The organism is Streptomyces sp. NPDC034043, from assembly GCF_055575675.1.
On record NZ_JBVISF010000025.1, the window covers coordinates 1 to 50,640 of the forward strand.

53 protein-coding genes and 1 pseudogene are annotated in these 50,640 nt (G+C 70.0%); 31 read left to right on the forward strand and 23 right to left on the reverse strand.

The genetic code is table 11. From position 1 onward, the window contains the following. A partial coding sequence (locus ACZ51S_RS32765; protein WP_468962889.1) for a hypothetical protein occupies window positions 1–365 on the reverse strand: 365 nt, incomplete at its 3' end. 384 nt (window positions 366–749) lie between these two features. Here ACZ51S_RS32765 and ACZ51S_RS32770 point away from each other — a divergent pair. After that, window positions 750–1,151 carry a hypothetical protein gene (locus ACZ51S_RS32770; protein ID WP_468962890.1) on the forward strand — a complete coding sequence of 134 codons (402 nt, stop codon included), beginning with the start codon at window positions 750–752 and terminating at the stop codon, window positions 1,149–1,151. Between the two features lie 298 nt (window positions 1,152–1,449). Here ACZ51S_RS32770 and ACZ51S_RS32775 read toward each other — a convergent pair whose 3' ends face one another. Both ACZ51S_RS32775 and ACZ51S_RS32780 read right to left on the reverse strand, forming a co-directional pair. Further along, entirely contained in the window at window positions 1,450–1,662 is a 213-nt protein-coding gene (locus ACZ51S_RS32775) for a DUF397 domain-containing protein (protein ID WP_468962892.1), read from the reverse strand. After that, window positions 1,640–2,575: a helix-turn-helix domain-containing protein gene (locus ACZ51S_RS32780; RefSeq protein WP_468962894.1), complete on the reverse strand. Its 936-nt coding sequence runs from the start codon at window positions 2,573–2,575 to the stop codon at window positions 1,640–1,642. Before ACZ51S_RS32780 ends, ACZ51S_RS32775 begins: the two co-directional genes overlap by 23 nt. Window positions 2,576–2,962: 387 nt before the next feature. Here ACZ51S_RS32780 and ACZ51S_RS32785 point away from each other — a divergent pair, with 387 nt between their 5' ends. From ACZ51S_RS32785 to ACZ51S_RS32845, 13 genes are all read left to right on the forward strand, one after another. Then, entirely contained in the window at window positions 2,963–3,211 is a 249-nt protein-coding gene (locus ACZ51S_RS32785) for a hypothetical protein (RefSeq protein WP_468962896.1), read from the forward strand. Between the two features lie 539 nt (window positions 3,212–3,750). Further along, the gene (locus tag ACZ51S_RS32790) at window positions 3,751–4,239 is read left to right on the forward strand and encodes a glycine-rich domain-containing protein (RefSeq protein WP_468962898.1); all 489 of its coding nucleotides are present in this window, start codon (window positions 3,751–3,753) and stop codon (window positions 4,237–4,239) included. A 961-nt stretch (window positions 4,240–5,200) separates the two neighbouring features. Beyond that, complete coding sequence (locus ACZ51S_RS32795; protein WP_468962900.1) at window positions 5,201–5,398, forward strand: hypothetical protein; 198 nt, start codon at window positions 5,201–5,203, stop codon at window positions 5,396–5,398. 82 nt (window positions 5,399–5,480) lie between these two features. Continuing rightward, on the forward strand, window positions 5,481–7,088 hold the full coding sequence (locus ACZ51S_RS32800; protein ID WP_468962902.1) for a ParB/RepB/Spo0J family partition protein: 1,608 nt from the start codon (window positions 5,481–5,483) through the stop codon (window positions 7,086–7,088). 112 nt (window positions 7,089–7,200) lie between these two features. Then, entirely contained in the window at window positions 7,201–7,815 is a 615-nt protein-coding gene (locus tag ACZ51S_RS32805) for a hypothetical protein (RefSeq protein WP_468962904.1), read from the forward strand. A gap of 73 nt (window positions 7,816–7,888) precedes the next feature. Beyond that, complete coding sequence (locus ACZ51S_RS32810; protein ID WP_468962906.1) at window positions 7,889–8,260, forward strand: hypothetical protein; 372 nt, start codon at window positions 7,889–7,891, stop codon at window positions 8,258–8,260. Between the two features lie 404 nt (window positions 8,261–8,664). Further along, a complete protein-coding gene (locus ACZ51S_RS32815; protein WP_468962908.1) occupies window positions 8,665–10,335 on the forward strand; it encodes a hypothetical protein in 1,671 nt (556 codons plus the stop codon). Between the two features lie 148 nt (window positions 10,336–10,483). After that, window positions 10,484–10,906, forward strand: coding sequence for a hypothetical protein (locus tag ACZ51S_RS32820; protein ID WP_468962910.1), 423 nt, complete (start codon window positions 10,484–10,486; stop codon window positions 10,904–10,906). A gap of 187 nt (window positions 10,907–11,093) precedes the next feature. After that, window positions 11,094–11,243, forward strand: coding sequence for a hypothetical protein (locus ACZ51S_RS32825; protein ID WP_468962912.1), 150 nt, complete (start codon window positions 11,094–11,096; stop codon window positions 11,241–11,243). Window positions 11,244–11,434: 191 nt separating this feature from the next. Continuing rightward, window positions 11,435–11,677: a DUF6211 family protein gene (locus tag ACZ51S_RS32830; RefSeq protein WP_468962914.1), complete on the forward strand. Its 243-nt coding sequence runs from the start codon at window positions 11,435–11,437 to the stop codon at window positions 11,675–11,677. A 33-nt stretch (window positions 11,678–11,710) separates the two neighbouring features. Beyond that, a complete protein-coding gene (locus ACZ51S_RS32835) occupies window positions 11,711–12,316 on the forward strand; it encodes a hypothetical protein (RefSeq protein ID WP_468962916.1) in 606 nt (201 codons plus the stop codon). Window positions 12,317–12,669: 353 nt separating this feature from the next. Next, window positions 12,670–12,930: a hypothetical protein gene (locus ACZ51S_RS32840; protein ID WP_468962918.1), complete on the forward strand. Its 261-nt coding sequence runs from the start codon at window positions 12,670–12,672 to the stop codon at window positions 12,928–12,930. Between the two features lie 517 nt (window positions 12,931–13,447). Continuing rightward, window positions 13,448–15,496 (forward strand): hypothetical protein, encoded by a 2,049-nt coding sequence (locus tag ACZ51S_RS32845; RefSeq protein ID WP_468962920.1) that lies wholly within the window; start codon window positions 13,448–13,450, stop codon window positions 15,494–15,496. A gap of 76 nt (window positions 15,497–15,572) precedes the next feature. On the opposite strand, the gene ACZ51S_RS32850 is transcribed toward ACZ51S_RS32845, so the two are convergent. Next, window positions 15,573–16,157 carry a J domain-containing protein gene (locus ACZ51S_RS32850; protein WP_468962922.1) on the reverse strand — a complete coding sequence of 195 codons (585 nt, stop codon included), beginning with the start codon at window positions 16,155–16,157 and terminating at the stop codon, window positions 15,573–15,575. Between the two features lie 280 nt (window positions 16,158–16,437). On the opposite strand from ACZ51S_RS32850, the gene ACZ51S_RS32855 reads away from it, so the two are divergent. Together ACZ51S_RS32855 and ACZ51S_RS32860 are read left to right on the forward strand one after the other, a co-directional pair. Beyond that, window positions 16,438–17,694: a hypothetical protein gene (locus tag ACZ51S_RS32855; protein WP_468962924.1), complete on the forward strand. Its 1,257-nt coding sequence runs from the start codon at window positions 16,438–16,440 to the stop codon at window positions 17,692–17,694. A 343-nt stretch (window positions 17,695–18,037) separates the two neighbouring features. Next, the gene (locus tag ACZ51S_RS32860; RefSeq protein WP_468962926.1) at window positions 18,038–18,682 is read left to right on the forward strand and encodes a hypothetical protein; all 645 of its coding nucleotides are present in this window, start codon (window positions 18,038–18,040) and stop codon (window positions 18,680–18,682) included. A 261-nt stretch (window positions 18,683–18,943) separates the two neighbouring features. On the opposite strand, the gene ACZ51S_RS32865 is transcribed toward ACZ51S_RS32860, so the two are convergent. The 9 genes from ACZ51S_RS32865 to ACZ51S_RS32905 form a co-directional block, all read right to left on the reverse strand. Beyond that, window positions 18,944–19,591 (reverse strand): XF1762 family protein, encoded by a 648-nt coding sequence (locus tag ACZ51S_RS32865; RefSeq protein ID WP_468962928.1) that lies wholly within the window; start codon window positions 19,589–19,591, stop codon window positions 18,944–18,946. Next, window positions 19,581–20,909, reverse strand: a complete 1,329-nt coding sequence (locus ACZ51S_RS32870; RefSeq protein WP_468962930.1) for an exonuclease domain-containing protein — start codon at window positions 20,907–20,909, stop codon at window positions 19,581–19,583. The genes ACZ51S_RS32865 and ACZ51S_RS32870 overlap by 11 nt, the downstream gene beginning before the upstream one ends. Before the next feature lie 220 nt (window positions 20,910–21,129). Continuing rightward, on the reverse strand, window positions 21,130–21,675 hold the full coding sequence (locus ACZ51S_RS32875; RefSeq protein ID WP_468962932.1) for a hypothetical protein: 546 nt from the start codon (window positions 21,673–21,675) through the stop codon (window positions 21,130–21,132). Window positions 21,676–21,733: 58 nt separating this feature from the next. Next, entirely contained in the window at window positions 21,734–22,993 is a 1,260-nt protein-coding gene (locus ACZ51S_RS32880) for a site-specific integrase (RefSeq protein ID WP_468962934.1), read from the reverse strand. Then, a complete protein-coding gene (locus ACZ51S_RS32885) occupies window positions 22,990–23,196 on the reverse strand; it encodes a hypothetical protein (protein ID WP_468962936.1) in 207 nt (68 codons plus the stop codon). The genes ACZ51S_RS32880 and ACZ51S_RS32885 overlap by 4 nt, the downstream gene beginning before the upstream one ends. Window positions 23,197–23,347: 151 nt before the next feature. Further along, window positions 23,348–23,938: a hypothetical protein gene (locus ACZ51S_RS32890; protein WP_468962938.1), complete on the reverse strand. Its 591-nt coding sequence runs from the start codon at window positions 23,936–23,938 to the stop codon at window positions 23,348–23,350. A 55-nt stretch (window positions 23,939–23,993) separates the two neighbouring features. Next, window positions 23,994–24,287, reverse strand: coding sequence for a hypothetical protein (locus ACZ51S_RS32895; RefSeq protein WP_468962939.1), 294 nt, complete (start codon window positions 24,285–24,287; stop codon window positions 23,994–23,996). Further along, the gene (locus ACZ51S_RS32900; RefSeq protein WP_468962941.1) at window positions 24,284–24,940 is read right to left on the reverse strand and encodes a DUF6303 family protein; all 657 of its coding nucleotides are present in this window, start codon (window positions 24,938–24,940) and stop codon (window positions 24,284–24,286) included. Before ACZ51S_RS32900 ends, ACZ51S_RS32895 begins: the two co-directional genes overlap by 4 nt. Beyond that, window positions 24,937–25,230, reverse strand: a complete 294-nt coding sequence (locus ACZ51S_RS32905; protein ID WP_468962987.1) for a DUF6303 family protein — start codon at window positions 25,228–25,230, stop codon at window positions 24,937–24,939. The genes ACZ51S_RS32900 and ACZ51S_RS32905 overlap by 4 nt, the downstream gene beginning before the upstream one ends. A gap of 250 nt (window positions 25,231–25,480) precedes the next feature. On the opposite strand from ACZ51S_RS32905, the gene ACZ51S_RS32910 reads away from it, so the two are divergent. From ACZ51S_RS32910 to ACZ51S_RS32935, 6 genes are all read left to right on the forward strand, one after another. After that, on the forward strand, window positions 25,481–26,599 hold the full coding sequence (locus tag ACZ51S_RS32910; RefSeq protein WP_468962943.1) for a hypothetical protein: 1,119 nt from the start codon (window positions 25,481–25,483) through the stop codon (window positions 26,597–26,599). Between the two features lie 86 nt (window positions 26,600–26,685). Further along, window positions 26,686–27,054, forward strand: coding sequence for a hypothetical protein (locus ACZ51S_RS32915; RefSeq protein WP_468962945.1), 369 nt, complete (start codon window positions 26,686–26,688; stop codon window positions 27,052–27,054). A gap of 244 nt (window positions 27,055–27,298) precedes the next feature. Further along, window positions 27,299–28,033 carry a hypothetical protein gene (locus ACZ51S_RS32920; RefSeq protein ID WP_468962947.1) on the forward strand — a complete coding sequence of 245 codons (735 nt, stop codon included), beginning with the start codon at window positions 27,299–27,301 and terminating at the stop codon, window positions 28,031–28,033. A 93-nt stretch (window positions 28,034–28,126) separates the two neighbouring features. Continuing rightward, window positions 28,127–28,627 carry a hypothetical protein gene (locus ACZ51S_RS32925; protein WP_468962949.1) on the forward strand — a complete coding sequence of 167 codons (501 nt, stop codon included), beginning with the start codon at window positions 28,127–28,129 and terminating at the stop codon, window positions 28,625–28,627. Window positions 28,628–28,779: 152 nt separating this feature from the next. Next, entirely contained in the window at window positions 28,780–29,628 is an 849-nt protein-coding gene (locus ACZ51S_RS32930; RefSeq protein ID WP_468962950.1) for a hypothetical protein, read from the forward strand. A gap of 257 nt (window positions 29,629–29,885) precedes the next feature. Further along, window positions 29,886–30,056, forward strand: coding sequence for a hypothetical protein (locus ACZ51S_RS32935; RefSeq protein WP_468962952.1), 171 nt, complete (start codon window positions 29,886–29,888; stop codon window positions 30,054–30,056). Window positions 30,057–30,750: 694 nt separating this feature from the next. On the opposite strand, the gene ACZ51S_RS32940 is transcribed toward ACZ51S_RS32935, so the two are convergent. Then, the gene (locus ACZ51S_RS32940; protein WP_468962954.1) at window positions 30,751–30,969 is read right to left on the reverse strand and encodes a DUF397 domain-containing protein; all 219 of its coding nucleotides are present in this window, start codon (window positions 30,967–30,969) and stop codon (window positions 30,751–30,753) included. 98 nt (window positions 30,970–31,067) lie between these two features. Continuing rightward, a complete protein-coding gene (locus ACZ51S_RS32945) occupies window positions 31,068–31,442 on the reverse strand; it encodes a hypothetical protein (protein WP_468962956.1) in 375 nt (124 codons plus the stop codon). 269 nt (window positions 31,443–31,711) lie between these two features. Between ACZ51S_RS32945 and ACZ51S_RS32950 the strand changes: the two genes are divergently transcribed. From ACZ51S_RS32950 to ACZ51S_RS32960, 3 genes are all read left to right on the forward strand, one after another. Then, on the forward strand, window positions 31,712–32,113 hold the full coding sequence (locus ACZ51S_RS32950) for a plasmid mobilization protein (RefSeq protein WP_468962958.1): 402 nt from the start codon (window positions 31,712–31,714) through the stop codon (window positions 32,111–32,113). Further along, entirely contained in the window at window positions 32,110–34,578 is a 2,469-nt protein-coding gene (locus ACZ51S_RS32955) for a relaxase/mobilization nuclease domain-containing protein (RefSeq protein WP_468962960.1), read from the forward strand. The genes ACZ51S_RS32950 and ACZ51S_RS32955 overlap by 4 nt, the downstream gene beginning before the upstream one ends. 127 nt (window positions 34,579–34,705) lie before the next feature. Next, window positions 34,706–35,815 carry a hypothetical protein gene (locus ACZ51S_RS32960; RefSeq protein WP_468962962.1) on the forward strand — a complete coding sequence of 370 codons (1,110 nt, stop codon included), beginning with the start codon at window positions 34,706–34,708 and terminating at the stop codon, window positions 35,813–35,815. Window positions 35,816–36,369: 554 nt separating this feature from the next. On the opposite strand, the gene ACZ51S_RS32965 is transcribed toward ACZ51S_RS32960, so the two are convergent. Genes ACZ51S_RS32965 through ACZ51S_RS32995 form a run of 7 tightly spaced genes read right to left on the reverse strand, consistent with a single transcriptional unit; the run spans window position 36,370 to window position 44,271 of the window. Beyond that, the gene (locus ACZ51S_RS32965; RefSeq protein ID WP_468962964.1) at window positions 36,370–36,969 is read right to left on the reverse strand and encodes a DUF4913 domain-containing protein; all 600 of its coding nucleotides are present in this window, start codon (window positions 36,967–36,969) and stop codon (window positions 36,370–36,372) included. Continuing rightward, window positions 36,966–38,717: a type IV secretory system conjugative DNA transfer family protein gene (locus tag ACZ51S_RS32970; RefSeq protein ID WP_468962966.1), complete on the reverse strand. Its 1,752-nt coding sequence runs from the start codon at window positions 38,715–38,717 to the stop codon at window positions 36,966–36,968. Before ACZ51S_RS32970 ends, ACZ51S_RS32965 begins: the two co-directional genes overlap by 4 nt. Continuing rightward, entirely contained in the window at window positions 38,714–40,225 is a 1,512-nt protein-coding gene (locus ACZ51S_RS32975; RefSeq protein WP_468962968.1) for an ATP-binding protein, read from the reverse strand. Before ACZ51S_RS32975 ends, ACZ51S_RS32970 begins: the two co-directional genes overlap by 4 nt. 11 nt (window positions 40,226–40,236) lie before the next feature. Then, the gene (locus tag ACZ51S_RS32980; protein ID WP_468962969.1) at window positions 40,237–41,682 is read right to left on the reverse strand and encodes an SCO6880 family protein; all 1,446 of its coding nucleotides are present in this window, start codon (window positions 41,680–41,682) and stop codon (window positions 40,237–40,239) included. Between the two features lie 3 nt (window positions 41,683–41,685). Next, on the reverse strand, window positions 41,686–43,191 hold the full coding sequence (locus tag ACZ51S_RS32985; RefSeq protein ID WP_468962971.1) for a hypothetical protein: 1,506 nt from the start codon (window positions 43,189–43,191) through the stop codon (window positions 41,686–41,688). Further along, the gene (locus ACZ51S_RS32990; RefSeq protein WP_468962973.1) at window positions 43,188–43,952 is read right to left on the reverse strand and encodes a DUF8175 domain-containg protein; all 765 of its coding nucleotides are present in this window, start codon (window positions 43,950–43,952) and stop codon (window positions 43,188–43,190) included. Before ACZ51S_RS32990 ends, ACZ51S_RS32985 begins: the two co-directional genes overlap by 4 nt. 10 nt (window positions 43,953–43,962) lie before the next feature. Then, window positions 43,963–44,271, reverse strand: a complete 309-nt coding sequence (locus tag ACZ51S_RS32995) for a hypothetical protein (protein WP_468962975.1) — start codon at window positions 44,269–44,271, stop codon at window positions 43,963–43,965. Window positions 44,272–44,841: 570 nt separating this feature from the next. On the opposite strand from ACZ51S_RS32995, the gene ACZ51S_RS33000 reads away from it, so the two are divergent. Both ACZ51S_RS33000 and ACZ51S_RS33005 read left to right on the forward strand, forming a co-directional pair. Next, entirely contained in the window at window positions 44,842–45,312 is a 471-nt protein-coding gene (locus ACZ51S_RS33000; RefSeq protein WP_468962976.1) for a helix-turn-helix transcriptional regulator, read from the forward strand. After that, entirely contained in the window at window positions 45,309–46,403 is a 1,095-nt protein-coding gene (locus tag ACZ51S_RS33005; protein WP_468962978.1) for a C40 family peptidase, read from the forward strand. Before ACZ51S_RS33000 ends, ACZ51S_RS33005 begins: the two co-directional genes overlap by 4 nt. A gap of 85 nt (window positions 46,404–46,488) precedes the next feature. On the opposite strand, the gene ACZ51S_RS33010 is transcribed toward ACZ51S_RS33005, so the two are convergent. Then, window positions 46,489–46,770, reverse strand: coding sequence for a hypothetical protein (locus ACZ51S_RS33010; RefSeq protein WP_468962980.1), 282 nt, complete (start codon window positions 46,768–46,770; stop codon window positions 46,489–46,491). Window positions 46,771–47,037: 267 nt separating this feature from the next. On the opposite strand from ACZ51S_RS33010, the gene ACZ51S_RS33015 reads away from it, so the two are divergent. The 4 genes and pseudogenes from ACZ51S_RS33015 to ACZ51S_RS33030 form a co-directional block, all read left to right on the forward strand. Continuing rightward, entirely contained in the window at window positions 47,038–47,784 is a 747-nt protein-coding gene (locus ACZ51S_RS33015; protein WP_468962981.1) for a hypothetical protein, read from the forward strand. After that, entirely contained in the window at window positions 47,781–48,122 is a 342-nt protein-coding gene (locus ACZ51S_RS33020; protein ID WP_468962983.1) for a hypothetical protein, read from the forward strand. The genes ACZ51S_RS33015 and ACZ51S_RS33020 overlap by 4 nt, the downstream gene beginning before the upstream one ends. A 275-nt stretch (window positions 48,123–48,397) precedes the next feature. Beyond that, entirely contained in the window at window positions 48,398–49,810 is a 1,413-nt protein-coding gene (locus tag ACZ51S_RS33025; RefSeq protein WP_468962985.1) for a hypothetical protein, read from the forward strand. 89 nt (window positions 49,811–49,899) lie between these two features. Next, a pseudogene (locus ACZ51S_RS33030) lies at window positions 49,900–50,640 on the forward strand (hypothetical protein); the annotation flags it as partial.

Genomic DNA, 50,640 nt, shown 5'->3' on the forward strand with positions numbered 1-50,640 from the left:
CCCTGCGGAGCCAGCTCGCCGAGGCCTCCCGACAACTGGACGACGAGCGCCAGGCACGCCGCCAGGCTGAGGAGCAGGCCCGCGAGGCGGAAGCGGCACGGCGTCAGGCCGAGGGTGGCCGTGCCGTCGCGGTGCAGCTCGCCGAGCAGGCACAACACGCCGCCGAGGAGGCCCACGCCGAGGCCGGCACCCTGCGGAGCCAGCTCGCCGAGGCCTCCCGACAACTGGACGACGAGCGCCAGGCACGCCGCCAGGCTGAGGAGCAGGCCCGCGAGGCGGAAGCGGCACGGCGTCAGGCCGAGGGTGGCCGTGCCGTCGCGGTGCAGCTCGCCGAGCAGGCACAACACGCCGCCGAGGAGGCCCACGCCGAGGCCGGCACCCTGCGGGGTCAGCTCGCCGAGGTCGAGGAGTCGGCACAGACCCGGGTGGCAGCGGCACAGACGGAGGCTGGTAAGGCTGCTGGGCGGTCGCGCCGACAGCCGCTCAAGAAGCCGCGGGGAGGAAGAAAGTAGGCTGTGGCTCCTTGGTGCCTTGCGCCCGTGGTTTCACCTCACCAAGTTGCCTCTAGAGCCATCACGGCGGGGCTTGGCACCTTGCCTCCTTGGAATCTTGAACCCACGGAGGCAAGGTGCCGGCCTGACCCGGCCCACCACACCAGCGGCACAGGACGGCCGCGGATCAGCCTCGCAACATTGGCGAGCGTGCCGACCCCGCAGGTGTTGGGGCGAGTGGGTGGCTAACCTCGGATCGTGACGACAGCAGAGACCGTCTTGTGGAACGTCCAGGCAAAGCGCGGCAACGTATGGGTCACCGTGGCGGACGGGAAAGACCAGACCGCAGAGGGAAACGTCCTGGCGTTGGGAGCACTGGCCGCCCACCTGATGACCGTGGACCACGACAACGACCTGGACGAACGGCGCGTGCTGGTGAAGTCACCCGACGGGCTTTCCACCCGGCTCCGCGCAGAGCTTACGGAAGACGACCTGGTGCGATACCTGCGCAGGCACGGCTATTACCCGCGGCGCGAAGAGGTGCCACTGTCAGCGGTCTTCCCCAAGGCAGTCCACGACGCCCTGCCGCTGTACCTCCAGTCCGAACTGAACCGGGTGGGCCCACCCCGACCGCAATACGACCCCGGCGAACTCGCCTAACCACCCCTGCTGTCTTGAACGGCTTCCGCTGGACCCGGGCGAACGGCGGGAAGTGGCCCCACCTCTCGAACGGGTAGCCGACGGCCCACCCGGACCCACTGTTCACCGTTCCGGTGTGGCCACCGGAGACCGCCGCAGACACAGCGCGATGCCATCTCTAGGCGTGCCCACCCAAACGGTGAGGGCCGCATCCTTGCTGTGGGTGCGGCCCCCTCCTGCTACGGGTCAGCAGCTGAAAGCGCCCAGCTTCAAACGCATCGACCAGCGCGGCGAAGACTGACGAGGCACCCTCCGCTTACTACAGGGCACCCGCCTTCAGCGCGTCCGTCAGCGCGGTGAAGGCCGCGCCGCGCACTGCCATCACCGGGCCGTTCACCAGCTTGGAGTCACGGACGCACGACCAGCTGTCGAACTGCGCGACCGCCACGCACTCGTTGCCGCTCCCGCCGCTGTAGCTGGACGTCCTGAAGTCCGCCGCTGCCAGCTCCTCAGGGGTGGGCCTGTGCCTCATGTGCTGTGTGCTCCTCGCGTGCGATTTCCAGAAGGTGCAGCGATTTTCCGATATCGGCTGCCTGGGTGCGAAGGTAGTCCATTGCCACTGTGTACCTGTGCACGTCCCTGGCACTATCCAGATACAGGCCGCCGCCGAGGAGCTCCACGTATACCGCACCAAGGGCGTCCCGGGTGCTGAGCGTCACGAAGTGCCCCAGACCAGCCGCGTGCGCGCCGGCGCTCCACGGGAGCACCTGGACATCGATATTCGGACTCCGAGCCTGGTCGATCAGGTGGGTGATCTGATCCGCCATCACCTTGTGATCGCCCACGACCCTGCGGAGTACTGCCTGATCCAGGATGACCCAGAGATGCAGCGGCGACGCCTTCTTGAGGACTTCCTGTCGCCGCATACGAGCGTCCACCAACGCCCTGACCCGCTCCGCAGGCAGCCGAACATGCTCTGCCAGGTGAATGGCTTCGGCGTAGGCGCGGGTCTGTAGGAGGCCCGGCACCACCGACGGCGCGAAGGCGCTTTCGTCGTCCGCCTCCTGTTCCAGGGCTACGAGCGGGTGCATCCATTCCGGCACGGCTGAGCCGTCGCCGACCCACCAGCCATCCGGCATATCCTCCGTCAGCCGCACCAAGGCGGCCACTTCGTCCGGCGTACCGCCAGCCGCCTCCGCAATGGCCCGCACCGTGCGGGCCTTGGGCCCCGAGGGATGCCGCCAGTCCTCATACCGGCTCACGGTGGACTTCCCGTACCCGGCCCGCTTGGCCACTTCCTCCAGCGTCAGCCCCGAGCGCTCACGCAGCTTCGCCAGCCCCGTGGCGATCTGCAACCGGCGTGGTCCACCCGCAGATGTCATCAGCCGTCCTTCCGTGCGGTAGCCGCCAGTCTCGCCATGCAGCGCTCGCCGCAGCAAGGTCATAGCCCGATGCAGCCATGCGCATATGCCGCCCTCGCAACCCGAAAGGCCCGGAAGGCGCAATGGGATTCCCATGGAGGGAATTCCAGTGGCACACTGGCGGTAGCCGCTACGGAAAGTTGCCGCGCAGCTGCTGATAGTGATGCACGCCCTTGCTCTGACCAGCGCAGATGGGAAAGATCCCGGATCGCGCTGCCCACGATTCGCAGGACCCAGCCCCGGTACGGCGGGCCCCGACGCGCACCAGACGACGCGAGGTGATGATGACCACCGCCCCCATCAGGCACCGTGCTTCTTTCCCTTTGCCGGTACAGCCTTCCGCCGAGCTGATGGCCCGAGCCCAAGACGGCTTCGCCCGCTTCCTGAAGCACTGGCCGGGCGCGGACAGCGATGTGCCCGACCGCACCGCACCGGAGGCCTGTGGTGAGTAAGAAGGGGAAGTACGAGTACCAGCCGCACCGCCTCCTGAATAAGCGGGTCCGCGACATCGCGTCCGGCGTCGAGGGCGTACTCATGGCCGTCGTCACCGAGAACGTCGCGACCGCCGGCGAGTACTGGATGGACCTGGCATACATCCGCGGCGCGTCCGGCCGCGAGTTCACGACCGCCGTCGACAACGTCATGGAGGCCAGCCGATGACGGCGGCTCCGCCGGCCGGGCTGCACTGGCACGCCTACTCCTACACGGGGCAGCGCGGGCACCTTCCCGACCACGAGCGGGAAGCGCCCCTTGACGCGGCTGAGTGGCTTCGCCGCCCGGCCGGGGAGATCGTGGCCACGCTTGAGACGCCCGAGGACGCCGAGGCGTGGATGCGGCGGCAGCTGGAGCTGAACCCCCCGGCTGAGGCCGAGGAGGGTCACGCGGTCGCCCTGCTCTATCTCCGCATGCGGCTCTACGCCGAGCATTCACCTCCGTGGGCGTCGTACATCGACCGACACGGACGGCATTTGCTGCGATACCTCGCCCCGTGCCCCCTGCCCGCGTGGGCCAGGCCGTTCGACCGGGAGAAGCCCCCGCCGCCGTGCCCTCTGGGCGAGCCAGCCCCCTAAGCCCCCGGCCGGCCGTGCCACGCCGCCGCACGGCCGGCCGGGCTTCACCTCGCCCCTGCCGCGCATCTTCCAGGACCACGGCCGGGCGGGTTTCAGCACCTCCGACCACGAAAATGGAGGCACCACCGCATGAGTACCACCACCCAGAGCACCGCCACCAGGGCCCGCGACCTCATCACGCCCGAGGAATTCGAGGGCGTCGCCGTGACCGTCAGCAGCAACAACCCCCACCTGTCCCACCACGACGCCGAGCGGATCACGGAGGAGGGCCTGAAGTTCGTCGCCGCTGCCGCGCAGTTCCCCGGCGGCATGCGCCCATCCCGGACCGTCGACGAAGGCTGGCACTCCCTCATCCTCCACACCGCCGTCTACGCCAGGCTGTGCGCCCACCTCGGCCGCTTCGTGCATCACCTGCCCGAGCTCCCGGACCCGAACCGGTACACCCCGGGAGCGCTTGATCACACCCTCGACCGGATCCGCGCCGCCGGGTTCGAACCGGACATGGAGCTCTGGACCAACCCCCTGGAGGGCATGCAGGTGGCCGCGACGTGCCAGCACGACAACCAGTGCGCCGACGGAAACTGTTCGGCGACTTGCCGTGACGACCACCCGAACTAGCCTTCCTCGCTAGGCTGATGGGCTGTGACCGAATCCTGGCAGTCAGAGAACCATGACGACCTGATCAAGCACCTACGGGCGCTCCGCCGGCGAGGACAGTTCGTACAGAGCCGCCGTCCCGCCGCAGGAGGGTGCGCCGGGTGCCGCGGGGCCGAGCGCGTCATCTTCGTGGATGGCCGGCGCCGGGTTGTGTACAGCGAACCGTGCCTCGCCTGCCGGGGCGACGGCACCACGGAGAAGGCCCCCACGTCAGCCTGAGAACCCGCCCCTGCCAGCACCCATCCCGCTGGCCGGGGCCCCTTTTTGTCGCGACAGGGCTGTGGGTGGGGCCAAACGAAACCGTTCCGGTGGGGCCACTGGAAGCCGTCGCAGACACATCCTCGGCTGACCAGCCCCGGCCTCGGCTTTTCCCCCTTCGCCAGTACCTCCCTCCTTTTCGCGCGCCCGCCGCCGCGCCGGCGACGGGAGGCCTGCGCGAAGGCCGGGAAGCCGGCGGCGGTCACTGATTCGCGGGCTCTGCCCACACCCGGCCACCAGTCCCAGAGGGGCCGGGGGCGCCGCTGGTGACTGCGGGCCCGTGGGTGGAACTGGTTGGGGGTCGTGGGGGGTCCCTCCGGTCTGGCCGTCCCTCCGCACCATGCCGCACGACCGCACGGGGCAGCTCCGCAAGCTCCGCCACCCCGCACGCCCGCACGGCCCACCGTGAGTGCCGCCCAGACCGGAGGGACCCCCCACTCAGGCCCGGGGCGTGGCGCGCGCGGCGCCACCACCAGACGCCCAGCAGGCCGCCGGGGCCACACCCCAGCACCCCCAACTAGCGCCCTGACCTGCGGAATTCACCCAAAGAGAGCACCGAAACGGGTTGCTAAAAACCCAAAAATTTGGTTCAATAGAGGTGTTGGTGAGGGGGAGGGCAAACCCCCGAACCGGCGTCAGAACCCCTTCACATCAAGGAGATCCGATGACCGTCGCCTACGACATCACGCAGTGGCAGGAGATGCACTGCGGCGCCTGCGACACCGGCAGCTTCACCGAGACCATGTACCGCGAGATCACCTGCATGCAGTGCGGCCACACCCTGGACCGGTCCGAGCTGGTCGACGTTGACGAGTGGAAGACCGTCAACGGCGTGATCGTCGTCCGGATGTTCGACTTCTAGTCACCGCACCCCTGAGGCGGGGACGGAGGGCAAACCGCCCCCGCCTCAGGACCAACACCCTTCACACCAAGGAGCACTCCACATGAGCACCAAGACCGCCACCTCCTGGCCGACGCTCGACACCGCCGAACTGGCCGCCGCCCACAACCTGCCGACGGCCCCCGCCGCCCTGACCGAAGACATCGCGGCCCACGGCATCCAGGAGCCGCTGTACGTGACGACCACCCCGACCGGCGCCCTGCGCGTCGTGGACGGCCTGCACCGCCTCGCCGCCGCCGTCGCCGCCAGCATCACCCACGTGCCGGTCACCTACCGTCCGCTGATCCACGTAACCGCCCTGACCGCGCACCCCGGCAACGTGCGCCGCGACCTCAAGCTGTCGGCCGACTTCATCCAGTCGATCAAGGTCAACGGCATCCGCACCGCCATCCAGGTCACCCGCACCGCTGAAGGCACCCTGCGCGTGGTCGACGGGCACCGCCGCCTTGCCGCCGCGATCAAGGCCAAGATCAGCCACGTCCCCTACACCTACGAGGACCAGTCCGAGGCCGGACAGATGCTCGACATGGTCACCACCGCCCGCCACCGCGCAGGCCTGACCGCGTCCGAGGAAACCGCCGCCCTCTTCGAGGCCGCCTCCCTCGGAGCCGATGCCAAGGCCATGGCAGCCGCCGCTTCTGTCACCGTCACCCAGGCCAGGCAGATCCAGCGCCTCACCAAGTACTGCACGGTCCGGACCGCCGCCGCCACGGCCGCCACCATGACCCTGGAGGAATACGCGATCCTGGCCGAGCTGGAGAAGACCGACCCCAAGGCCGCCTCCGAAGCCACGGACGCGATCGAGGCCGACCCCACGAGCCAGTCCCACGGCTGGATCGTCCGCCGCGCCCGCACCGAATCGGAGGCCCGCGCCAGGCTCGCCGCCCACCGCGCCGAGCTGGAGGCCACCGGCGCCCCCATCCGCATCCGCACCCTGGCCGAGCTGAAAGACTCCGCCACCCGCATCAGCCGTCTCGGACTCTCCGCCGCCGAACACGCCACCTGCCAGGGCCACGTCTGGGTAGCCGACCACATCGAATACGCGCCCTACTGCACCAACCCCGAGCTTTTCGGGCACAAGATGCCCGCCGACGCCGACGCCGACACCACGCCCCAGCCGACCGCGAGCGAGCGGCACGCGATCATCGAGGGCGGAAAGGACTGGGACACCGCCGAGGAAATCCGGCGCGAGTGGCTCGCCACGTTCTTCGGCAAGGCCCGCCGCCCCAAGGCAGAAACCGACCTCATGAACACCATCACCGCCCGCGTGCTGATGTCCGGAGCCGACGTTTTCGGCCGCCGCGCCCGCCACCCGCAGGCCATCGCCCGCCTCAACTCCTGGTTCGGCATCACGGAACACAGCGACGGCGAGACGCGCGCCAAGGCCGTCACCCCCGCCAAGGCCGCCGCCATGGCACTCGGCGCCATCGTCACCGCCTACGAGCAGCACACCGCACGCACCGTGTGGCGCACCGACGGCCGCCACGCAGACGCGTGGGTCCGCGCGGTCGCCGCCGAGTACCTCACGTGGCTGACCGAACTCGGCTACCAGCCCACGCCCATCGAACAGGCCGTGATCGACGGCCAGCCCTACCACACGGCCGCCGTCGCACTCGCCGACGCCGAAGCCAACGGCAAGACCATCAACTAGCCACCGCCGGGCGGACACATCCGCCCGGCACCCGGCCCCGGGGAGGGGGAGGGCAAACCCCCTCCCCGGGCGCCACGGCACACCACCCCTTCACACACAGGAGCAACCCACCATGCAGCACAGCAGCCGCGCCATCGCGCCCGGACCCGTCAGCGCCCTGGAACTTACCGACCTGCTGATGTCCGGCGCGATCACCTCCCTGTCCGTCACCGCTGACGGATCCTGCATCGTCGTCCCGGCCGCCGGACACCCCGTCATCCTCACCACCCCCGCCGAGGTCGCCGCCTACGTCGACCACGCCACCAACGGCACCGGCCCCCAGGCCCTCACCCCGCCCCGCACCTTCCTGCCCGCCCGCCCCGCCGCCAGCACGGCCGACGAGAACGTGTGCGGCTGTGTCGCCGGAGCCGACGCGCCCGCTCCGGTCGACTACGGCCCCGACCTCATGCAGGCCCGCGCGATTCTCAGGCTCCTCGTCCGCGAGTTCGGCATCAGCACCCACGCCATCTCCGCCGCCTACGACGAGGCCGCCCAGGCCGCCGTCGTCCGCATCCAGACCCCCCACGGCCTCTACGCGCTGCACATCCCCGCCATCGGCAGGCAGTACGTCATCCACCGCAACGGACGCCGCGACGGCGTGATCAGCGCCCGCCGAGTCCCCGCCACCAGCGACACCACCGTCACCCTGCTGACCGGCGCCTACCTCCGCGACCGAGGCGCCCTCTAAACCCCAACCCCGGCCGGGGCGGAGGGCAAACCGCCCCGGCCGAAACCACCCCTTCACACACAGGAGCAACCCCATGGACCTGACCCCGCTCGACACCAGCCAGCGCGGCCGCATCTACCTCGCCGCCAGCGTCTCCCCCACCGGCCAGTACGAGGGATCCACCGCCTTCCGACTCTGGCAGCCGTGCCAGACATGCGGCCCCCGCCGCTACGACGGCCAGCCGTTCCCCTGCCGCACCCCCCACGCCCACGCCAGCCACCTCGTACGGTCATGGCGCCGGATCCACGACGGCAGCGGCCGCACGTTCCTCCTCCTGGCCCCGCAGGTCGACACCGTCGCCCAGGCCGAGGCCTACGCCGCCCGGATGGCCCCCCTCCTCACGCGGCCCCTCCAGCCCGCCGCCGACTACCGCCGCGAGGCGCCGACCGCCCGAGCGGCCCTCTAACCGCACCACGCGCCGGGGCGGCAAAACGCCGCCCCGGCCCGCGAACGCCCAGCACAACGGCCCCCAGGGGCCGCCCAGGCGGCCCCCAGCCGCCACCCGGCCAGGTCGCTTTCCCGCCGGCCGCGCAGTCCACGGCCCCGCCGGCGCTGACGCGACGACCGGCCGTACGCGCCCCCCGGCCGCGACCCGCCCAGGGGGCCCGGCCCGGCAGGCGCCGCCCGGCCGTAGGCCCACCCTCTAGACGCGCACCCCAGCCGGGGCTGAGCCTCCTCGCTCCCCACCCCGGCCCCCCTCCCCTTCACGCACTTCACACGAAAGACAGCACGCGCCCCGAGCCCCCCACCGCCGGCGAGACCAGGCCCCCCGGCATCTGCCAGCCGTGCCAACCACCCAGGAGACACCTCGTGTTGCCCGCCGACCTCACCCCGCCCGGGGCCACGGACCCGCAGCCCTGTACCGCCTGCACCACCGGATGCCACCACTGCTACTGGACCGGCATCCACGGGGCCACAGCCGACGACTACGACCCCACCCGCAGGCGAGCCCAGTACGCCGCCGAAGACATCGGCCCGAAGCTTGCATGGACCGCCCGCCACCTGGACGCCGTTGACCACGCCGCCACCACCGGCATTGTCGTCGACCAGCAAGGCGGCTACCGGCGCCGCCCCGGCGGTCGGCGCATCGCCGCCGCAATCGTCAAAGACCTCACCGCCAGCGGATTCCTCACCGCCCCCGACGACCACGGCCGTATCACCCCCACCCCCGACGGCCGCAAAGCCGCCCTGCTGCTGCACACCGCCGGACCCGCCGCCCTGCTTTCGGCCGCCGACCAGGCCGCCCGCGTCCGCCGCATCCGCCGCGCGCACGAAGGCGACAGCCCGGAGGACAGGCAGCAGCTGATCTTTCCCTGCCTTCCCCAGGGCGACCACGCCGCCGTCCTCGCCGTCCGTGATGCCGCCCGGCTCCGCGAGCTCCAACGGACCATCGCAGCCAGCCGCGCGGAGGCCGAGGCCTGCCGGATCCGGGCTGAGGAGGAGTACGCCACCGGACAGGCCGTCACACGGGCTCGCACCCATGCCGAGCGCGAGAAGGCTGCACAGCAGGCTGTATCGGGCTGCGGTGAGTGCCCCGACACCTGGGCTGTCGCGGCCCGTTGCGGCATCTGCCGCAACTCGACCCACCCCGCTCCGCACCGTCGCGGGCAGCCCGAGGAAGTCGAGGAGGTCGAGGGCGAGTCCGGGCAGCAGGAGCAGCGCGAGCCGGCCCCACTGGCACCGGCCCCGGCCCCGGACGAAGTCGAATCGGCCCCGCCCGTTCGGGACCGGCCCATGGGAACGATCGAAGGGCTACCCCCGTCGGTCCGTATCTCCTCCCTCACGCTGCGGGACGACGCCTACGCCGTGCTGTGCCTGCCCTGTGGCGGAGGCGGAGCGTACGTAGCCGTCCAGACGGTACGGACAGGGGATTGGTCCCGCGCCGACGCCTACGCGGCCGCCCAACGACACGCCGCTGACCACGCCCGCCGCACCGAGGCCGTGCTCAACAGCCCTCTCTGGCAGGAGCAGGCCAGCGCCCTGGGCTGGACTGCCGCCCAAGCCGACGCGGTGTGGGCGGCCGGACGAGGACACCTCCACTACGACGGCACCGTCTACTACCAGATGGACCCCCACGACCCGCGGGCCCGGGGCCGCACCGTTTCCCGCCGCCGTGTCACCACCCTCACCGAAGCCGGCTTCCTACAGTGCGACGGCCGACACGTCACCCCCACCCCGGACGGGACCCAGGCACTCACCGCCTGGACCCGGATCCGCCCCGAACCCGCCCACAAGGAGGCCCGCTGCCTGCGGCCGCTTCGCGGCGGACACGAAGAAGCCCGCCGCGCCGAGCTGGAACGCGCCGTGGCCGAGCGAATCTCCGAAATCCGCCGCTCACACCACGAACAACTAGAGCTGTGGCCCCGCGAACCCGTCACCGCACACCCCCGGCCGCCCCGCCGAGCTCCCCGCCCGCACATCTCAAAGCGCTTTCCCGGTCAGCCCCATGCGACCCTCCCCGCGAACCTTCTTTTCACCTAACAACCCGGACGCGCCCACGCGACACACCCCCCGGGCCAACTAGCAAAGAACCCAGAAATTTGGTTCAATAAGAGGGTTGGCGGGGAGGGCAAACCCCGCCCACCAGGCGCTTCCGCGCCCCATCCCTTCACATCCCATCGGAGAGAACATGCAGAGCTACACGCTGCCCGGAGCCCGCCACTTGGCGGCCGCCGCCAACCGCGCCCAGGACCTGCGGGACACGGGCACCAACAGCCCCGAACTGGCCCGCCTGGCTTCCCTCATCCTCGCCGCGATCGTCCGCGACGCCGTCACCGGCTTCGACCACCGAGCCCCCTTCGACGCCGTCAGCCTTGAACTCGCACCCGGCGGCCGCGCGGGCACCGTCGAGGCGACCGGCACCTACTGGACGGCGGCAGACGAGCCCCGGCAGCTCGCCGAAGACGACGTCTACGAGCTCAACGACTGGACCCGCTGCCTCACCGCCGGAAACCGGGCAGGGTGGGCGCCGCTGTGCCGTACGGCCGCAGGCGCCCCGGCGCACAACCGGCTCGACCTGCGCCGCGCCGCCGAGCCGGTCCCGCTCGCCTGACCCCCGCCCGCCCCACCCCGTCATGGGGCGGGGCGGGAAGCCGGACCGTGCTCCGCAGCCACCAGCGGTGCAGTTCCGGTGAACACGCCGAAAGCTGAGTCAACAGGGCCGCCGTGGCGGAGGAGGGCAAACCTCCGCCCGGCAGCGGCCCGTGCCCGCCCCCCTTCACACCACCAGGAGCCCCGCTGTGCAGCACGCCGACCGCGACGACTTCAACGACCGCGCCATTCCCACGATCCCCCGCCAGCGCGCCCCCCAGTCCGGCGACGATTACGACACCGCCCGAGGCCTGCGCATCCCGCGCCAGCCGGGCCCCGACCAGAGCGACAACCACTGACCGGAGGCCAGTCATGACCGCCATCCTTGCCTCCACGGACATTCCCGGGGCCTAGACAGCAAGGCGGCCCCCGGGAGAGATCTCCCGGGGGCCGCCTGAGAAGAAGTCGCCCGGCGGCGCAAGGGCAAATGGCCGCCGGGCGTATGTCCCCTTCACACCGGAGCCCTAGGGCCCACGGAAAGGACACCACCATGGTAGACCCCCAGCCGTACGACCTGGTACGCCTGCACTCCGGTACCGCCGGCATCACCGACGGCACCACCTTGATCATCGCGGACACCGTCCCCGACCAGCCCGGCACCTATGTGGTGTGGCACCTTGAGGGCCACCCCGACCACCTCGACTGGGCGGCCGCCATCACCCGCGCCGACATCGCCGCCCTCACCCGAAGCAGCCCCCGGGGCGACGTCCAGACCTGGACCCCCGCCCCCTGACCGAAGCGGGCAGCGCCCGCCAGGAGCACCAGCATGACCGAGGACACCGGCGGCCCCCGCCGGCTCACCCGCGACGAGCTCGCCGCCGCCTACGGCTACAGCCGCAACACCCTGGCCCGCCTCTGGGAGGCCCGCGCCACCAACGGCCACCCACCGGCGCGGCCGGGGCCCGGACGTACCCTCACGTGGGATGCCGACGAGTGGCGAGCATGGGACCGCGCCCGACACGAAATCGTCGGCACCGCGCAGTTCGCCGCGCTCCTTGGACACAAGGACAGCTCCTGGGTCTCCAAGGCCACCAGCGCACCCCCTGAGGGATTCCCCGAACCCGTCGAGTGGGGAGACCCCGAGAAGCGGCAGCGTCCCAAATGGCGCCTGCGGGACATCAACCGGTACATCGATACCCGCGATACCACCAAGCCCCCCGCAGGAGCGGGGAGCCGGGCGGGGTCCACCCGTCCCTCCACCCCCTACGCCGGCGACCCCCGCTTGGCCCTCGCCCGCCAGGTCATCGCCGAACACCCCGACGAGCGCCCGGCCCGCCTGATCGAGCGGCTCCACCAGCTCCACCCCGGCCCCTCCGCCAGCACCTGGACCAAGATCCTGCAAGCAGCCCGAGACCAACCGGAGAAGTCATGACTTCCTGCCCCCGCTGCGCCGGCCCCCTTGGAGCCCGGCCCGCCCGCTCCCGCACCACCACAACCCGAGATCTGTCCATCTGCGCCCCGTGCGGTACGGATGAGGCCGTCCGTGACGCCCTACTCCTGCCGCCGGTCCCGCCTACTGACTGGGCCCAGTGATCCGTCTGACGCCCGCCCGTTTACCCGGGCGGGCGTCAGACGGCCAGTCAGATTCTGGCAACTAGTCAGATGAGTAGCTCAGCGTCAACCGGCGTGGTGAACTAGCCACTTATGGCTGAGAATCGGCAAAACATCAGCCGATTGCTGCGGGACTTGCAGCAAGAGTGGTGGGAATCTGGCATGATCGGCCCTATGAAGGATCCGAGGCGTTTGGGCCCCCCGAAGGGCACCAGGTTCCGCCCTGTCAACTATGACCCCTCTTCGGGGGCTCAGTACCGGCCCGGCAGCAACTTCGATCCCGAGGAAGCCGTCAAGTTGCTGGACATCTGCCAGGCACTGGACATGTCCGTGGCCGGCTTCTTGAACCGCGTGATTGAGCTCATGGAGGTCGACCCCGAGACGGGCAAGCCCGTGGGGTGGCCTGGGTCAGTAGTACTCAAGGAGGCCGGGTGATCTCTCCGGCCGCGTAGCCAGTCTGGAATTTCCTATCCGTTGACTGGAACGTGAGCCGCCCGGGTCTCAGCCCCTAAAACACAAAACAAGGATCCCCATCCATGTGTTGCTGAGACTCCGGGCCCTAGAAAAAGCACTCCAGCCGCCGTGTGCGCCGGTTTCCTAGGCCAACGCGCGGGGGCTCTCGTGCGTCCTCATAGCACCGAGGAGCCCTGCCATCCTAGCAGCGAGCCGCGGTGATGGCACCGGCATGCCTCTAACAGGTGTGTCGGCGGCTCGACTTGTCGACAATCCTGATGCCACCACCGCAAAAAATCCGGGCGATTCGTCCGGGCATATCCCCCATCTCCCACCCGCCGTGTGGGCCGTGGTCGACATCGACGCGGACGCCGCCGAGGCGGCGTACGTGCTGCCCCGGTTCGTCCAGGGGGTTTCTCCCGGGCGTCGGGTCCGTGCGGCCGCTGGTCAGCCGGGGGCGTGGGCGAACGTCTACCCGTCGTCAATCCCGCTTGATCAGGTGACGATTGGGCGGCCGGTCACGGTCTACCTGACCCGGTGGAGCCGCAAGGGCCGTGGGCCGTTCGTGCGACTGGTCTTCGACCTTGACGCAGGCAACGCCGGACGCGCCCAGGTCCGCGCCGACGCCGCCGCTCTGACGCGGGCTCTGAACGCACATGGCATCCGGTGCGTGCCCGTCATCTCCGGCCCCACCGGGGGCATGCACCTGTGGGCGGCGTGCCCGGAGGGTCTGGACGCCGCCGTGGTGGCGCGGATCGCCCGGGCCGCGAAGCGGCTGTATCCCAGCCTGGACACAAGCCCGCTGACCAACGGAACCACGGGCGGGGTGCGGCCGCCCGGCTCCCTCCACCGCGCCGGCGGATACGCCCGCCTCGCCGAACACACCGTGGAGGAGGCGGTGGCCGTACTACGGCAAGGCGCCAACCGAGGGGCGTGGACCTCGTTCCTCGCCTCCCTGGAGGCCATGGCCGCCTACCCGGCACTGCTGAGTGAGTCCCGCGTCCGCGCGGCCGGCCCGCAGCTCGCCCAGGTCCACCACCGCGGCCGCCCCGTCCCCCCCTCGATCGCCGCCCGGGGCCCAGTCGTCCGTTCCATCACGACCGACGACACCGGCCGGATCAAGCTGGACCGCCCTTGGCGGCCCCTGAGCGCCAAGGCCCTGGCCGCGCTCCGCAGACGCCCCGAGGACCGGCCTGATGCCCACAGCGCCGCCGTACACGCGCCCGTACGCACCCACGCACTCTCCGGAGGCACCTACCAGCAGTTGCGCGACCTCATCGCGGACGAGGAACTGTCACCGGCACTGGAGTGGTTGCGCACCGCCTCCGTCCCCGGCGGCGGCCGTGTCCCGCTGACTGAGGTCGAGGCGAGCCGCCGGGCTGAGCGGGTGTGGTGGCTTGCGGTCCAGGACGCCGCCAGGCTCCCCAAGCGGCCCGCCGACGACGGCGACGCCCCCCGCGCGGACACCGCGGGAGCGCTGGCCAGTGCCGAGCTGACGGCCCGTATCGAGGCAGCAGGGCCCGACTACTGGGCCCGCCCCTCCGGCACATCTGATCGCAACCTGCTGTACGCCGTCGCCTTCCGGATGGCGTTCAGCGGCGCCGCCGAGGTCAGCGCCGACGTGCGCGGACTCGGCGTACTCATGGCCCGCGCGAAGTCGACGGCCGCCGCCTCCATGTCCCGTGTCGTGCTGGACGGGTGGCTGCGCGTCACCTCCGCCGGCGACGCGCAGACCTTCACGGCCCGCCGGGTGGAGCTCGCCGACAGCCACGAGTGCCCGGACAGCGAACATCACCGTTGCGCCGTGCACGCCAGCCCCACCGCCGCACAGGAAACCGCAGGTCAATGCGGGTCGGACGGATACCGGAACGCCCCCCCCCCAACCACAGGAGGGCAGGTGGTTTCGATGTGGGCGGGCCGTCTCGGAGAGCGCATCGCCTTCCAGCAGTCCGGCTTGTGGACGGCTGTGGGTCACACGGTAGGCCGCACGCTGGAGGCTCTGGAGGCAGGCACGCCCACCGAAGAGCTGTCCCAGGCCACGGGATACCGGCCCGCTACCGTCAGCCGCCACCTCGACGTCCTCACCTCCGCAGGGCTCATGACGTGGTCCGTGAACGCTCAGGGGCTCCGAGTACCGGTCCGTACAAGCAAGACGCTCTACGAGGCCGCCGCGGGGTACGGGACCGCCACCAGGCCCGGGGAACGGGCCATGGCCGCGTACGTCGACCGGGTTCGCTGGGCTTGGTGCATGCGCGAGACCGAATACTGCCGCCTCAGCCTTCCGGCGAAGCGCCACATGGGTCCCCGCCCCGCGGCCGATCAGCCGGTACCTGCCGGGTTCGATCCGTACGACAGGGCCTATCCCCGCACCGCTGACGGCTACTTCGACCACGCGGCCGCCTGGCAGATCGAGGCCTTGCGCACGGGCGCCCTCGCCATCGCCCTGGCCGCAGACGCCCTGGCCCGTGCCGGACAGCCGGTCGACCCGGCACGGCTCAAGCCGCCCACCCGGCAGGCCGCCGAGAACGACTACAGGGCTGCGGCATGACGACCGATCGCCCGGCACGCCCGGGCCGGGCCCAGGCGGCCGCCGATGATCGGCAGGCCGCCCGGTGACGCCTACGTCAGAGGAGCCCGGCCCCGGCCAGGACAGATGCGGCCCGCTCCAGCAACTTGAAATTCCCCTCCCCGTCCGGGTTCGCGTCCGGATGCAGGAGCTTCGCCGCACGCCGGTAGACCGGCTTCAGCTTGACCGTCCCGTCATCGACCAGGCCGGCGAGCCGGAACAGAATCCGCCGGGCCTCTTCGACGCCCAGCCCGGAGGCACGCCGGTAGGCCCGCGAGTCCGAACCCGATCCTGAAGAAGACGTCTGCTCCCGCCTGGCTTGCTGGCGCGCCCGCTCCCGTGCCTGATGCTCCTCCCACCGGCGCCGCTCTTCCTCCCGCCGCTCCTGGGCCAGGCGGGCCCGGTAGGCAGCCTGCGAGCACCGGTTGGAGCACCAAAACCGCTCCTGCCCCGCCCGGGAGCGGATCCAGTGGAAGCCCTGCATGCAGTGCACGCAGTAGCCGAATTCGGGCACCCCCGCATCGATGCTCCCCAGCCCGTTGCGCTCCCGGTAGGCGCGTTGTTTGCAGGCCGGCGAGCAGTACAGCGACCTGCCCGTGACCCGCCGCGTGCACTGGCCGCACTGCCGCCGCTCTGCCGCCATCCGGACCCCTCACCTCTCTTGCCGCCCTGGACGTAACGCGTTGGGACAACGTGTTACCTCTAACCGTAACGTGTTGCCTCAACGCGTTACCCCTAACCGCAACGTGTTGCCCCAACGCGTTACGGATCCCCCGCCGGAGGTTCCGGTGGCAGGCGCTCAACTGGAGCCCGAAGTTTCCGACTTATCGTTTCCGGTAAGTCGGAAACTCGGATGTGTGGCAGTGTGGATGACGCCTGGTCAGTATTCTGCGACCAACCACCGCAAGGCGAGGAGTCCCACCGTGTCCGTCCAACCGGAGCTAGCCCCCGACGAGGTGCCGGAAGTCGGCGGTCAATACGGCTACTGGCCTAGCCCCTGCGTGGTCTGCGGCGAGCGGATCGAGCGGGATACGCCGGAGTCCAACGGCGGCCGCACCCCGTCCTACTGCGGCCCCGCCTGCACCAATAGCGCGAAACAGGAGCGAGCGCGTCAACGCCGCTCGCCGGGCCTGCCCGGCCAGATCCTCCGAGCCGAAGAGCTCATGGACCGGATGGAGCAGGTGGCCGCCGGACTGCGGGCCGAACTGGGGAAAGTGTCCTCGCCGGAGGGCATCGAAGCCCAGGTGGCAGCCGCCCGCGCGGCGAGCGCCGGGGACGTGGCCGAGGCCAACCAGACAGCCGCCCGCGCACAGGCCGAGGCATCTGCCGCCCGCGCGGAGACCCACAAGGCTGTGGACGAGCGGAAGTCCGCCGAGGCGGCCGCCGAGCGGGACCGCGTGGCCCGCGAGAGGGCCGAGGATGTCGCCGAGACCGCGACGCAGGCCGCCGAGGCCGCGGCCCGGCTCCAGCGGAACGCCGAGATCGCCCGCGATGAGGCCGTGCGCGCCGCCGACGCGGCACGCGAGGGGCAGCGCCGTGCCGAGGCCGCCGCCGCCGAAGCCGAGGACCAACGCCGCAAGGCTGAGGCCGAAAGGGTCCGGGCCGAGAGGAAAAAGGACGAGATTGCGGCCGGGTACGCGGATGCCCTGGAGAAGATCCAGGCCGCCAAGCGGGCCACCCAGGAGGCGGAAGCGCGGGCCACGGACGCCGCGTACTTCCGTGCGGAGGCTGACAAACGGGCGTTGCGCGCCGAACAGCGCATCGAAGCCGCGGAGAAGCGCGCCGAGAACGCCATCACCCGGGCAGACGTTCAGATCGAGCGGGCACGGGAGGACGCGGCTGCCGCCGAAAGCCGGCGTGAGGCTGCTGAGAAGGCGCGCGACGAAGCCGACGAGCGGGCCCGCGTTGCCGTCGCGGACGCCGCGGCCCGATCCGAGGAACTCCGGGCCGCACAGGCATGGATCAAGCAACTGACACGTGCGCTGGACGAGGCACGCCAGGAGAAAACGAAGACGAGGGCGCCCAAGGGAAAGACCGATCCGTCGGCTCCCGTTCCCGTTCCCGGGCAGGTTGCTATGGACGTGGTGCAGGACGCCGACGACGGCTTTGCGGGGGAAGCGGCGACGGTCGAGGCGCCGCAGCTGGACGTCCAGGGGCCGGCCGAGGCGGCAGCCGAGTAGCCGAGGACCGCTCCGCAGTCGGCCCGCCGTAACGGCCGCTCCTACGGGCGGCGCCGCGGCGGGCCACTGTCGGTGGTGTCCGACCGCCTATGAAGCGGCAGGGGGCGTGCGGGGTGCGCTGTGTTCAGGTCCCATCCGTCCAGTCTCATGCCGGAGTAACGAGCTGGCATGCCCTCCGGGTTCGCTCAGGCCCCTGAATCATGGGCCATCTCCCGCAGGCGCTCGATGACGGTTCGCGCGTCCCCGAGGGCACGGTGCCCGAGCGGTGACGTGGCCGATCGCCCACTACCGGGGCGCGGCAAAGCCGCCCGCCTGCTGATCCCGCCCGCGTACGCTCAGCCGCATGACGACAGGCAGGCGCCCCGTCCAGCGGTCCGCAGACGCTGACGAGGTCGGGGGCAGGGTGAAGGCATGGCCGCACCTGGGCAGCAAGTGGCCGCTGGCGCCCGGTGGGCTGGACGTGAATCCTTCCTGGTTCAGCAGGGCCCCGGATATGGGGGAGGACCTACGAGTGGAGTGCCGCCCCGATGGCTACGTGCGCGGATACCTAGACACGCCGTCATGGAACGAGCGGACTACCTGGGGGAACCGGCAGGTGCCAGCGGACGCGTTCATGCGGCACCAGGTGATCAACCGCGGCCGGGATATGCACCTGGGCTTCATCTACGCGGGAACACCGTGCGGGCAACTGCCGCCGGACATGCCGATCGATGAGAAGCAGGACCATGCCGATGCTCGGCACGCCCACAGCGCCATCGTCGCCGTGGTGGCTGCCGGTTGGGACTACGGGGGCCTATGGATCTCGGGGGCGGCGTCTGAGCACTTCGCGCTGGAGTGGGGCGGGGGCGACCCCATCCCGCTGGAGGCCAGAGCGGTGTCCGACCCGGCGGCCGCCGATCCGTACGAGGAGGTGCTCTTGGAGGTGGCATTCTCCCCGTGGAACCGGGACCTGTACCGGGATCTCCCGCCGCGCAACCCCTGGTGGTAAAGGGGCAGGTTGCTATGGACGTGGTGCAGGACGCCGACGACGGCCCTGCGGGGGAAGCGGCGACGGTCGAGGCGCCGCAACTGGACGTCCAGGGGCCGGCCGAGGCGGCAACCGAGTAGCCGAGGACCGCTCCGCAGCCGGCCCGCCGTAACGGCCGCTCCTACGGGCGGCGCCGCGGCGGGCCGCTGACGGCTGGTGCCATTGATGACGGTCGGGCTGACTGGACATCGAAGGACCCGCAGAGCCTGTCTCAGGCCGAGGTCAGGCACCTGCCTTCGAAGCGCGGTGGGCGCGTACACGACATGCTGTCGAGCAGTAGCGAGCGGGTCGACCTCGTCCGAAACGGAGCGGGAAGGGCCGCCCGCAGCCGATGGCTTCACAAAGAATTTCGTTACGTATTTCGTTACGCAGGTCTTCAACCGACGGTAGTTCCGGCGCATCCTTGGCCCGTTGTTCCCACAAGATGCGAGCAACACCGTCCGTGCCTCGGTCCTCACGACGCCGCGAGGGCGTGTCCCATCCAGTGCGCGGACTCAACTGCGCGATAGGGGTCCACCCAACCGCGCGCAGACTCGCGCCCGACTCGTTGTCCTGCGTGTACGTGATCACTCGGCGAAAGCCCATCCGGGACGCGGCGCCCCACGCCGCTCCATACAAGGCGCTGCACGCGTTCGGGGTTCCATCGGTGGCGACGCGGGTCACCTCGACGGTAAGCCGGTTGTCGAAGGATCGGGCGACTGGGCGTCCGACGATGGCCGCCCCGCAGAGCGAACCGTTTGGGCGCTGTACGCCGATGCTGAACCTGTGGCCCTGCGGCTTTCTGTGGTGGCGGTGAAGCCGCTCGACTACCTCGCACGCGTCTGCAAGCGTCAACGGGACGATGGTCAACCACTCCTGCCTACTGGTCATCGTCTGTGCGCTCCCCTCGACCGCCGCCGAAGGCCGTAGCTTCCGCGGCGGGATCCGCCGCGTGGCCGGCCATCTCCCGAAGGCGCTCGATGACGGTTCGCGCGTCCCCGAGGGCACGGTGCCCGCCGCCGAGCGCCTGCCACCGGTAGCTACCGTGGTAGTCCGACCACTCCCCCACCCACTCGCTGTACGGGCCCATGGCGTCCTCGAATCGCATGCAGGCCATCCATGCGGCCGCCGAGGCCGCGGGGTCGGCGTGGCCCGCCGCGGAGTAGTACCGCTTCCACTCGAATTGCAGCCGCCCAGCGTCGTATGACGCCTTCCAGGCGATGACCCGCCGCCCGTCCAGGACCCTGGTCAGCTCCACCGCGATGTCCGCGAACCCGGGCGCCCCGGCCACATCGGCATTCGAAATGCCGTGGATGGCGGAGGCGTCCGCGGGGACCGTGACGCCCTCACCCGGGTGCAGCAGGGTGTCCATCAGCACCTCGCCCCCGGCGGTCACTACCGCGATCTCCACCACGGCAGAGTCCGCCTCCAGTCCGCATGTTTCCGTGTCGAGGAAGACCGCCGAGGAGTCGGCGAGGACGTCGGCCGCCCACTGCCGCAGATCCTGCACCCGCGCCGCCCGGTGCTCGCGCGCACGCGAAAGCCGCTCCGCCTGTTCCCGCGCGTACCGCTCGGCCCGCTCCGCCTCCTCCTCACGGTGGGCCGTCTCGCAGGGAGGGCACCGGCGCGGCCATTCGCTGGGGACGTACCAGACGGCGCCAGTGCGGCGGAGCCAGTCCCGTGCGGACCGCACGGATACCACCCGCACGTTGCAGTCCGCCCCCGCACACGTCGTCACGCGCGCCAGCCACTCGGCCCGCTCCGTCCGTTCTCGCGCCAGCCACTCGGCCCGCTCCGTCCGTTCCCTGAGCCGCTGGGCCGTGCGGCACATCTGACACCGGCCGTGCTTCGGCGGGTAGGGCCGCTCCCGTACGGCCCCGCAGTCCCGGCACGTCCGGGCCGCCCGCCGCCGCTCCGCCTGGCGGTCCCGCTCCACACACAGGTCGCACCGCCGCCCGCGTACGACCTCGGGTCGGACCGTCTGACACGTGGGGCACGTGCGCCGCGCCTGCATCCGCCGCTTCACCGACGACGGCAGCGGCCGCATCCGCACCGCTTCCGCCGGCTCGTACAGGGCCACGTCCCCCCACTCCCGCGTCCGCACCCACGCCACCGGCTTCTGCCCGGGAGCCGGCTTGAGCCGGTCACCGGCCATCTGCGTGCGCGAGCGCAGGTGACCCGGCGCCCGCCCCGCGGCGTACAGCGGCACCCCGTCGATATACGCCCGGGGCCGAGGGGCAGCCGGCGGCGCCTGGCGACCCGCCGGAATACTGACATCCGTCGCCGTAACGGCATCCATGAAAACTCCCTTCCGATTGCCGACGAGAAAACGCTAGCACCGCATAACGTCCCGCGAGACGCATTCCCCTGAATTCAGCCAGTCGGGTTATGAACGAAATCAGCGCCGAATAATCCACGAAACGATCTCGTTAAAATTGCCACATCTCCAGCGCTTCGCGGATGATGCGCGGGACCGGGTAGAGCTGGGCGACGAGACGGGCGCGGGTCTCGTGCTGGGCGCGGGTCAGGCCCCCGCTGGCGAGGAGCAGGCCACGCTGCTCCAGCTTGCGCAAGGGCTCTTCCGACACCCGCCACGCCGCCGTCCGCAGCCTTTCGACCAGCGGCGACGGGAGGTCGTAGTTGCGCTCCTTGAGCACCTGGCCGGTAGCCGGCCCGGGCCACCGGCCGGAGAGCGCGAGCCGCTGCCGCTCCGGTTTCGACAGCGGCCGCCAAGGCCCCGCCAGGTCCGGTTCCGACAGACGCGCTTCCACCGCATCGGCCACGATCGAGGCGAACGACGGCCATTCTGTCGCCCGCATTTCAGCGAGCGTGATCCGCGCATCCTTCACGGACATTCCGTCTTTCCGGAGAGTCGCGAAAGTGGCCCGCTCCTCCTCTCTGTAGCGCTTTTTCAGCAGGTCAAATCGAGATGCCTGACTGGCGTAAATCCAGACCGTTACCGGAGTTTTCTCCATAACCTTTCCAGAAACGAGATCGTTTGATAGTGGCGGTGGCGCGGCCGCTGGGGTGGGGCTAGTCCGCGCGGTAGCGGAGTGGGATGGTCGGGTTGGATCCCCAGGCCACGAGATCGTCCAGGTACCGGGCGAGCGCGCGACTGGCGGGGCTGTAGCGGTACTGCCGCTCGATGACGTCCCGGCTCACACCGGCCCGTTGGGCGTGGCGGACCGCTCCGCGCCGCATCGAGTGTCCGGAGTAGCGCCGCAACTCGCGCCGTAGGGCCCGGCGTGCCAGACGCCGGCGGGTACGGACCGCCTCCCGGCCCTCCTCCGTCCAGACCAACGCCGCGAGTTCGGCGCGCTCGGCGGCCGCGGACATGATCTCGCGCTCCTCCGCCCGCAGTTCCCGGGTGAGGCCGGCCGCGAGCGCCGAGGAGGCGATCAGGTTGCGGATGGTGCGGTCCCCGATACCGCCAGCCCGGGCCGTGTCGGCCGGGGGCCGCCCCGCCGTTGTCAGCCGCCCATTGCGCACGCGCCGCAGCAGCGGCCCATCTGTGATGCCGTGGCGGTCGAGGACAGCCGTCCAGGCCCGCCAGGCCGCCACCGGGCACGTGTCGTCTTCCTGGGCCAGGATGCGGATCCGGTCCACGGTGCGACCGTACGGGTTGGTCTTGGACAGCCGGAGCGTGACCGTCATCGCCGGCAGCTCGCACACCTCGCCTGTCTCCCGGTCGACCAGGCGCACGGCCTCCCCGGTCACGTCCCGCACCCGCAGGCTTGCCGGTTCCGAGGCCCGCGCCCCCATGTACCAGGACAGGGACAGGATCAGCCGGTTGCGGATGCCCTCCACCGTCTCCGGGCTGTGCACGGCGAGGACCGCCGCGAGCTCCTCCCGGGTGAGCTCCGGCGCCTGGAGGACATCGCCGTACCCGCCGTCCTCCTGTGCCTCCGCCTGAGCCCGGGCCGCGACGATGCCGGCGATGAGTCGCCGCTCGGAGTCCGGCACCAGAACCGGTACTTCGCCGGCTGCCAGCCGTTCGGCGACGGTCGCGGTGTACACGTCGATCGTCTCGGCGGGGTGCCGCTGGAGGGCGAGCCAGTGGGCCCAGTCCGCGAGCGTTCCCGGATCGGAATGCAACCGGCCCCGCTCACGGCACCAGCCGACGAACAGGCCCATGCGCGATTGCCGGGCCCGTTCGGTGTTGTCCGGTGTGGCGGACGCGGCCATGGCGAGTGTGCCCGCGTCGACCGCGTAGCCGTCCGGGTGCCAGACCCGCCCCGGCGGCAGAGCTTCGGAGCGGGGAGCCGGCATCGACGCCGTCTCGAAGGGCGTCATCTCGTCCCCTGCCCGTGGGTCCGGTCCGCCTCCCGGGCCGTCGACCACCGGACGTACGGGATCCCACCGAGCAGGCCGGCCGCCAGGGCTGCCGTCGCCCACATGGCGACCGTGGCGGACTCCCGTACGCCGGGGGCGGTGTCCATGCCGACCACCACCCCGGCCCAGAACGCGGCCGCCGCCGCCGCGATCGACCCGCCCACGGCAAGCGCCCTCACAGCGCCGTCCGTTCGATGGCGCGGACCAGCGTCCATGCTTCCGCGTTCGTCGCTTCCCGGCCGTCCCACATCGTGTTCATGGGTCGTCTCCCTCCCGGGCCGCCCGTGCACGGCCCCACCTGCGTGTATAGGCGTACTAGTGTCGGTCGACGTCGGCAGCGCGGTTCCAGCCCGCCTCAGCCAGCGCGTACAGCTCGGGATCGTCACACAGCCCGTTTTGCAATGCGCGGCCGACGGCCTCGACCACCGGGCCCATGGGCGTCTGACCCACGGCCGGATGACTGACGGCCAACTGGAGGGCCATCATGACCGTCCAGGTGTCCCGGCGTTCCGCCGTCGCCGACACGGTGGGGGCGTCTGCCCACCGGGTGTAGGCGTCGGTCATGAGCTTTACCCCCGCCGCGTCCGGTTCGGACGGTTCGGAGTCGGCCGCCGGCGGGTTGCCGGAACCGTGGCGATCCCAGCCCCGTTCGGCCACCGCGTAGAGCTCCGCGTCATCGCAGACGGCTTCTTGCAGCTGACGCCCCCAGTTCTCCACCGCCGAGCCCATCGCCGTGCCGGCGAAGGCGGGATGGGTGATGGTGGCCTGGAGGGCGAGCAGGACCGTCCAGGCGTTGCACCGGTCCAGGGTTACGGTGGCCGGAGGCTGGTGCGCCCACCGCTGGTAGGCGGCATCCATCAGCGCGATACCGGCCGCTTCCCGCTCCGCCATCGTCTCGTCCGTCATTGTCGGGTGATTCCTTCCGTGGTGCGGGGACAGAAGCTCGCGGCCGGTCCCCGTTTCATGGATGTTCCAGCAGCTCGACGGTTGCCCCGTCGAGCATCTGCCTCGCCTCCGCCGCGTGCACGGCGCAGGCGGTGATGGAAGCGCCCGCCCGGTCCGTGATGCGGTGGGTGGCCAGCTCTGCACACGCGTGGTCGAGCCGGTCATAAGACCAGCGCCGGCCGCAGCCGGGGAAGGCGCACCACGACCGGCCAGCGCTGGAGGCGAGAGTGGGCCCATGCTGGGGGCAGATCCCCCAGGGGATGCCACACAGCGGCGCGGTGTCCGGCACACTCTCGCGGTCGTCCGTCACCGCCGGCGCTCTTCCTCGACGCCACGCGGGGCCGGGAGCCGGTCCAGCGCCAAGGGGACCCGCGGGGACGCCGGGGGTAGCCCGAGCCGCCCCGGTGCCTCCAACTCCAGTCGGCTACTGGGCCGCGCGTCCCGCCCAGGCGACAGGGCTGCGGCCGGGGTGGATCCTGCGGGCAAGGCGAGCCCGGCCCGCGGCGGAGCATCGAGGGCCGACCGGTCCACCCCAGCGACCTCGGCCCGCCGCTGGGCTGCGGGCCTCCCGGCGGCCGCCCGGCGTGCAGCCGGCGCGGACTCGCTACGGGCCGCCTCGGCCGCCCGCTTGGCCGCTGTCTTGCCCGGCACCCGGGCAGCGGCCCCGCCCGCACGCGGGGCCGGGGGCGAAGCCACCCGTACGGCGCCCACCGGCAAGGTGCCGAGCAGCGCGACGCGTAGCCCGGGCGCCACCTCCTCCCAAGACCAGCGCTCGCCCGGCCGGGCCGGCTCGAAACCAAGCCCGGCCAGCGCCGCCGTCCGCACGGCGACCGACGGCCCGTCACCGGCCCCGAGTCGCACGGAAGGCCGATCCTCCGAGGGCACCCCCGGTACGTTCACCCACAACTCCCACCGACCTGCGTTGTCCTGGCACAGATGCGCGAGCAGCGGCCGCCGACTCATCGCTTCACCCCCGCCGTTCGCGTGGTCAGCGGTACAGCGACAACGGCGAGTTTCCCCACGAGAATCGGGCCCGTCGCCGAGTCCTGGACCACCTCCTCCCACTCCCAGCCGACGCCGGAGGCCGCCGGCTGGAACCCCAGCTCGGCAAGCGCCTCCACCCGGGCCGCGAGCGTGGGCATGCATCCAGGGATCCCCTGGCCCACCGGGGCCACGGGGGCCCCTGGGCCAACCCGCCCGGCGGAGTCGGGTACCCACACCTCCCACCTACCGCCCGGCTCCAACTGCCACATACGAGCGTTTAATACGTCAGACACCTCGAAACACCACCTTCCGGACCGTCACATCACGTGCGCAGCCCTTACGTTACGTGTTTACCGATTAGGGCACGGTATCGGTAAACACGGGGCCGGGGATGCCGAATCCGGATACCTGCCTCATTGCGGTCCACTAGGCGGATCCAGCCAACCCAGCTACCTCGTAGCGAAGTTCCGAGCATGGCTACCTTGATATCCAGTAATCGGGGATCTAGGGTCCCAGGGCATGGATCACTTGAAGCTCAGAGCAGCTGTGCAGCAGCACCGGGCGGACATGCACGCCCGGCACCGACGCATCGCCTTCCTGACCCGCCAGGTACGGGAGGCCGAGGCCGACCGGGACCGCGCCGTGGAAAGGTTCGTCTCGCTCGGCGAGAAGTACGAGGCGGTCCAGCACGAGACCGGCCTACGGGCCATCGGTCGCGAACTCGGCGTCACCCACCGGGCCGTGAGCGGCATGGTCGAGCGGGCCCGCACCCGTACCCCGCACCCCGCTGCCGACGCCCCCCTGATCCCGGTCCTCACCGCCGACGAGGCCCGCGCCTACGTCGAAGACGGGGCGCTCGGCACCCTCGCCCTCGCACAGGTTGCCTTCAACCCCGCGGACATCCTCTTGGAGAGCGGCCTCGACCCGTCCGTTTTTCCCGATCTCGGCTCCCACGACGTGCCGAACATGCTTCTCCACGGCGCCGACGGCACGGTGATTGGCGTGGAGGAGTGCCTGTCCGGATACGGAGGCACCGGTCCGTCCAACACCTTCCGGCTCCTCAAAGACCTCGGTTTCGCCGAGGGCCTCGCCCGCGAGGTCTACCACCACCGCTACATCGAGCTCGCGCCAGACGGCATCGTCCGGGCGAGCGCCGAGAGTCTGCACCGCGTCGGCGGAGGCCTCGCCCTCTCCCCCGACGGCCGGCACTTCATTGTCCGCGTCCGCGAGGACATGCCCCGCGTCGTCGCCGACTGGGCCACCGAGGTCATGGCCGAGCCCGGCCGGCACCCCTGGGCGTCCGGGGTCCGGCGCGCCCGCGTCTACCTCCAGCGGGACGCCGCCGCCCCCCTCCAGGAGCCCTACCGCGCATGGCGCGGAAACCACACCTTCAGCCTCATCATCGAACAGGGCCGACTTCAGCTGTGGGTGGCCGCCTACCTCCCCTTCCGCTTTTCGGACATCCTCTCCACCGAACAACTGGCGGTCCTGGAAGCGGCCGACATGCGGCCCGCCGGCGCGGAAGCCCGCACCTGGCTTGACCGCTTCATCCCCGCACGCCGCGAGCGCCCCCCGTTCCTCGTCATCAGCGAGGACGGCCAGGACCTCACGTACTCCCCAGAGGGAAGTTCCCAGTAGCGTCCCTGAAGGCTCCGCTAACAGCGACGGCGCCCGAGCCTCACCTCTAGCCCCGCAACCCCAGACGCCCGCCCCAGGAGACCCCGATGCCCGAGAACTACACCGACCTCACCACTGCCCCACCGGTGCGAATCCTCACCGAGACCGAGTACCAGCAGGCGCATGAACGGCTGACCGGCGCGGCCAGCCGGAACGGGACCCGTCTGCGCGCGTCCTACGAGGTCCTCGATGAAACCTTGGCTGCCATCGGCGTGTTCGCTCCCGCTCCCGACCCCGATCCCGGCACGTGCACCGCCCTGTACCTGCCCACCGATCACGAGGAGTTCGACCGCCACGTGTTCGCCCAGTGGCAGCAGTGCACCGACGAGCCGGGCCACGACGGCGACGAGCACGACAGCGGAGACGTGACCTGGCAGGACGGCATGCCCGGCGCGATTCCCGCCACCGCCCCGTAGGAACCGACCAACCAGGAGCGGGCAAAGAGGCAGCCCCCCGTTGAGACGACGGCACCGCTGGTGGCGGCGGTACATCACCGCCGCGGCGCCGGTCTTCTCGGGGGTGCGGCGGTGATGCTGCGCAGACGTACCGGCATATGCCAATTTCGGCAATCTGTATACAGCTGTAGCCGTTGGTATACAGATTTCGGTAGGGTGGGACCCACCGCGCAAGACGGCGCAACCGGAGTGTGGGAGTGGACACATGGCGATGACCCTCAGCCCCTACATCAAGCCTCGCGATCTCAGCGCCCGGGATCTGGCCCGCTACCTGCGGCAGAACGGCCTTCCCGGCTACCGGACCGAGCGGGCCATCCGAGAACTGCGGGCCAGCCGTGCCGTCAACCGTCCTGCCTCCGGGGTGTTTCGCGGGTCCGTGCAGCGGTTGACGGCGAGGATCGAGCGGCAGATGCGGGCGGAGATCGAGCGCCGGGGCGGCGAGACGGTCATTGCGGGCAGCTATGAGACGTCGGTGGTCGAACTGGTGGACCGTGACCCCGCCGAGCGGCTGTACCTGCTGCACGCCGAGGGGTGGCGCCAGTACAGCAAGTCCTATGGGGCCCGCCGCGCCTCCCTGTCCTACCTGTGCGGGCGCGACGACGCCGGAACGTTCGCCGTCCGGGTGCCGGGCACCGTCACCACCGTGGCCAGCGCCCTGGCGTGGCTGGAGCCTTCCGAGGTCACCCGCGCGAAGGCAGCCGGGAAGCGCGTGCGCCGACAGGGCGACGTGTACGCGGTCGAGACGACCCGGGCCCACGACAGCAAGGGCGTGCGAGACCTGCCCGAGGCGCACGAGTGGCGGCCGGAGACCCGCACGCTGGTTCACCGCCCGCAGGACGGCCGCAAGCACCGGCCGGTACGTGTCACCTTCCCGGTCCGCTTCGTCGTTCAGCGTGCCTACGAGATGGGACGCTCAGGGGCGTTGACGAACGCCGACTAGATCGGGTGAGCGGCTTGTGTCGAAGGCGCGGCGTGATGAGGACGCCGCGCCTTCGGCACTGGTCGTTCAGCCGGCCTGTCTGCTGCTGAGGAGATGATCACGATGGCTTCACCGCGTATCCAGTTCCGGGCGATGAGCCCGCTGGACCAACACCTGGCGTCCCGCACGCGAGGCATTGACGACATGAACGACGCCGCCCGGGAACGGGCTCTGTCGGAGACGGCCCGCATGTGGCTTTCCACGCTCTTCGCTCTGTTCCCCTCGGAGCTGCGGGGCGCCGCTCTGGACGAGGCCGAAGCCGTCCTGCTTCTCCAGGCGACCCAAGGGTTGGTCCTGGATTCATCTTGGGGCAGGGCACCTCACGTCATGCTCTCTGCGGAGGTCGAGGACTACGACAGGGACGACGCGACCGGCGAGCCCGGCGAAGAGGGTACGGCCCTCGCACACAAGATTCGCACTCAGTGGGCACGGGGTAAGGCGCTGGCCGTGGTCGATGCGTGCATGCGCTTTCACTGCCGGACTGCCGAGCCCGGCGAAACGGTGGCGGACGGTGCGCGGATCGTCGGACTGCTCCAGGACAGGGACGCCCGCTGATGGCCCGGCCTCCTGCGCCCCCCGTACTCACGGCCGCCCAGCTTCCCGAACTCCGCGCCGATCTCGTCGCATGGCTCGATGCCCCGCCACCCCTGGGGGCCCGCGGCCGCGCCTCCGCACAGCTCCGGGCAGCGTCGTTCGGCAGCGGAATCGTGGACGCGCCCCACACCTCGCTCCGGGCCGCCGAGCTGTACTACGTCAATACCGACATGACCCGGCTCTGTATCGCGGCCTCCACCCAACTCCCCTCCTACCGGCTCAACCCCGAGGACCTGCCGTCTCCCCACGGCCTGGTGGTGTGGGAGCAGCCGATCACCGACGCGGCGTTGCCCCTCGGAGTGCCGTTCTGGGGGGCGATGTGGACAGCCGGCCGCAGAGGGGTCAAAGTTTGCTTCCTGGCGGAGAGGGAGGACCACGTACGCTTCACCGCTTGCGCCGATCCGGTGCAGGGCGACGCGGAGCTGACAGCTGCGCAGAAGGCCGCCATCAGACGGGCCGAACCCACGGACCTGGTCATCAGCGGCATGACGAACATGCTCTTCACCGAGGCACCCCAATGGCTACCGGATGCGCCTCTTCCGGCCGGCCTCACCCTTGGGCAGCTGTCCCGCGAGGTCAGCTCCCGGACGTTCCTTGAACAGGCCGAGCGCACAATTGTCACCACCTGGCTGCTGATGGGGCAGACCCTCACCCGAGATGAGCCGGTTGCCCCGCCGAGGTCGGCGGCGAAGCGGATTGCCCGGCTGGGCTCTTCCCTGCTTTCGCCCGCGCGGTACTGCACGCTGCGGCAGGTGTCCACCGCCCCCACCGAGCGCCCCGACGGAGACGTACTCAGCCTCTCCTACCGCCACCGGTGGATCGTGCGGGGGCACTGGCGCAACCACGCCTACGGACCCCGACAGGAATTGCGGCAACGGATCTGGATCAGCCCTCACCTAAAGGGGCCGGACGGAGCCCCGCTTATCGATCCGTCGAAACTGGTCAACGTCCTGCGCCGATAGGCGCGGCCCCACCTGCCTCCCGACGTGCACGCCGCGCGGGTCTGCCCCCTGCCGCGGACTCGCGCGGCCCGCACCCAGGGCCAGGACGACACGCAGAAAGGCCACGGCGAGAAGTGCACCGACACGGAGCGACCACACCGGCCGTGCCGCCGAAATCTGCCGCACCACCACCGAAGAGACCAGCGCCGCACCGGCGGCCCCCCGCAAAGCCGTAGGCCCGCGGCCGCGATAGCGAATACCACGAGGAGATCTGACCCGTGCCGACCGAGAACTCACCGAAGTGCGATGCCGGACCCTACGACGCCGAGGGCTGGAAGCTGCACGACGACAGCACCCGCGTTCACCGCTACAACTGCACGATCCACGACGGCCAGGGCTGTGACGGGCACTGCGGCCCCCACCCCGCAGACCTGGCCGAGCACTGCTGAACGCTCGCAAACCCAGAGCGCATGTGCCCCGCACGTGGCGACAGTGGGGAAGTGACCTGGCAGGACGGTATGCCCGGCGCGATTCCCCGCCACCGCCCCGTAGCCCCTGACCAGCATGGAGGAGACGCGGGACCTACCAGGCCTAGCGGCTCGGAGGTCCCCGCCGAGCCGCAGATGACTGCCGAACGCGCAGGGTCGACAGCGCTGGCGGATGATCTTCAAACGGCGTGCGCATCAGTCACCGCGATCGCCGGCGCCGATCCCTTCTCGGCAACCTCAGACAGATGCAAGACGGCCTGTGCAGTCCCGTCCACGATGCTTAGGCTCGTGGGTGCCCACGGGCGTGGGGGACGCTGATTACGACACGCAGGGCGGCCACGACGATGCCCGCACCGACGCGGAGCGACCACACCGGCCCCAGCAACATCGCGGCAGCAGCCAGCTCCCCCCCAGCCACGGCCGGGCGGTGCGGTCGCCTCACGCTCCCGCAGTACTGACGGCGGGGGAACGGCCTGCACCACGTACACGTCCGGCAGACGGTGAACCCGGCCCCGACCCAGGCGCCCCCCTCCCGCCGCTGGCCGTCTTTTGGACGCCCCGAGCCGCCGCAGACGGCGACGGCGCCGGCCGCGCATGCCATGTGACGGATGCCGCCCACCCCCAAACCTTCAACTGACCTGCGACCGTGGCCAAATCACCCGGGTAGCTCCTCTACGAAGCGCTTCCACGCCTGGAACCCGAAGGGCACGACCGGGCCCGTCACCCACTTCGAATCCCGAACAGCTACCCCCTCGGCGCCGTTGCGCATCGCCTCCACACAGGCATCCTCAAAGTCACTGCTGTACGTGCTCTTGCGCCATCCATCGAGGTCGAGTCCGACCCCGACACGGGCGAGATTTGGGCCGCCTACCACCTACTGGACGGCGGCAGACGAGCCCCGGCAGCTTGAGGGAAAGGAAGGAGCCCCGGCCGCGATTTGGGCGGAGCCGGGGCCCTGGCAGTCCGGGCGTGTCAGGCCGAGGGAACGGGCGACGGATTCGGCTCCGGCTCAGGCGCCCGCGGATTCGGCGGAGACGCCGGCGCGGGGGCCGAGGAGGGCGCCTTGGCGACACGAGCCCTCTTGGGCCGGCCCGGCGGTCGCCGGGTCGGTTCGCTGGCGCCCATCTGCGCGAGTTCGCTAGTGGTCCAGCCGCCAGCCTCGGCGTTCGCGTAGGCGGCGCCGTAGCGCCGCTCTACCTCGGCGAGCTGAGCTTGCAGGTTCTTGCGCTCCGCAATGATCTGCGCCAGGGGGCGCACGACGTCCAGACGGGAAGCCAAGAGGTTTTCGGCGGTTTCGATGAACGACTGCTCGTCAGGCGCGTTGCCAGTGTTCGTAGATGCGGTCATGGGCGACATGCTAGCGCCCCCCAATGGACACCAGGAAGATTTCCCCCACCCGGACGGGTGGCGGACCACAGGGGCAAGCCCCGTACCCCATACGCGGCTTCGCCGCGTGCCGCCCTACCCCGGCACCCACCCCCAGCGGCCAACTACGTCGGAGCAAGTTAGTGGATAAGGTGCCCTTATCCAGGCAGCGGCGCCCGCCTCTCGCTATGCTCGGGCTCTTATGCCGCTGCTTTTGGTCCGAGCACGGACCAACGGATGGAAGGGGTTTGATGGAGCAGAAGCCGCCCGCTCGCCGTCGTCCGAGACGAGCCGACGCCCCGCGCAAAGAGCGCTTGAACGTCCGATTTAACGAGCTTGAGTACGCCACGATCCTGACGGCGGCGACGGCCGCCGGTCAGTCAGTGGCGGCGTACATCGCAACCGTGGCCGTGGCCGTTGCCAAAGAGGAGTTGAGCCCGGCACCGGTCGACTTGAAGGACAAGTTGAGAGCCCTAGGTGACGCTCGCATCGCAGTCGACAGGATCGGGACCAATGCGAATCAGATTGCCAAAGTCATGAACAGTCGAGGTGAGGAGACTCCGGAGCGTGTGACAGCAGTCATGGACCGGGCGGACCGAGCGATTGCGACGCTGGACGCTGCCACGCTGGCAGTCATGGAGGGGCGAATTTGATCCCGAAGAAGGCGAAGGCCGGCGGCCGCACAACAGGACTTCTGTACTACCTGTACGGACCAGGTCGGGCGAACGAGCACACTGATCCGCACATGGTGGCCGCTTGGGCTAGTGGAGTGGCTGACCCCGCGTTGGATCCCGGTGCGACGATCACGACTCTGGGCATGCTGCTGGACGCCCCCGTGTTGATGCTCGACGGCCCGCAGCCGGAGCAGCACGTGTACCACGTGCCGGTCCGGTTGGACCCGGGAGACCGGATGCTGACGGATGCCGAATGGGCGGAAGTGGCGCGCGAGATTATGGACGCCTCGGGCATCGCTCCGAAGGGCGATGCGATGGCGGCTAGATGGGTTGCGATCCGGCATGCCGACGATCACATTCACATTGTGGCGACCCTGGCCCGACAGGATGGACGGGCCCCGGATGTCCGTCGAGACATGCCCAAAATGCAGGCCCGAGCGCGCGAGCTGGAGAAGCGTTTTGGACTACGTCAGCTCACCAGCGGCGACAAGACGGCGAGCCGGTGGCCGACGGCAGCGGAGCAGGCGAAGGCCAAGCGGAAAGGCCGCGAGGAGACACCGCGCGAGACCCTCCAACAGACCGTCCGACGGGCGGCCGCCGGAGCTCAGTCCGATGACGAGTTCTTCGGTGCGATCACGTCCGCAGGTCTGCGACTGAACAAGCGTGTGGCACCAGATGGGGCAGTTACCGGCTACTCCGTTGCACTGCCCGGAGACCGAACGGCCGGAGGCCGCGCCGTCTGGTTTTCCGGCTCGCGGCTGGCACCAGACCTTTCGCTGCCCCGTGTCCGCGAACGCTGGAGTGCAGGTGCCGGCTCCAGCACGTCACCGGGCGTCGGCACGGTGCCCAGCCGGGCCGCCACCTGGCAGCTCGCGGCCGGTCATGTGCACCAGGCCGCCGCCGTTCTCGGGCAGGCCGGGAACGAGGCGGGGGCCGGCGAAATGGTGGCCCTGGCGGACTTCCTGGCCACCTACGCGGCTCAGGCGCCGGAAGCGGTCCGCGACGAGTTGAGGACCGCAGCCCGCGCGTTTGAAAGGGCCGGCCGCGCGCCGACGAGCCGTCGCATGGACAGCGAAGCCAGCGCCCACCTGCGCACCGCGACGCAGCTGCTCGTCACCGGAGCATCGGCCATTGCGAGCGGAGGGGAAGCCGCCGCAGCCATCGCAATTCTGGTTGCCGTCGCCCTGGCCGTCACGGCCGCGATGCGATGGCACCAGGCCGCCCAGCACGCTGCCCAGGAACGAGCGGCGGCGCAGGCCGGTACACATCTCCGAGCCGCCACCGAAGTGGCGTACGGTGCCGCCGCCGGAAGTCGACCGGGACGAGGAAGCCGGGCCACCTGGCAGCGCACAGCGATGGAGCCGGACGGGCCGGCGCTGGTCGAGGCGTACGCCCCTGTCGTCCGTGCCGCACTCCCCCACCTGGCGGAAACAGTCCTTAGCGAGGCAGCATGGCCGGCGCTGGCGGCCACACTGCGCCAGGCGGAGAACGCTGGCTACGACCCAGGGAAGGTTCTCGCCCATGTCGGCGGACTGCGCGGATTTGGTGACGCGGACAGCACCGCCGAGGTACTGGTGTGGAGGCTGCAACGGCAGATGGACCGCGATGCCCGCAGGGCATCGGCCAGCGGTGTGCCAGGGGTTCCGGTACAGCTTCAGCCCGATCAAGAACAGAGGCAGGCCAGCGGGACACCGGTGCGGTGGACCATCAGTCATAACGAATTTGTGAGCGAGACCGAGCATCGGCCGATCGTTGACGCAGAAGACACCGGCTACCTCCCCAAGGGAGTCACCGCGGAAGAGTTCGCGGCGGAGAAACTTCGGGCCTACGTCGCCACCCTGGAGAACGAGGATCCTGCTCGCTACACGGTGAGTCTGCGTGACGCAGACGGGTGGAACCTGGCCCGCCTTTCTGCGGAGGCTGATTCCGTACGGCCGCATCGGCCATCGGAAACCCGACCCGAAGAGGCCGAGCGCACTACCGATTCCGGCCCGATGACCACCCTGCCGCCGGTCGTAGGGCAGGGCTTGGAAGGCATCGAGGAAACCCCGCTAGGTGTGGGCGCGAGAGCTGCCACTTTTGGAGATGCCGTTCGCATTGCCGTACCAGAGCATGCAGCGGTTGTGCTTGCGGACCCCGCTGCCCCAACACTGGCCGCCTACCTCATCAAGGCGGCCGGCGAAGGCCATGACCCGACGCAGATTCTTGCCGAGGTCGTCGCGTCCCGAGACCTGGCCGATGCGGACAGCGTGGCTCAGGTGCTCACCTGGCGAATGCAAGGAAGGTTGCAGAAGGCCGGCACACCAGTTGCGCTTCCCCGCATCGCCAGGAGGACTCTGCCAACCCGTCCGCAGGGTGTGGCATCAGGCGAGCGGAGTGCTGCCGAACGGGCCGCGCAGGAGGCCGCTCAGCGCCGGAACACAACGCGAGGACCCCGGCGGTAGGCCAGGTGGTCCGGGCCGTCACACGGGCGGGAAAACTGCCTACGTGACGGCCCTCTGACAGCTAGCGTCAGGTACAGGAGACCCGTGGAGATGAGGACATGATGTTGGCTCAGGAGAAGGGGAACCCGTGAGCGATACGAACCCGATGGAACAGGCCGGAGGGCAGGCGGCCCAGACGGCCGCCGTTGCTCTTCAAGTACTTGTGATGGTGGCCCAGGCTCTGCGCGAGCGCCAGCAACGCGAGGCCGCAGAACATGCTGCCGCGCCCACGCCCACATCCATCCCCGCTCGTCAGCCGGCAGACCCGGATCACGAGCGGTACGGGCACCTTGTGCGGGGCACTGTCAAGCCCGCAGAAGTGGCGGAGGCGATGGTGAGTTCCGCGCAGTGGCCGCAGCTCGCCAGCGAGCTGAAACGGCTGGAGGCAGCAGGCGTCAACGTGGCCCAGTTCCTCGGCGACGCAGCCCCCGTGATTGCGCGCATGGACTCCGACCTGCGGGCGGGGTCGACAACACCGGGTGTCACCGTGCCGACAACCACGAGTCAGCTGCGGAACCCTTGGGCGCCCCCGCCCGGCCAGGAATCCGGAAGGAACAAGGAGCCCCGGGCCGGCATCGGGGAGCGAATGAAGGAAGGAGGAAAGCACCTGTTGGACAAGGTACGGGGACAGAAACCTGTACTCGACCGTGCCAGCGAACTTGCCCGCCTCGGAATCGGACAGCAGGAGAATGCTCGCTTGGTCATCGTGGCCCGCGAGTCCCTGGCCGATGAACACGTGCTGGGTAGGCTGGTCACCTCCCGGGAGTGGCCAACCATCGCCAAGCAGATGAAAGACCTGCACGCCAGCGGGCACAATCCACGCGAGGCCCTGGCCGGTGTCCCCGTCCGGATCCAGCAGGCAGCTGCCGCCGGCATCACGCTCACGCCCGCAGAGGCGGCCCGCGGATTGCTCGGCGACCAGGCCAAGACTCCCCCGACCCCGGCCCCGACGGCCACGCCGACCCCGACGGCCGCCCCGGCCACGCTGGCCCCGGCCCGGACATCGACAGCGGCGTCCACGTCGACCCAGGCAGCGACTCCAACGGGGAGTCTGACGCCGACGGCCGATGCCCGAGCGTCGGCAGCATCCGCGCGGTCCACCACCGCTACGTCTGGTGTGACGCCGCCATCGGGGCCGACGGCCGAGCCCGTGAGCCCTTCGGCCCAGCCGACCCCGGCCCGTACTCATGGACGATAGGAGCGAGCAGCGATGAATTCGAGTTACCGTACCCCCGGCAGGCCGGCGGCCGACGAGCCGACGAGCAGGGGCGCAACGTCCGCCACCAGCAGCACAGGCGACACCGGAACGGATGACACGGAGGACCGACGGCACGCGGCCGCGCTCGCCCGCAGCAGCACAGACCAGCGGTCCCGGGCCAATGCCGCACTAGGGGAGGCCGACGAGGCCCGAGGCCACGCGGCCGAGGCCGCAGGACGCGGCGACATCGCCACGGCCGGGGCGGAATGGAGTGACGCCGCAGGCCTTGACGGACTGTCCGCGCACGAGGCCACGGGCGCAGACATCGACGCGCGCGCGGCAGCCGCAGCGGCGAAGTCTCCGAGTGTGCCGGCGGCGAAGAAGAGCGGCCGCCGGACGACCGCCGGGAAGGCGACGCCGGCTCAGACGCGCGGGCCGGAGCGCGCACCGACACCGCCGCCGGGATCATCCCGACGCAACATCGTGTAACGCCGACGACGAAGGGCCGGAGGGAGAACATCCCTCCGGCCCTTTTAGCTTGTACACGTAAACGGTCAGACCGTCGCGGGCACCGTCTTGGCGGCGGCCGCCTGAGTCGGAAACGGTTGCAACGGGGGCACGGGTAGTACGTCGTGTTGAAGCCGGGTTGGGTTGGTCATGCAGGCCGCGAACGGGCCATCCTGGGCGCGAAGCTGGATCATCGTGGGGTCCAGGTGGTCCCGGTGCCAGACGGACGGACCCGTAAGACCGCACGTCTCGGGGTCGGTGAGTGCCTGCCACGCCAGCCACAGCGCGTGGAGCCGGGCGACGGCCGCCGGGTGCTTCCACCAGCAGGCACACCAGGTGGCCGATGAGGAGACCTCACCGAGGTACGTCGGTACGAGCAGATTGGTTACCCAGCCCGCGAGCGCCGCGAGCTCTTCCGCGTACTTGTCGCCCCTCAGCAGCAGAATGAACGGCGGCGTTTTCGGCTTCTCTTCCTTCCCGTCGCCGTCTTGCCCGGGGTCGTCCTGGTCGTGGCCGGAGGCCACCGCAGCCGCCACCGAGTCCACCTTTTTTGTGGTGCTCTCCAGTTGCGAGGCGAAGGCCGACATGTTCGCCTTGATGTCTTCCAGGTCCTCGGCGAGGCCGTCGAGAGTGGGAGTGTCGGTCATGCTGAGAGCACCTTTCGACTCGCGCGGCGAGAGATCTCCGCGATTTCCACATTGGAGTCCGCCGCGAGTTCTTCGGCGTCCGGCTCCAAGTACCAGGGCCGCAGGCGGAGCATGCCGACGCGGACACCGGTCACCAGCAGCAAGGCCCGACCCTTGGGTAGGGCCCGGATGTCCGCAGCCTCCATCACGCGCTCGCGCCGGCGCGAGGTGCTGACGCTGCGGCCGGTCGATCCGTGGGAGACCGAGCTTTCGGCCACCTTGTGCTCACCGATGAGCCGGGACACCTTTTCTGCGAATTCCGCGTCATCGAGGCCGGCGCCGAGCGTCTTGACCGTGGCCGCGCTCCACATCGCATCCATGCCCGCCTCGCCCCAGACGCGGACGCCCTGGCGGTAGCTCTGGAGGATGGTGGTCACCGGGATGCCCCGCGAGCCGAGGTGCGAGTACAGGTCAGGCAAGTCCTCGATTCGGCACACGTTTGCGGCTTCATCCAGCACAGCAGGCAATGGGGGGTCGAGGCGGCCGCCCGCGCGTTCGGCGGCCGCCATCGCGGCGCGGAGAACGGCGTCAGCGGCGGCCGCGATCACGCCGGCCGCGCTGCCCCCGCCGTCCTTGGAGAGGAGATACAGGGAGTCCTTCGACCGTACGAAGTCGTCCGGGCGGAATTCCTTCGCGGCCGGATCGGGGGTGACCCATGCGAGCGTTTCGGGGTCGAGGAGGCAGGCCACGCACTGACGGGCCGTCTCGTAGATGCCATCGCGCGTATCGGCCGCACCGGCCACCGTCGAGGCGAGTTGTTGGGCAAGAGCTTCCTTGCCCGCCGCCTTGAGGGCCGCCACGGGGGCCCGGTCGCTCGGCGTCGACAGCCACACGAGCACGTCACTGACGGAGGAGCCAGAGACCGCCGCAGCGTGAAATAGCGCCGTCAGCAGATTTTTCGCCGCCCCCATCCAGAAGTCACCACGGGACTTCTCGTCCGTGGTGGCCGCGATGAAGTGGGAGGCGAGCCGCCCGGCCCCCTCGATCGTCCGCGCGCTGGACAGCATGTCCCACCACAGGGCCCGGGACGAGTGCGTGATCCCCTGGGGGTCGATCAGCCAGACCCGGCCGCGCTTGGCCCGGCGAGCCCAGGTCACCGCCCACACGTCCGGCTTGTTGCTCGTGAGCATCACGGCACCCGGAGCACGCAGGACCGTCGGCACCGCGATGGAGGTGGACTTACCCGAGCGGGGTGCCATGATCGCCAACATCACGTCTTCCCAACTTGCCCGCAGCTCGGGACCGCGCGACGCGTCGAGGTTGCCCAGGAGTACGCCGGCGTCGTCCGCGTCCACCTTCTCTACTCCCTTGAGAGAAGGCCGCAGCTGACGCGCCCGCGCTTCCATCGCCTTGGGCCCCAGCGGCGCGAGCTCGCGCACTCCAGCGAGGCCGGCGCGGTGGGAGAAGTACCGCTGCCAGACGAGGAAGCCTCCGACGCCGAGGGCGACGAGGACGAGCACCAGGAGCACGACGATCCCGACGCCGGCCGCCGTCGAGTGCCCCGGCCACAGACGGCCCGGCCCGCCGGAGACGAGGGCCACCGCGGATGTGACGCTGTAGGCGGGCGGAGCCCAGCCACCCCCGGCGAGGAGGACGCCGAGGGTGCCGCCGATGTACGCGCCGGTGAACAGGATGAAGCTGCCCCCGATGACGCCGAGGACGGCGAGGGGCGCCCCCGCGCCGGCCCCGCCGCCGTTGCTCTCGTTCACGCTGCCGCTCCCTTGCGGATCGTCTGCGGGTCGGTCTCGTACAGCCGGCGTTCTGCCTCGGTCAGGGCGAGCCGGACGGGAGTGCCGGGCCGGGTGCCGAGCCGCAGCATGTACTTGCCTCGGCCGGGGTGGACCTGGCGGGTACCGTCCAGGCCGGTGCCGGACGAGGACGACCACGAGGCGATCATGGCGATTTCCGCGTCCGTCAGAGGCCGTTGGGCAGACACCCTTTCCAGCTCGCCGACGCTCAGCGCGCCGAGAATCATCGAGTCGCAGCGGTCGATCATGCCCATGGCCTTGGCCCGGTCCTCGGGGGTGGGCAGCGACTCGGGGTCACGCAGGCTGTGCGTGATCATGAGCGTGACCTCACGCCGGGCCCGGTTGAGGCGGGTCATGCTGTCGAAGGCGTTGACGATGCCGGGGCCGGCTCGCAGCGCCCGCCACATCTCATCCAGCGGCAGCACAAGTGGCGAGTTCATCAGGCCGACCGCGCGGGCGGAGTCGATCGAGCTGTACGCGTACGCCCACGTCGCCAGGAGGCCGGAGGATACGACCTGATCGCCGGCCGTCAGCAGGGTGGACAGGTCGACGGACAGCGCGGGTGCGTCGAGGTCGAGCGGCCGGGTGGTCGGCCCGTCGAAGAGACCGGCCAAGGGACCGTCGCACAAATTCTCCAGGGCGTGTGTGACCTGGCGGACCAGGGCCCTGTAGTCGTCCTCGGTGTCCACCATGAGCTGTGCCCGCAGCTCTGCCGGTCCTTCCCGGAGCACCTTGACCACGTCGGGGATGACGGGGTCTTCTTCGCCGATGAGGGCGCCCGCGACGAGCTTGATGGCCTTTTCCACGACGTTGCGTTCGGAGGAGTCGGGCCGCCGGTCCATCTCCGTGGTCAGCAGCGCGTGAAGGAGCTCGCTACGGCGACCGTTCATCTCCGACAGCAGTGCATCCCGCCGGCCCGGGTCCAGGGTAGGCAGGACGCGCCGCAGCGGCCCGGAGTCGAGGGGGTTCAGCCGGTCGAGACCACGGCCGATGCGGACGACCTGGCCGCCGAGCTCGCGGACGAGTTCGGCGTACTCCCCCTTGACGTCGCCGGGGACCACGAGTTTGTGGCCGTAGGAGCTGTAGACGAGGGCGATGCGTTTGGCGATGGCGGATTTGCCGACGCCGGGTTGAGCCATGATCCAGACGCCGGGGTTGGTCAGCAACGTGCCGATCCATCCGGCCGGGTCGAAGCAGACGAGTTCGTGCGTCAGCTGGTCGTATCCGATGGGCACGCCCTCGGGCGGCAGGCCGCCGCCCAGAACGAAGGGATAGAGGCCGGCCGTCTGACGGGTGCTGGAGAGGTAGACGGCGCCGGGGTCCAGGAGGGCGGCCCGGCCACGGCCAGCGCCCTTCCACCCCCAGCGGGACGCGATCACGCGCGGATTGAGGCCCCCGGTGGGGGTAGGCTCCCCCTCGGTCGTCCCGGCGGTTACCGTCCGCCGGGACGACTTCTTGTCGTTGCTCATGACGCCCTTTCTCAAAGCAGGGGGTTGATGCCTACCGGCAGGCCGACGACCAGGGCCGCGCTCTGGCCGCCGAAGGCCGGCCGGAACCGCAGGCCGCCGCTGGAGCGGGCGGCCTTTTCAATCTCGCGGCGTGCGGCGGGGAGGTCCGCGATGCTGTCCACCGTGGTGGTGACGTAGATGGACCACTGGACCATCCCCGCGCCCATCGCCTCTTCCTCGGCCGTGCGCTCGGCGTGCGCGGCGTCGACCCGCTCGCGTCGGGTCGAGGTCCGCTTGGTCCTCTCCCTGTATTGGCGCCGGGCGTCGTTGGCGTTGATTTCTCGTTCAACTACCGCTTGCGCTTCGTGCGTTGGCAGTACGCGGTAGACGAGGGTGACGCGCCGGGTGAACTGCCCGGGCGCCAGGAGCTTCAGCAACACGTCATAGGCGACCAGCTTGCGCGGTGCTTCACGCAGCACCCACGACGTGCTGAAGTACCCGTCATGCTGGTAGTGCGTCCACTCGTCCTCGGCGGCGACGGGCCCGACTTCATGCCAGACGAGTTCTTCGATCTCGGCGGACGGCGCGTCCATGTCGGCCGGTACGAAGGCGCCTCGGACGAGGCGCTTGATGTCCACGTCCGTGGCGCGTCGGAGGATGTCCACGCCGGCGCCGGACAGGTCCACCGCGTCGAGGGCGCCCAGGGCGACGGCCGCGGATTCGGCGGGGCTGCCCGGCTTCTCCGGCGAGGCGGCCGGGTCGATGACGAGCGAGAACCAGGCCGCCATCTGCGCCGAGGCCCTCGGGGCGCCCTCCACGAGCTCGCGGATTGCCTGGCGGGCGAGAGGTGGGGCGGAGGGGTCGACACGGCCCCGGACGTGATCGGAGAGCGCGGCACCGCTGGACGGCGTGATTTGAAGCGTCACCGCTGCCATTTCCACACCGTCTTCATCGGCGAGCCGCGCGAGCGTCTCGCCCCACGAGTTCACCTGTGAGCGGACCGTGGTTCCGGAGGCCAGCAGCGAGCCGGCCGGGTTGAGCAGCAGGGCAGCCGTCATGGTGCCCGTCCTCTGGTTCCAGACCAGACCGGTGGAACCCCGGCCGTCCGCCGCCTCGGCGCGGATCAGCTTGGTGGGAGCGACCATCCCCGGCAGGTCGAGCGCCTCGGGCGACGGCAAAAACACCGAGCGGTAGGAGGTCTCCCCGCGCATGTTGGCCAGGGACCAGCGGGCCCGGCCGATCACGTACGACATCAGCGGCATGCCGTGCCGCTGCCACACGGTCAGGATGACGACCGCGAGGGCGATGGGCACGGTGACGGCCAGCGTGCTCAGTGGGCCGCCCAGGATGATGACCATGAGCGGCGTGAGCAACGCGCCGACGACGACCACCGTCTGACCACTGTTCAGGGTGGCGATGCCCATGGACTTCGAGCGCCGCCACCCGCCGTACAGCGGCTGCTGTGTCTCGGTACTCACCGCTTACTCCTGTCCGCCGACGGTGTTGCCGGCCTTGTTGATCGCTGCCTTGCCCGCCTCGGCGGCGACCAGGGCGATACCCACCGGCGTTGCCGCCGTGGCGGTCGTCGCGGCCGCGCTCGCGCCCGTCGAGGCCGTTTCGGTGGCCGTGGTGGCCGCTTCGGTCGCGGCTTCCGGGCTCCCCCCCTGCTGGGGGATGCTGGCCGAGGACTGCTTGACGGCAGTGGACCCCTCGGAGTCGTCGCCGGGGTTGGAGGCCGGGCCGCTGCGGTCCATGTCGGCCGCGTGCTGGGACGCCGACGTTGGGGAGCCGCCGCCGTCGCCGCTGGCACCGCCCATCTGCGAGCCCATGGCACTACCGGCGATGCTCAGCGCGCCCGCGAACCCACCGCCGGCGCTGACCGCGCCGCCGATCGAGGCCCCGATGGGCGTGAAAAGGGCCATGAGGGATTTGAGGGCGATCACCGAAAGGACGAGCGTGACGCAACCCCTGATGAAGTCGATGATGCCGTTTCCGTTGGCCATCTCGGTGAAACCAACCGCGATGATCAGGGCCGCAACCGGCTTGTAGATGATGATCACCATGATGGCGGTCATGATGCGAGGAAGCCACTGCCGGGTGTTCTCGCTGCCGAGCTGCCCGGCGCCCGCGATGGGGAGGATGAGTGCCTGAATGGGAATTGCCGCCTGCCGGAGGAAAAGCATCACGATCTGCACGCCGCCGATGATGAGAACGATTACGGCGATGGCCAGGAGACCGATCGGGTTGACGAGGGCCGGCAGCAGCATGACGGCCATGCGGTCCGGCACGTCGGCGCCCCCGAAACCGACATACAGGATCTGTTCCGTGAGCGCGTCGGAGGCCACCAGCAGGGCGTCAATGATGGCGACACCGGCCGCAGACACCAGCATGTTGACCATGAGGCCTTGGAGCAGGTGGGCCAGCGGAGCGCCCTTGCGCTGAATGATCGTTTTGATGCCTTGGAAGATCACGAGGAGCGTGGCGATAGCCGCACCAATACTGATCATCAACCCGTGAAGACTTAGTTGCTTCATTGGGTCCGAGGAGGCGGTATCGCCAAGTACCCCCGAATCCTTCACCTGCACCGAATCCGTGGTAAGCCAGAATCCGAGTCCGATCCGCATGAACTCGCCGACGAATTCGGCCATGCTCTTGGCCGCGTCGCCGAGTACGGAATCAGAGACCTTCTGGGCGGCCGCGCTCATGACCTTTCCGGGACCGTCCTTGATTGCCTTTCCGCCCTTGACGGCGGCTTTGGTGCACTCAAGCGGGCCGCCGGGGAGCTTTGGCCCATTGGGGATAAGCCAGGATGCGCACTTGGACAGACCCCACCAGTCGACGGCAGGGAGCTGAGGCGCGGCCGGTGCGGCCACCGGCCGCGAGACGGCGAGGGCACCGGGCGCCGCGAGGCCGAACAGCAGGGCGACGGCGGCCACGGTGGCCGCCAGACGGGCGAGCAGGAGGCGGGGAGTCAGCGTCAGCGTCACAGCCGGTCCCCCTCCTGGATCGCTTTCCACCGGTCCTCGTTGAAGTGCGCGGTGCCGATGTCCACAGGGTCGGGCAGCGACATGCCGGGGTTGGTGGGGGCGGCCTTCCAGTCCCCGCCCTCCCAGACGGCCCGTCCGGGGCTGACCACCAGCGTGGTGACCTGTTCCGCGCCGGCCTTGGCCGCGTGCGTGACGCGGAGCAGAACCATCACGTCCACCGTGTCGGAGTTGACGGCCGCGTACTTCACGCCGATGGGCCAGGCAACGAGGGTGGCCCCGGCCGGCAGGGGGCCGGTGTCCGGGGTGATCTTGGCGTACTGGCGGTTCCCCTTCGCTCCGTCCTCGGCGGCAGCGGCCATCTGGTCGCGGTACTGCGCGGAGGAGTACGCGAGGATTCCGGCCTTGACCTGCGCCGGGTCCAGGCTCCAGGCGTTGCGGACCGAGGCCACGGCCATGGCGGCCGCCCCCTCGGGGGTGTGCGGGAACTGCACCGGGAGGTTGCCGGAGGCCTTGGCCGTGCCGTCCGGCAGCTTCAGCGTCTCGGCCGGGGCGACGTATCCGCCGTCGTCGGGCTTGACGGTGGGCATGCTGGAGGGCCCCGCGGATTCGGAGGACTTGGAGTCCGGGGCCGCCGTGGTCGAGCCGCCGCCCCGTACGGAGATGACGACGAGCGCGGCTACGAGCACCAGGACGGTGCCGACGAGGAAGTACAGCGCCCGCCTCATTCGCCGCTGTGCTTGCTGCTGAAGGTTGAGAGTCACAGCAGCCGCCTCACGTCACGATCGAGGGGACGACGCCGGCCGCAAGGGTTACGACGGACAGGCCGCCAAGCACCCACAGCAGGCCGTTCGCGCCCTCGGCGGCCAAGTGGCTCCGGTTGCGGCGGCCCACCATCATCATGATTCCGCACGCGATGATGCCGAGGATGCCGGCGCCGATCGCGAAATACTTTGCCCAGCCAACCCACTGCGGCATGATCGTGTCCATGCCCGGAGGAGACGCCGGGCTCTGGTTCCAGGACTTGGGGTCGGCGGCCAAGACCATGTCGTTGAGCGATCCCAGCAGGTGGAAGTGCTGCATGTGCGTTCTCTCTCCTAATCAGTGAGTCCGAGCTGCCGGCGCAGAGCGTGGGCGGCTTTCTGGACGGAGCGGTGAGTGAGGCCATCGGCGGGAGTGTCGATCTCCCTCAGCCTCACGAGGTAGGGCACTTCGGCGATCCCGAGGACACGCGGCCGCACCGTCTTCATGCGGTACCGGGCCGCCCGGGGCAGCCGCAGGGGTGCGTCCCCCACGACGACCAGGTACGGCCGGGGCACATCCGGGTGCCATGCGCCCAGGAGCTGGACGGCAGCGGCGAGTCCGAATGCGGTGGACCGGCAGACCACGAGCGGGATGTAATGCGGTGGCAGGTGTGAACCCCTCTGAAGCTCGAAGGTTCCACCGCTGCCGTCCGGGTCCAGCCACCTCGCGATGGTTGACGTTCCCGCCCCACCGTGGGCACCCATGACGCCGAAGTGCCGGGAAGTAGTAGGCCGTTCGGCCGTTGAAGCGCTCTTATCGCGCATCTTCTTACCCCCGTACTGTCGTTGATCCCAGCGTGACGCTATCATGACCTACTGTCAACACGTACTTATATAAATTGAGGGTCGAATGACTCCATCCAGCGGCGTAGCGGCCTTCCGCGCTGACCTGTTGCTGACGCAACGACAGACGGCTGGGCTGAGTTGCGAGGAGCTCGCGCTACTCGCGAACGTCTCCCCGGAGACCGTCCGCAGAGCCGAGAAGGGCAGAAGCAAGCCGTCCGCCAGGGTCACGAAGGCCTTGGCGGAGGCCCTACATGTGCCGGTGGAGGAACTGGCGCCCCCCGCGCCTCAGCAGACGCTCAGACAGATTCGGCAGCAGGCCGGTGCCACGCAGAAGGAGGTGGCGAGCCGGGCGGGGGTGTCCACACAGATGGTGAGCCGGGTGGAAAACGGGGTGTATGGAGTGAAGGACAAGACGAGGTGGGCGAGCGCCTACGGGGTGAGTAAGGCGGCGTGGTCGCGAGCGTGGGCAGTGGGCCGCGCGGAGCGCCAACGCCGTATCCGGTCCCAGCCGGGCAAGGGCAGGGGCACAGCGTGAAAGCGCTGGTCAAAGCTGCCGTGGTGGTGGGCGGTGCCGTGCCGGCCGCACTGTTCGGACTCATCATCGCCGGCGCCTCGGCGGTCGACGCCTCGGGGCGCAGTACTGGTCTGGTCGGGGGGCTGAACCTGGCCGTGATGCCGGCCGTGGGCCGCCAGTTCGCGCCCTGGTACGTGAAGTCAGCCGCCCAATGCCCCGGCAAGCTGACGCCGGCTCTGCTGGCAGCCCAGGGGTACACGGAGAGCGAATTCAAACCGTCGGTCGAGGGCCCGCCCACCCAGTACGGCACTGCCAAGGGCATTGCCCAGTTCATCGACTCGACATGGGCGACGTGGGGCCGCGACGAGGACGGCGACGGGACGGCCCTCGGGGCGAAAGATCCCGAAGACGCGATCATGGCTCAAGGCCGATATATGTGCAGTCTCGTGGGTCAGGCCGAGAGGTCCGGCTACTCCGGCGACCCCGTCAGCCTCGCGCTCGCCGGCTATAACGCGGGCTGGGGATGGGTGCAGCACTACAAGGGAGTGCCCCCACCCGCTTTCGCCGCCGGCCAGACGTACGGGTACGTCAAGACCATCACCGAGCTCGCCAAGAAGTGGGCGACCGCCCTCGGCGGCCCCGGCGTCGAGGGTCTCGGCTCCGGCAGCGGCCCCGACGCGATACGGCACGCCTACACCCAACTGGGTGTCCCCTACTCGTGGGGAGGCGGCACGCCGGGAGGTCCGGGGCTCGGGTTCTGCGACGGGAGGAACGGCTATCTAAACGGCAGTTGCAGCGCGAGCGTCACCAAGGGATTCGATTGCAGCTCGCTGGTCCAATACGCGTGGTGGCCGAGCGTGAAGCTGCCCAGGACCGCAGCCGAGCAGTACGCGGCGACGGCGAGCCGGCCCGTGGACCGGGACAAGCTCCAGCCCGGCGATCTGTTGTTCTGGAGCAAGGGCGGACCGGGGTCGATATACCACGTAGCGCTCTACTTCGGGAACGGTCAGGTGCTGCACGCTCCCCGCACGGGCAAGTTCGTGTCGGTCGTCCCCCTGTCAGAGGCGATGCCGGAGCGCGACTACGTGGGGGCGACGCGCCCAGGTGCCTGAGGAGTTCGCGTGTACACGCGAATCAGGAGAAACGAGAAGAACCCCGCCAGTCCGAGGACTGGCGGGGTTCTTCTGTTCGGTCAGGCTAGCAATCCGCCAGCCATGCGTACTGCTTACGGCGGTCGACATACACCGTGTTCGTCGGCGAGTTCAGCGCGGAGACCAGGGCCACCAGGTCGTCCGCCGCCTCAGGCTCCACAGCTGGCGGCTCCTCGACAGGCTCGGACTCGACCACCGCCGGGCGAGGGGCCACCAGGTTGGCCGGCCGCAGCGGCCAACCACCCTCGGGCTCCTGCGCTGGCAGCAGGGCCCACCCAGCGACGCCGCCGCCACGCACCACACCATGCGAGTCACGCATTACAGTCACGGCAGATCCTCCATACAGGATCGAGGGCCAGGCGGAGGGAAGCAGCCGCCCAGCCCGGATGTGTCTGGGGGGTCGGGGGGCTACCCGGCCCCCCAGATAAGGGCGTTGAGACTCTGTGTCTCGGGAACCACCATACTCCTAGAGTCTTGAACTTCAAGAGTCGTGAAGTTAAGTTGTCCGCGTGTCTCAGAGTCCGGATCTGTCAGACTCGGCACCACAGACAGTTCAACCAGGTCCCTTGAGGCACTGGAGTTCCCCACTCGGGAAGTGGAGAACTTCAAGACTCTTGACGTATGGAGGTTCAAGAGAATGAAACTGCCGGAACAGCAGGCCGGCCCCCGCGCCCAAGGCCCGTACTCCGTCTCGGTCTGGGGCGGTAAGGGAGGCATCGGAAAGTCCACTGATGCATTCCTCGCGGCCTATCAGCTCGGGCTGATCGGCCCCACGTTGCTCATCAACGCGGACAAGAAGCAGGACGGCGGAGGGGTCACCGAGTTGGTGAACTCGCTCACGGGGTTGCCCGTCCCGTTCGAGCTCACTGAAACCGACACCGCCGCGGACCTCGCCGCCATCCGCCGGCTGAAGCAGTTCCGGTATGTGGTCACCGACCACGCCCCCTACCGCGACGAGGCTAAGTTGAAGCAGGCCGCCAAGGCAGACCTCACGATCGTCCCGGACCCGCCCCGCCGCCTGGACTCTCGGGCCGTGATGAGTAGTACGAAGGCGTATCTAGCCGGCACGAACTACCGACTCCACATCACGATGGTCAAGCACACCGACAAGAGCCGGGCCCGGGCGATGAAGACCAGCCTGCAAGACCTTGGCCTCCCGGTGTTCGGCGGATGGATGCGGTACTACAACGCCCACGAGATGCTGAACGGCCTCACCGTGTTCGAGGCCGCAGCAGAGGACACGCAGGCCGCCAAGGCCGCCGAGGATGCGTACTTGTTCGGGGACGAGATCCTTGCCCAGCTCGGCGAGTCGTTCACCGTGCCGAGGCTGGTGGCGAAGTGAGCACGAAGGACTTCAACGCCCTCTTCGGCGCCGCAGCGTCGGAACTGGCGGCCGCCCAGGACGTGAAGGCCGAGAACGTCCGCCCCAAGTACACGGCGATCCGAGAGGACCAGTGGGCGGACCTGGACGCCCTTGCCCGTGAACTGATGGACGCACGATCGCGCAAGGGACGGCGCATCACGTCCAACAGCCTCATCCGCGTGGCCATTGACGCCCTGCTAGCGCAGCGGGCACAGCTGGTTGGAGACGACGAGGCAGAGCTGCGGGTCAACTACCTGCGAACCCTCGGAGTACAGGAGTCCGGAAGTCAGGAAGACCCCAACGACAAGTCTTCCTGACTCGGAGACTTCAAGAGTCACGGACTCCCGCACAGTGAGAGTCCGAGAGAAGCGGCCCCGGAACGCCAGGCAAAGCAACCCCGGGGCCCGCCCCAAATGAGGAGTATCCCCATGCACCACCACAGTACGGCCAGCGGCCGCCAGCCGGTGACCACGCCCGACAGCATGGCCGGATGCGGGCGGGCGGCCGCCCGATGACCGCCTTTACACAGCTCACGGGGTGGGCTGGCTCCCACCCTTTGGCCACCCTGCTGTCCGCGTCGACCCTGGCGGCCGTGCTGATTGCCCTGGTGCTCAAGCGCCGCGGATTGAAGCCCCGCGACCCGGACCAGGGACGTCGGAAGTTCTCCGCCGGCACGATCGCCGCCAGCCTTGCGTTCATCGTCTGCACGTCGGTGTCCCTCAACACGGGCTTTCGCTTCACCGGCGATGCCGAAAAGGGCTTGGGCATGACGAGCATGCCCGAGCGGATTTTGGCCTGCGCAGCCTTTGAAAGTTTGATCGCCATGTGTGTGCTCGGCGCCCGCGAACGCATGGCCCGGGAGGACGGCGACCACAGCCCTGGTTGGTACGGATCAGCCGTGTGGATCTTCGCTGCCTTGTCGGCCGTGCCCGCCTGGGCCGAAGGCGGAGGCCTCGGCCCCAGCACGCTCGTACGGATCATCATCGGCTCGTTCGGCAGCGCTTTGGCCGCTCACTCCGCCCTCGGGCTGGAGCTGCGTCACCGCACGGGCGACGAGTCACAGACTGCCATGGCCCAGATCACGCGGGACCTGCGCGAGCGCCTGATGGCCCGTCTGGGCCTGGCTCACCGCAGCCGCTCCGCTGAGGAGATCGCCCGCGACCGCGCGCTGGACAAAGCTGTGGACCTGGACGACCGGTACAGGCGCCTGGAAGACCCCGACAAGAAGACGTGGAGGGGACGGAGGATCGCCGCTCGTCTGGCCGTCTGGCAGGACCGTGCCGGGGTCGGCACGGACAAGGCCCAAAGGGAGCTCTACCGGGCCCGGGTGGCACAGAGGCAGTACGCCACGCAACTCAGCGTCAGCGAGGCCGAGTCGCCATGGAGCCAGCCGAGCGCGGCAGAAATCCAGGCGCGTGCCCTGGACACCCTGGAGGCACACGCCCGGCACATGGAGGACGTGGCCGCCGACGCCGAGGCCGCCCTACGGTCACAGATCGGCCCACTTGGTACACCCCCGGCGGCACACGGCGGGACGCCCGTGCCGGGGCCGCGTGCCGAGGCCGCACCGGCCGCCGATCCCGAGGCGGACGAGGAGCCGGCCGACTGCATCGACCTCGCTGATGAGAAGCCCGCCGAGTCGCCCAAGGCGGCGGCGGCACAGGGCGGCACACCCGGAGTCATTACGGCCCGTGTGCCGCAGGAGGACAACGAAGACGAGGCGGAGGAGCCCGAGGCGGACGAAGAGCCGCTGAGGGACCTGCACAGCTACCCGACGAAGCGGGCCGCCCTTGAGGCGCTGTACCGCCATCACAGGATCGCGCCCGACGACCCGAGGACGACGAACGCGATTGCCGAGGAATTGATGGCCGAGCTCGCCGAGGCGGGAATCAAGCTGGATCGAGGCCCGGCCAACCGGTACGTCAGCGCCCTGCGGCCGAAGGCGAAGCGCGACAGGCAGGAGGACCAGGCCGAGGCCGACAGCCGCGAACTGGTCAACGCGTGACGCAACGGCTCGCCCGGGGTGCGGCACACCGGCCGCACCCCGGACACCAGCGGCACACTCATGTGCCGCCCCAGACCCTAGGGGGAGCGATGAGTACCAGGCCCACCACACCAGCGGCACAGGAAGGCCCCGGATCAGCCTCGCAAGCACTGGCGAGCGTGCCGACCCCGCGTGAGGCGGAATTAAGCAAGCGCCTGGCCTCGGCCGGCGACCGCGTACGACTCACGTTGGACACCAGCGCCGCCATTCAGGTGGCACGACAGGAGACGGCAGCGGCACGCCGGGACGCCATGGAGGCACGGACGGAGGCACAGAGGGCCGAGGCCGCGGCCGAGGCGGCACAGGTCGAGGCGGACCATGCTGCCGAGCGGGCGGCCGCTGCCGTTGAAGAGGCAGTGACCCTGCACCAGCGGCTTGCCGAGGCCCAGAAGGCACACCACACCGAGGAGTTGGCACGGCGTCAGGCCGAGGGTGGCCGTGCCGTCGCGGTGCAGCTCGCCGAGCAGGCACAGCACGCCGCCGAGGAGGCTCACGCCGAGGCCGGCGCCCTGCGGAGCCAGCTCGCCGAGGCCTCCCGACAACTGGACGACGAGCGCCAGGCACGCCGCCAGGCTGAGGAGCAGGCCCGCGAGGCGGAAGCGGCACGGCGTCAGGCCGAGGGTGGCCGTGCCGTCGCGGTGCAGCTCGCCGAGCAGGCACAACACGCCGCCGAGGAGGCCCACGCCGAGGCCGGCACCCTGCGGAGCCAGCTCGCCGAGGCCTCCCGACAACTGGACGACGAGCGCCAGGCACGCCGCCAGGCTGAGGAGCAGGCCCGCGAGGCGGAAGCG

Coding starts and splice junctions, on each gene's coding strand:
- ACZ51S_RS32775 (WP_468962892.1), bottom strand. CDS start 1,662: ATGAGGCACAGGCCCACCCCTGAGGAGCTGGCAGCGGCGGACTTCAGG.
- ACZ51S_RS32780 (WP_468962894.1), bottom strand. CDS start 2,575: ATGACCTTGCTGCGGCGAGCGCTGCATGGCGAGACTGGCGGCTACCGC.
- ACZ51S_RS32785 (WP_468962896.1), top strand. CDS start 2,963: ATGTGCCCGACCGCACCGCACCGGAGGCCTGTGGTGAGTAAGAAGGGG.
- ACZ51S_RS32790 (WP_468962898.1), top strand. CDS start 3,751: ATGAGTACCACCACCCAGAGCACCGCCACCAGGGCCCGCGACCTCATC.
- ACZ51S_RS32795 (WP_468962900.1), top strand. CDS start 5,201: ATGACCGTCGCCTACGACATCACGCAGTGGCAGGAGATGCACTGCGGC.
- ACZ51S_RS32800 (WP_468962902.1), top strand. CDS start 5,481: ATGAGCACCAAGACCGCCACCTCCTGGCCGACGCTCGACACCGCCGAA.
- ACZ51S_RS32805 (WP_468962904.1), top strand. CDS start 7,201: ATGCAGCACAGCAGCCGCGCCATCGCGCCCGGACCCGTCAGCGCCCTG.
- ACZ51S_RS32810 (WP_468962906.1), top strand. CDS start 7,889: ATGGACCTGACCCCGCTCGACACCAGCCAGCGCGGCCGCATCTACCTC.
- ACZ51S_RS32820 (WP_468962910.1), top strand. CDS start 10,484: ATGCAGAGCTACACGCTGCCCGGAGCCCGCCACTTGGCGGCCGCCGCC.
- ACZ51S_RS32830 (WP_468962914.1), top strand. CDS start 11,435: ATGGTAGACCCCCAGCCGTACGACCTGGTACGCCTGCACTCCGGTACC.
- ACZ51S_RS32835 (WP_468962916.1), top strand. CDS start 11,711: ATGACCGAGGACACCGGCGGCCCCCGCCGGCTCACCCGCGACGAGCTC.
- ACZ51S_RS32840 (WP_468962918.1), top strand. CDS start 12,670: ATGAAGGATCCGAGGCGTTTGGGCCCCCCGAAGGGCACCAGGTTCCGC.
- ACZ51S_RS32850 (WP_468962922.1), bottom strand. CDS start 16,157: ATGGCGGCAGAGCGGCGGCAGTGCGGCCAGTGCACGCGGCGGGTCACG.
- ACZ51S_RS32860 (WP_468962926.1), top strand. CDS start 18,038: ATGACGACAGGCAGGCGCCCCGTCCAGCGGTCCGCAGACGCTGACGAG.
- ACZ51S_RS32865 (WP_468962928.1), bottom strand. CDS start 19,591: ATGACCAGTAGGCAGGAGTGGTTGACCATCGTCCCGTTGACGCTTGCA.
- ACZ51S_RS32875 (WP_468962932.1), bottom strand. CDS start 21,675: ATGGAGAAAACTCCGGTAACGGTCTGGATTTACGCCAGTCAGGCATCT.
- ACZ51S_RS32880 (WP_468962934.1), bottom strand. CDS start 22,993: ATGACGCCCTTCGAGACGGCGTCGATGCCGGCTCCCCGCTCCGAAGCT.
- ACZ51S_RS32890 (WP_468962938.1), bottom strand. CDS start 23,938: ATGACGGACGAGACGATGGCGGAGCGGGAAGCGGCCGGTATCGCGCTG.
- ACZ51S_RS32900 (WP_468962941.1), bottom strand. CDS start 24,940: ATGAGTCGGCGGCCGCTGCTCGCGCATCTGTGCCAGGACAACGCAGGT.
- ACZ51S_RS32905 (WP_468962987.1), bottom strand. CDS start 25,230: ATGTGGCAGTTGGAGCCGGGCGGTAGGTGGGAGGTGTGGGTACCCGAC.
- ACZ51S_RS32910 (WP_468962943.1), top strand. CDS start 25,481: ATGGATCACTTGAAGCTCAGAGCAGCTGTGCAGCAGCACCGGGCGGAC.
- ACZ51S_RS32915 (WP_468962945.1), top strand. CDS start 26,686: ATGCCCGAGAACTACACCGACCTCACCACTGCCCCACCGGTGCGAATC.
- ACZ51S_RS32920 (WP_468962947.1), top strand. CDS start 27,299: ATGGCGATGACCCTCAGCCCCTACATCAAGCCTCGCGATCTCAGCGCC.
- ACZ51S_RS32925 (WP_468962949.1), top strand. CDS start 28,127: ATGATCACGATGGCTTCACCGCGTATCCAGTTCCGGGCGATGAGCCCG.
- ACZ51S_RS32945 (WP_468962956.1), bottom strand. CDS start 31,442: ATGACCGCATCTACGAACACTGGCAACGCGCCTGACGAGCAGTCGTTC.
- ACZ51S_RS32950 (WP_468962958.1), top strand. CDS start 31,712: ATGGAGCAGAAGCCGCCCGCTCGCCGTCGTCCGAGACGAGCCGACGCC.
- ACZ51S_RS32965 (WP_468962964.1), bottom strand. CDS start 36,969: ATGACCGACACTCCCACTCTCGACGGCCTCGCCGAGGACCTGGAAGAC.
- ACZ51S_RS32975 (WP_468962968.1), bottom strand. CDS start 40,225: ATGAGCAACGACAAGAAGTCGTCCCGGCGGACGGTAACCGCCGGGACG.
- ACZ51S_RS32995 (WP_468962975.1), bottom strand. CDS start 44,271: ATGCAGCACTTCCACCTGCTGGGATCGCTCAACGACATGGTCTTGGCC.
- ACZ51S_RS33000 (WP_468962976.1), top strand. CDS start 44,842: ATGACTCCATCCAGCGGCGTAGCGGCCTTCCGCGCTGACCTGTTGCTG.